Source organism: Solwaraspora sp. WMMD792 (assembly GCF_029626105.1).
Lineage (GTDB): Bacteria > Actinomycetota > Actinomycetes > Mycobacteriales > Micromonosporaceae > Micromonospora_E.
Genome location: NZ_JARUBH010000009.1, coordinates 4,948,662 through 5,006,332 on the forward strand (window position 1 = coordinate 4,948,662; position 57,671 = coordinate 5,006,332).

At 71.9% G+C, this 57,671-nt stretch carries 52 protein-coding genes and 2 pseudogenes (2 of these 54 cut by a window edge); 22 read left to right on the forward strand and 32 right to left on the reverse strand.

Translation table 11 applies throughout. The annotated features are described in order from the left end of the window. From O7629_RS23100 to mtfM, 4 genes are all read right to left on the reverse strand, one after another. Positions 1–2, reverse strand: partial view of a folate-binding protein gene (locus tag O7629_RS23100; RefSeq protein WP_347403737.1) — a 2-nt sliver only. It extends 1,087 nt beyond the left edge of the window; just 2 of its 1,089 coding nucleotides fall inside the window; the start codon is cut by the window's left edge — 2 of its three bases fall inside, at positions 1–2; its stop codon lies off the left edge, out of view. Beyond that, positions 2–424 carry a Fur family transcriptional regulator gene (locus tag O7629_RS23105; protein WP_278171720.1) on the reverse strand — a complete coding sequence of 141 codons (423 nt, stop codon included), beginning with the start codon at positions 422–424 and terminating at the stop codon, positions 2–4. Before O7629_RS23105 ends, O7629_RS23100 begins: the two co-directional genes overlap by 1 nt. A 75-nt stretch (positions 425–499) precedes the next feature. Beyond that, the gene (locus tag O7629_RS23110; protein WP_123605847.1) at positions 500–1,129 is read right to left on the reverse strand and encodes an FABP family protein; all 630 of its coding nucleotides are present in this window, start codon (positions 1,127–1,129) and stop codon (positions 500–502) included. Positions 1,130–1,144: 15 nt separating this feature from the next. Beyond that, positions 1,145–1,249 carry a small membrane protein MtfM gene (gene mtfM / locus O7629_RS23115; RefSeq protein WP_278171721.1) on the reverse strand — a complete coding sequence of 35 codons (105 nt, stop codon included), beginning with the start codon at positions 1,247–1,249 and terminating at the stop codon, positions 1,145–1,147. 25 nt (positions 1,250–1,274) lie between these two features. On the opposite strand from mtfM, the gene O7629_RS23120 reads away from it, so the two are divergent. Then, positions 1,275–1,640 (forward strand): DsrE family protein, encoded by a 366-nt coding sequence (locus O7629_RS23120; protein WP_278171723.1) that lies wholly within the window; start codon positions 1,275–1,277, stop codon positions 1,638–1,640. A 39-nt stretch (positions 1,641–1,679) separates the two neighbouring features. Here O7629_RS23120 and O7629_RS23125 read toward each other — a convergent pair whose 3' ends face one another. Then, positions 1,680–2,657 carry a hypothetical protein gene (locus tag O7629_RS23125; protein ID WP_278171725.1) on the reverse strand — a complete coding sequence of 326 codons (978 nt, stop codon included), beginning with the start codon at positions 2,655–2,657 and terminating at the stop codon, positions 1,680–1,682. Between the two features lie 368 nt (positions 2,658–3,025). Continuing rightward, a pseudogene (locus O7629_RS23130) lies at positions 3,026–3,484 on the reverse strand (winged helix-turn-helix domain-containing protein); the annotation flags it as partial. A gap of 384 nt (positions 3,485–3,868) precedes the next feature. Here O7629_RS23130 and O7629_RS23135 point away from each other — a divergent pair. Next, complete coding sequence (locus O7629_RS23135; protein ID WP_278174648.1) at positions 3,869–8,332, forward strand: S8 family serine peptidase; 4,464 nt, start codon at positions 3,869–3,871, stop codon at positions 8,330–8,332. A 123-nt stretch (positions 8,333–8,455) separates the two neighbouring features. Here the strand turns inward: O7629_RS23135 and O7629_RS23140 are convergent, their stop codons facing one another. From O7629_RS23140 to O7629_RS23160, 6 genes and pseudogenes are all read right to left on the reverse strand, one after another. Next, complete coding sequence (locus O7629_RS23140) at positions 8,456–8,923, reverse strand: lamin tail domain-containing protein (RefSeq protein ID WP_278171727.1); 468 nt, start codon at positions 8,921–8,923, stop codon at positions 8,456–8,458. A 367-nt stretch (positions 8,924–9,290) separates the two neighbouring features. Then, a complete protein-coding gene (locus O7629_RS23145; protein ID WP_278171729.1) occupies positions 9,291–9,632 on the reverse strand; it encodes a DUF1416 domain-containing protein in 342 nt (113 codons plus the stop codon). A gap of 2 nt (positions 9,633–9,634) precedes the next feature. Beyond that, positions 9,635–10,483 (reverse strand): sulfurtransferase, encoded by an 849-nt coding sequence (locus tag O7629_RS23150; RefSeq protein WP_278171731.1) that lies wholly within the window; start codon positions 10,481–10,483, stop codon positions 9,635–9,637. 223 nt (positions 10,484–10,706) lie between these two features. Then, a pseudogene (locus O7629_RS33655) lies at positions 10,707–10,787 on the reverse strand (Ms5788A family Cys-rich leader peptide); the annotation flags it as partial. Between the two features lie 113 nt (positions 10,788–10,900). After that, positions 10,901–11,713, reverse strand: coding sequence for a DUF2993 domain-containing protein (locus O7629_RS23155; RefSeq protein ID WP_278171732.1), 813 nt, complete (start codon positions 11,711–11,713; stop codon positions 10,901–10,903). Between the two features lie 113 nt (positions 11,714–11,826). Beyond that, the gene (locus O7629_RS23160; RefSeq protein ID WP_278171734.1) at positions 11,827–12,657 is read right to left on the reverse strand and encodes a hypothetical protein; all 831 of its coding nucleotides are present in this window, start codon (positions 12,655–12,657) and stop codon (positions 11,827–11,829) included. A 674-nt stretch (positions 12,658–13,331) separates the two neighbouring features. Between O7629_RS23160 and O7629_RS23165 the strand changes: the two genes are divergently transcribed. From O7629_RS23165 to mshD, 3 genes are all read left to right on the forward strand, one after another. Continuing rightward, positions 13,332–14,048, forward strand: a complete 717-nt coding sequence (locus O7629_RS23165) for a response regulator transcription factor (protein ID WP_278171736.1) — start codon at positions 13,332–13,334, stop codon at positions 14,046–14,048. A 267-nt stretch (positions 14,049–14,315) separates the two neighbouring features. Then, positions 14,316–15,287, forward strand: a complete 972-nt coding sequence (locus O7629_RS23170; RefSeq protein ID WP_278171738.1) for a polysaccharide deacetylase family protein — start codon at positions 14,316–14,318, stop codon at positions 15,285–15,287. Between the two features lie 56 nt (positions 15,288–15,343). Beyond that, positions 15,344–16,258 carry a mycothiol synthase gene (gene mshD / locus O7629_RS23175; protein ID WP_278171740.1) on the forward strand — a complete coding sequence of 305 codons (915 nt, stop codon included), beginning with the start codon at positions 15,344–15,346 and terminating at the stop codon, positions 16,256–16,258. Positions 16,259–16,312: 54 nt separating this feature from the next. Here the strand turns inward: mshD and pstB are convergent, their stop codons facing one another. The 6 genes from pstB to O7629_RS23205 all read right to left on the reverse strand — a co-directional run bounded on the left by pstB (position 16,313) and on the right by O7629_RS23205 (position 22,178). After that, positions 16,313–17,092 (reverse strand): phosphate ABC transporter ATP-binding protein PstB, encoded by a 780-nt coding sequence (pstB, locus tag O7629_RS23180; protein WP_278171742.1) that lies wholly within the window; start codon positions 17,090–17,092, stop codon positions 16,313–16,315. Positions 17,093–17,112: 20 nt separating this feature from the next. Further along, complete coding sequence (gene pstA / locus O7629_RS23185; protein ID WP_278171743.1) at positions 17,113–18,177, reverse strand: phosphate ABC transporter permease PstA; 1,065 nt, start codon at positions 18,175–18,177, stop codon at positions 17,113–17,115. Beyond that, positions 18,174–19,208: a phosphate ABC transporter permease subunit PstC gene (gene pstC, locus O7629_RS23190; protein WP_278171744.1), complete on the reverse strand. Its 1,035-nt coding sequence runs from the start codon at positions 19,206–19,208 to the stop codon at positions 18,174–18,176. The genes pstA and pstC overlap by 4 nt, the downstream gene beginning before the upstream one ends. A 117-nt stretch (positions 19,209–19,325) precedes the next feature. Then, entirely contained in the window at positions 19,326–20,429 is a 1,104-nt protein-coding gene (gene pstS / locus O7629_RS23195; RefSeq protein WP_278171746.1) for a phosphate ABC transporter substrate-binding protein PstS, read from the reverse strand. A gap of 229 nt (positions 20,430–20,658) precedes the next feature. Continuing rightward, positions 20,659–21,183, reverse strand: a complete 525-nt coding sequence (locus tag O7629_RS23200; RefSeq protein WP_278171747.1) for a hypothetical protein — start codon at positions 21,181–21,183, stop codon at positions 20,659–20,661. Between the two features lie 104 nt (positions 21,184–21,287). Next, a complete protein-coding gene (locus tag O7629_RS23205) occupies positions 21,288–22,178 on the reverse strand; it encodes an NUDIX hydrolase (RefSeq protein WP_278174649.1) in 891 nt (296 codons plus the stop codon). 133 nt (positions 22,179–22,311) lie between these two features. On the opposite strand from O7629_RS23205, the gene O7629_RS23210 reads away from it, so the two are divergent. The 5 genes from O7629_RS23210 to O7629_RS23230 all read left to right on the forward strand — a co-directional run bounded on the left by O7629_RS23210 (position 22,312) and on the right by O7629_RS23230 (position 26,051). Continuing rightward, on the forward strand, positions 22,312–23,283 hold the full coding sequence (locus tag O7629_RS23210) for a Gfo/Idh/MocA family oxidoreductase (RefSeq protein WP_278171748.1): 972 nt from the start codon (positions 22,312–22,314) through the stop codon (positions 23,281–23,283). A 94-nt stretch (positions 23,284–23,377) separates the two neighbouring features. Further along, entirely contained in the window at positions 23,378–24,157 is a 780-nt protein-coding gene (locus O7629_RS23215) for a helix-turn-helix domain-containing protein (protein WP_278171749.1), read from the forward strand. Beyond that, positions 24,150–24,812: an arsenate reductase ArsC gene (locus O7629_RS23220; protein WP_278171750.1), complete on the forward strand. Its 663-nt coding sequence runs from the start codon at positions 24,150–24,152 to the stop codon at positions 24,810–24,812. Before O7629_RS23215 ends, O7629_RS23220 begins: the two co-directional genes overlap by 8 nt. Then, entirely contained in the window at positions 24,809–25,606 is a 798-nt protein-coding gene (locus O7629_RS23225) for an aquaporin (protein ID WP_278171751.1), read from the forward strand. The genes O7629_RS23220 and O7629_RS23225 overlap by 4 nt, the downstream gene beginning before the upstream one ends. An 85-nt stretch (positions 25,607–25,691) precedes the next feature. Then, the gene (locus O7629_RS23230) at positions 25,692–26,051 is read left to right on the forward strand and encodes an arsenate reductase ArsC (protein ID WP_278174650.1); all 360 of its coding nucleotides are present in this window, start codon (positions 25,692–25,694) and stop codon (positions 26,049–26,051) included. On the opposite strand, the gene O7629_RS23235 is transcribed toward O7629_RS23230, so the two are convergent. From O7629_RS23235 to O7629_RS23250, 4 genes are all read right to left on the reverse strand, one after another. After that, complete coding sequence (locus O7629_RS23235; RefSeq protein WP_278171752.1) at positions 26,044–27,048, reverse strand: inorganic phosphate transporter; 1,005 nt, start codon at positions 27,046–27,048, stop codon at positions 26,044–26,046. The two genes, O7629_RS23230 and O7629_RS23235, sit on opposite strands and share 8 nt — an antisense overlap. A gap of 5 nt (positions 27,049–27,053) precedes the next feature. After that, positions 27,054–27,680, reverse strand: coding sequence for a DUF47 family protein (locus O7629_RS23240; protein ID WP_278171753.1), 627 nt, complete (start codon positions 27,678–27,680; stop codon positions 27,054–27,056). Between the two features lie 138 nt (positions 27,681–27,818). Beyond that, on the reverse strand, positions 27,819–28,727 hold the full coding sequence (locus O7629_RS23245; RefSeq protein WP_278171754.1) for a PPK2 family polyphosphate kinase: 909 nt from the start codon (positions 28,725–28,727) through the stop codon (positions 27,819–27,821). A gap of 96 nt (positions 28,728–28,823) precedes the next feature. Further along, on the reverse strand, positions 28,824–29,330 hold the full coding sequence (locus O7629_RS23250; protein WP_278171755.1) for a DUF402 domain-containing protein: 507 nt from the start codon (positions 29,328–29,330) through the stop codon (positions 28,824–28,826). A 151-nt stretch (positions 29,331–29,481) separates the two neighbouring features. Between O7629_RS23250 and O7629_RS23255 the strand changes: the two genes are divergently transcribed. After that, positions 29,482–31,587: an ATP-dependent DNA helicase gene (locus O7629_RS23255; RefSeq protein ID WP_347403690.1), complete on the forward strand. Its 2,106-nt coding sequence runs from the start codon at positions 29,482–29,484 to the stop codon at positions 31,585–31,587. Between the two features lie 46 nt (positions 31,588–31,633). Here the strand turns inward: O7629_RS23255 and O7629_RS23260 are convergent, their stop codons facing one another. Further along, complete coding sequence (locus tag O7629_RS23260) at positions 31,634–32,980, reverse strand: AI-2E family transporter (RefSeq protein ID WP_347403691.1); 1,347 nt, start codon at positions 32,978–32,980, stop codon at positions 31,634–31,636. A gap of 121 nt (positions 32,981–33,101) precedes the next feature. Here O7629_RS23260 and O7629_RS23265 point away from each other — a divergent pair, with 121 nt between their 5' ends. Continuing rightward, on the forward strand, positions 33,102–33,440 hold the full coding sequence (locus tag O7629_RS23265; protein WP_123605868.1) for a co-chaperone GroES: 339 nt from the start codon (positions 33,102–33,104) through the stop codon (positions 33,438–33,440). A gap of 452 nt (positions 33,441–33,892) precedes the next feature. Here the strand turns inward: O7629_RS23265 and O7629_RS23270 are convergent, their stop codons facing one another. Continuing rightward, positions 33,893–34,324 carry a hypothetical protein gene (locus tag O7629_RS23270; protein WP_278171757.1) on the reverse strand — a complete coding sequence of 144 codons (432 nt, stop codon included), beginning with the start codon at positions 34,322–34,324 and terminating at the stop codon, positions 33,893–33,895. Positions 34,325–34,551: 227 nt separating this feature from the next. On the opposite strand from O7629_RS23270, the gene O7629_RS23275 reads away from it, so the two are divergent. From O7629_RS23275 to O7629_RS23290, 4 genes are all read left to right on the forward strand, one after another. After that, the gene (locus tag O7629_RS23275) at positions 34,552–34,809 is read left to right on the forward strand and encodes a hypothetical protein (RefSeq protein ID WP_278171758.1); all 258 of its coding nucleotides are present in this window, start codon (positions 34,552–34,554) and stop codon (positions 34,807–34,809) included. A gap of 1,020 nt (positions 34,810–35,829) precedes the next feature. Next, positions 35,830–36,984, forward strand: coding sequence for a helix-turn-helix transcriptional regulator (locus O7629_RS23280; RefSeq protein WP_278171759.1), 1,155 nt, complete (start codon positions 35,830–35,832; stop codon positions 36,982–36,984). Positions 36,985–37,217: 233 nt separating this feature from the next. After that, positions 37,218–37,391 (forward strand): hypothetical protein, encoded by a 174-nt coding sequence (locus O7629_RS23285; protein ID WP_278171760.1) that lies wholly within the window; start codon positions 37,218–37,220, stop codon positions 37,389–37,391. 82 nt (positions 37,392–37,473) lie between these two features. Next, positions 37,474–38,727, forward strand: a complete 1,254-nt coding sequence (locus O7629_RS23290) for a helix-turn-helix domain-containing protein (RefSeq protein ID WP_278171761.1) — start codon at positions 37,474–37,476, stop codon at positions 38,725–38,727. A 47-nt stretch (positions 38,728–38,774) separates the two neighbouring features. Here the strand turns inward: O7629_RS23290 and O7629_RS23295 are convergent, their stop codons facing one another. Continuing rightward, positions 38,775–40,355 (reverse strand): PrsW family intramembrane metalloprotease, encoded by a 1,581-nt coding sequence (locus O7629_RS23295; protein ID WP_278171763.1) that lies wholly within the window; start codon positions 40,353–40,355, stop codon positions 38,775–38,777. 275 nt (positions 40,356–40,630) lie between these two features. After that, on the reverse strand, positions 40,631–41,797 hold the full coding sequence (locus O7629_RS23300) for an FUSC family protein (protein WP_278171764.1): 1,167 nt from the start codon (positions 41,795–41,797) through the stop codon (positions 40,631–40,633). Between the two features lie 99 nt (positions 41,798–41,896). Here O7629_RS23300 and O7629_RS23305 point away from each other — a divergent pair, with 99 nt between their 5' ends. Next, on the forward strand, positions 41,897–43,291 hold the full coding sequence (locus tag O7629_RS23305) for an FAD-linked oxidase C-terminal domain-containing protein (protein ID WP_278171766.1): 1,395 nt from the start codon (positions 41,897–41,899) through the stop codon (positions 43,289–43,291). Between the two features lie 55 nt (positions 43,292–43,346). Here O7629_RS23305 and O7629_RS23310 read toward each other — a convergent pair whose 3' ends face one another. After that, a complete protein-coding gene (locus O7629_RS23310) occupies positions 43,347–45,182 on the reverse strand; it encodes a glycerol-3-phosphate dehydrogenase/oxidase (RefSeq protein WP_278171767.1) in 1,836 nt (611 codons plus the stop codon). A 107-nt stretch (positions 45,183–45,289) separates the two neighbouring features. Between O7629_RS23310 and O7629_RS23315 the strand changes: the two genes are divergently transcribed. Next, entirely contained in the window at positions 45,290–47,797 is a 2,508-nt protein-coding gene (locus O7629_RS23315) for a S8 family serine peptidase (protein ID WP_278174652.1), read from the forward strand. A 163-nt stretch (positions 47,798–47,960) separates the two neighbouring features. Here the strand turns inward: O7629_RS23315 and O7629_RS23320 are convergent, their stop codons facing one another. Next, a complete protein-coding gene (locus tag O7629_RS23320) occupies positions 47,961–48,551 on the reverse strand; it encodes a TetR/AcrR family transcriptional regulator (RefSeq protein WP_278171768.1) in 591 nt (196 codons plus the stop codon). 137 nt (positions 48,552–48,688) lie between these two features. On the opposite strand from O7629_RS23320, the gene O7629_RS23325 reads away from it, so the two are divergent. Further along, positions 48,689–49,378: a DUF998 domain-containing protein gene (locus O7629_RS23325; protein ID WP_278174653.1), complete on the forward strand. Its 690-nt coding sequence runs from the start codon at positions 48,689–48,691 to the stop codon at positions 49,376–49,378. Between the two features lie 184 nt (positions 49,379–49,562). Then, entirely contained in the window at positions 49,563–50,519 is a 957-nt protein-coding gene (locus tag O7629_RS23330; RefSeq protein ID WP_278171769.1) for a GNAT family N-acetyltransferase, read from the forward strand. A gap of 130 nt (positions 50,520–50,649) precedes the next feature. Here O7629_RS23330 and groL read toward each other — a convergent pair whose 3' ends face one another. Then, positions 50,650–52,272, reverse strand: a complete 1,623-nt coding sequence (groL, locus tag O7629_RS23335) for a chaperonin GroEL (RefSeq protein WP_278171770.1) — start codon at positions 52,270–52,272, stop codon at positions 50,650–50,652. 565 nt (positions 52,273–52,837) lie between these two features. Further along, positions 52,838–53,041, reverse strand: coding sequence for a cold-shock protein (locus tag O7629_RS23340; RefSeq protein WP_067305333.1), 204 nt, complete (start codon positions 53,039–53,041; stop codon positions 52,838–52,840). Positions 53,042–53,277: 236 nt separating this feature from the next. Between O7629_RS23340 and O7629_RS23345 the strand changes: the two genes are divergently transcribed. After that, the gene (locus tag O7629_RS23345) at positions 53,278–54,204 is read left to right on the forward strand and encodes a serine hydrolase (protein ID WP_278171772.1); all 927 of its coding nucleotides are present in this window, start codon (positions 53,278–53,280) and stop codon (positions 54,202–54,204) included. Positions 54,205–54,317: 113 nt separating this feature from the next. Further along, complete coding sequence (locus O7629_RS23350) at positions 54,318–54,950, forward strand: GNAT family N-acetyltransferase (protein ID WP_278171773.1); 633 nt, start codon at positions 54,318–54,320, stop codon at positions 54,948–54,950. Between the two features lie 85 nt (positions 54,951–55,035). On the opposite strand, the gene paaN is transcribed toward O7629_RS23350, so the two are convergent. Together paaN and O7629_RS23360 are read right to left on the reverse strand one after the other, a co-directional pair. Then, positions 55,036–56,712, reverse strand: a complete 1,677-nt coding sequence (gene paaN, locus O7629_RS23355; RefSeq protein ID WP_278171775.1) for a phenylacetic acid degradation protein PaaN — start codon at positions 56,710–56,712, stop codon at positions 55,036–55,038. Positions 56,713–56,726: 14 nt separating this feature from the next. After that, positions 56,727–57,671, reverse strand: the 3' portion of a protein-coding gene (locus O7629_RS23360; protein WP_278171776.1) for a GNAT family N-acetyltransferase. Its footprint extends 69 nt past the window's final position; the window shows 945 of its 1,014 coding nt (coding positions 70–1,014); the start codon falls outside the window, past its right edge; the stop codon is at positions 56,727–56,729.

Genomic DNA, 57,671 nt, shown 5'->3' on the forward strand with positions numbered 1-57,671 from the left:
ATCACTGTTTTCCTCCGCACCGCTCGCAGGTGCCGAACAACGCCATGTGGCCGATGTCGACTTGGAAGCCGCGCTGTTCGGCGAGCGCGGTGATCAGCGGCTCGGCCAGCGCCGGGTCCATCTCCGAGACCGACTTGCAGGATCGGCAGACCAGATGGACATGCTGGTCCTCGCCGACCGAGTGGAACGTCGGTGAACCGTGCGACAGGTGGGTGTGGGTGACCAGGCCCAGCTCTTCGAACAGCTCCAAAGTGCGGTAGATGGTGGTGATGTTGACCCCGGCGGCGACCTCGCGCACCGCGTTGAGCACCTGCTCCGGGGTGGCGTGTCCCAGCTCGTGCACCGCTTCCAGGATCAGCTGACGCTGCGCGGTCAGCCGTAGCCCGCGCGAGCGCAGCATCTCTGCCAGGGAAGATTCAGCCACCGTCGCCATCCTATCGCCGCCGTCTCCGTGGCCGGCCCGTCTCCGTGGCCGACCCGTCTCCGTAGCCGACCCGGATCAGCCGCCGACCCGGATCAGCCGGGCGGACAGGTGCGGGGAGAGCGGCTGACCGACGGCGGCCATTTCCTGGGCGTACAGCAGCGCCCCCTCGACGATGCCGAACAGCCGGTGACCGCCGGTGACCTCCTTGGCGGTACCGGTACGCACCACGGCGTCGGTGGCCAGCTCGACCTGCACCCCGGTGACCCGGCCCAGGTAGAGCTCCATCACCCCGGTCGGGGTCATCATCGTCGCCTCCAGCTCACCGGTGGCCCGGCCGTCGGCGTCGGTGACCGCCCGCCACCAGCCGAGTTCGCGACCGGCCGGGCGCACCGGGCGGGACTGCTCGTCGAGCAGCCAGGCCCGCGACTCGTACTGCAGGAACGGCCGGCCGTCGTGGCTGATCCGGATCTCCTGCGCGTAGTCGAAGTCCTCGATCGTCGGGTAGCCGCCGCGCCCCCGCCCACGCCACACCCCGATGTAGGGCAGCAGCGCGTTCAACGCCGGGTGCAGCTTCGGGCCGACCCGCAGGTCGTGGCTCTCCTCGAACGGGTACGGGTCGACCGGCGGGGCGTCCAGCCACGGCGGCCGGACCGGGTTCTCCTCGGTGCTCGGCTGTCCCGCTCCGGACGCGCTGCTCGCGCTCATCGGTCCTCCGCTTTCTCACCAGCGTCCACGGCAGATGCGGACCGCGAGGTAGACCAGGCCACCGGCGAGCGCGCCAAAGCCTGCCACCAGCAGGCTGACGAACCCGATCTCGGTAACCATGACAAGGCCATCCTATGCTGGCCGCATGGCTCGCACTCTCGTCGTAAAGGCGACCGCCGGCTCGGACGAGCCGGAGCGGTGCGCCCAGGCGTTCACCGTAGCGGGCACCGCCGCCGCGGCCGGCGTCGAGGTCTCCCTCTGGCTGACCGGTGAATCGGCGTGGTTCGGGCTGCCCGGCCGGGCCGCCGAGTTCGACCTGCCGCATTCGGCGCCGCTGCCCGACCTGCTGGACGCGGTGCTGGCCAGCGGTGGTCGGGTGACGGTCTGTACGCAGTGCGCGGCCCGCCGCGGGTTCGGCCCGGACGATGTGCTGCCGGGGGTACGGATCGCCGGGGCGGCGGTCTTCGTCGAGGAAATCATGGCCGACGGCGTCCAGGCCCTCGTCTACTGACCGGGCTGGCAGTCGCCGACGGGTCAGCGGGGATCGGGATCAGCAGGTGAAGTCGGTGGCGGCGATCCAGACGTCGTCGCCGTCGAGCCGCACCACGGTGCCCTTGGTGTCGTATCGGTGGACGAACAGCGGTGGCTGATCGGAGACGACGGTGGCGCGCGGCATGGTGAAGCCGAGCGACGCCCACTCGTCGGACTCCGCTGTGCTGACCGCGGTCAGCGCGTAGCTGCTGAGCTGTCCGTCGCCGTCGGGACAGGGCAGTTCGACCGACGATGCGGCCTGTACGTCGGCCACCCCGAAGGCGCCCGCCAGCAACTCGGCGTGGCTGCGCGGGGTCGCGCCGGCGGTGGTGCCCGGCCGGGGGTCGGCGGGTGCGGGCCGGGACCCGTCGGACGCCGGGCGGCAGCCGGTGCTGATGCGCAGCTGCACCACGCCGGCGCGGATCAGTTCGCCGCGGACCGCGACGAAATCACCGGCGTCGGCACCGAGCCGCGACCGGCCGGTGGTGGCGTCGTGCCGGGCTATCGCGGCGTAGCTGGCCGGGAGCCGGCGGGCGATCCGGTCGAGCAACGCCGGGCCGGCGTCGGGCGCCGTGTAGGCGGTGAGCACCCGGGTCAGTTCGGCGCCGGGTCGCATCGGGGTGATCCGGCAGCCCTCGGTGATCTGCTCCTCGGCCAGCACCACCACCCCGGCGTCGCCGACCGCAGTGGTCAGGTCGATCGCCGCCCGGTCGGCGACCGGCCGGGCCTGCCCGATGTCGCGCTGCTCGCGAACGGTCGGGCTGTCGTCCCGCTGGGACTGCACGGCCAGGCCGAACAGCAGCACGATCCAGGCCACTGCGGCGGCCGCCAGCCACCACCGCCACCACCGACGCACCGGGCTCTGGCCAGCGGCGTTCGGCGGTGTGGTGGCGGCCGGCGGTACGGTGGCGGCCGGCGGTCCCGCCGACGGCGGCGGGACCGCTGCGGCCAGGTGTGCCGGCGGGACGGCCGGGGTCGCGGGCGGGTCGTCAGTCACCCGGCCATCGTGCCAGGCACCGGCCAGGGCAGCCGGCCCGCCCGACAGCCGTCAACAGCCGGCCCGCCCGACAGCGGTCAGCAGCCGACCTCGACGGGCCGGCCGATCCGCTGCTCCGGCAGCTCCCGATCTGGCCCGTCCCAGCCGGGCTCGCTCGGCACCGCATCCTCGTGGACCAACTGGTCGCGGACCAGCTCGTCGCGAACGGCCACGTCGTCGCGACCGGTCAGCTCCTCACGAACGGCCAGGTCGTCACGAACGGCCACGTCGTCACGGCCAGCGTCGTCGCTGGCCAGGTCGTCCCGCCGGTAACCGGCCGGGTCCGGTCCCGCCGCCGATGCGCCGAAGTTGTCCGGTGCGCTCGACGCGAGCCGGTAGCCGACGCCCCGTACGGTCTGGATCTCCAGGCCGCCGCCGGCGCCGCGCAACTTGCGGCGCAGCCGTTTCACGGCCGAATGCAGGATGGCCGTGTCGCCGAGGTAGGCCCCGCCCCAGACCGAGCCGAAGAGCCGTTCGTAGGTCCAGACCACCACCGGCGGGGTGGCCAGCCGGGCCAGCAACTCCCGTTCCAGCCGGGTCAGCGCCAACGGCTCACCCCGCCAGGTGACGAGATGGCCGGGCACGTCGACGACGAGGTCGCCGAGCACGACCGGCGCCGCCGGCTCCGGGTCCTCCGCCGGTACGGGCGGGAACAACATCGCCCGTAACTCGGCCAAATCAGTACAGATGACTACCGTGCCGCAGTCGTCGAGCCGTCTTACGACGCGCTCACGGACGGCTACGTCAGCGGTGACACACACGACCAGTGGCACCTCACCGTTGACCACCGCGCTCCTCCCCAGGTTGCTGCGTGTCATCAGACAACGCCGTTTAGTCGCCGGAGTCAACAGCGACAGTCACCGATACCACTTCGGCCCGACGCTCGACCACGTGTTGCCCGGGTACTGCCTGAAAACTGCCCAACAGACCCCATTGATCACCAACGTCGCCCACTAAAGCATGACTCGTAGCCGCCGTGCGAAAACTATCCGTAGAGCACTGCCCGCACGCGACTTGGGCGGATATCGGGCTTTCCGGTCCGCTGATCCCGCGGTCCGGCGAGTACGGGCCGCCTACGAGCATGGGGGGACCGCGTGGTCGACCTGCCCCGCCGCCGAATCGGACGACACCATAGTGACCGCAGCACCGCCCGCCGCCGCGTCCGCGGCGGCCTGGGCCGGCTGCTGCACCGGACGCTCACCGCTGGGCTGATCACCCTGCTCGCGGTGACCGCCCAACCCGCCGCCGCGACCGCCGCACCCGGTGCCGGCCCGGTCGACGGGTCGGCCACCGCGCCGATCAGCGCCGAACTCGCCGCCGAACTGGACCGGGACGGCACCGTCGACTTCATGGTCTACCTGCGCGACCGCGCCGACCTGTCCGGCGCGGCCGATGCCGCCAGCGCCGGAATGCCGGCCGGTGACCGTCGCGCCGACGCCCGAGCCGACGCTGTTTACCACGAGTTGACCAGCACCGCCCAGCGCAGCCAGCAGAGCCTGCGCAAACTGCTCGACGGGCGGAAGGCCGGCTACACCGCGTACTGGATCGCCAACGCGGTCCGGGTCACCGGCGATCGGGACCTGGCCGACCGGATCGCCGCCCTGCCCGAGGTGCAGCAGCTCGAACCGGTCCGCAGCTACCCGCTGCTCACCCCGGAACCAGCCGAACCGGTGCCGCCGGTCGGCGACGACGCCGGCACCACGGCCGTCGAGTGGAACATCGACGACGTCCGGGCGCCACAGGTCTGGTCCGAATTCGGCACCAGCGGCGACGGGATCGTCGTGGCCACCATCGACAGCGGCGTCGAGTTCGACCACCCGGCCCTGGCCGCCAGCTACCGGGGAGCCGGCACCGGCGGCTACGACCACGACTACAACTGGTTCGACCCGACCGGCATCTGCCCGGCCGGGACCCCCTGTGACAACAACGGTCACGGCACCCACGTCACCGGCACCATGACCGGCGACGACGGCGGCGACAACCAGACCGGAGTGGCACCCGGTGCCCGCTGGATCGCCGCCAAGGGCTGCGAGGTGGACACCTGCTCCGACGCGTCGCTGCTGGCCGCCGGCCAGTGGGTGCTCGCCCCGACCGACACCTCGGGCGCGAACCCCCGGCCGGAACTGCGCGCCGACGTGGTCAACAACTCGTGGGGCGGCGGGCAGGACGACCCGTGGTACCGGCAGACCGTCGACGCCTGGATCGCCGCCGGCATCTTCCCGGCCTTCGCCATCGGCAACGAGGGACCGGGCTGCGGCACCGCCAGCTCCCCCGGCGACTACCCGCAGGCGTACGCAGCCGGCAATTACGACGCCGACCACCGGATCGCCGCCCGGTCCAGCCGGGGCGCCTCGCTGGTCGACGGATCGGTCAAGCCGAACATCGCCGCGCCCGGCACCGCGGTCCGCTCCAGCGTCCCCGGTGGCGGGTACGCGGCGTACAGCGGCACCTCGATGGCCTCCCCGCACGTCGCCGCCACCGTCGCGCTGGCCTGGTCGGCGGCGCCGACCCTGCACGGCGACATCGCCGCCACCCGGGCCCTGCTGGACGGCACCGCGATCGACACCGACGACACCAGCTGCGGCGGGACCGCGGCCAACAACAACAACTTCGGTGAGGGACGGCTCGACGCGTACGCCGCCGTCGAGGCCGCCCCGCGCGGACCCGCCGGCCGGGTGACCGGCGTGGTCACCGGCGACGGCGACCCGCTGCCCGGCGCCACCGTCTCCACCGGCGACCGCAGCGTCACCACCGGCACCGACGGCGGCTACTCGCTGACCCTGCCGACCGGCGAGCACACCATCACCGCCAGCGCGTTCGGCTACCAGCCGGACAGCGCCACGGTCACGGTCGCCGAGGACGGCACCGTCGAGCAGGACTTCGACCTGGCCGCCACCACCCTGGTCACGCTCAGCGGTCGGGTCACCGACGCGGCCGGCCACGGCTGGCCGCTCTACGCCCGGGTCGAGGTCGACGGGCGACCCGAGACGGCCACCTACACCGATCCGGCATCCGGCCGCTACACGCTGACCGTGCCCGGCGGCACCGCCGTGACGCTGGTCGCCACGGCGACGCTCGCCGGATACCAGCCGGCCCGGGTGGAGGTGCCGGCCGGGGACACCGACCGCACCGTCCACCTGGCGGTGCCGGTCACCGCCGAGTGTGTCACCCCCGGGTACGTGGCCAGCTTCGGCGACCCGGTGCTCGCCGAGAGCTTCCCGACCGCCGACACCCCGGACGGCTGGTCGGTGGTGAACCGTACCGACGGCGGCGGTTGGGAGTTCACCGACATCGGTTCGCGGGGCAACCTGACCGGTGGTGACGGCGGCTTCGCCAACATCGACAGTGACGCGCTCGGCGTCGGTGAGGTCCAGGACACCGACCTGGTCACCCCGATGCTGGACCTGTCCGCAGCGGACGCGCCGTACCTGCGGTTCGCCAGCGACTGGCGGGCGGTGGGGCTCAGCGACAGCGCCGAGATCGGTGTCTCGGTCGACGGCGGCGCCAGCTGGACCAACGTGTGGCGGTACACCACCAGCCGGCGCGGACCGCGCACCGAGGAGATCCCGCTGACCTCGGTGGCCGGTGCCGACGAGGTGCTGATCCGGTTCCGCTTCCAGGGCAGCTACGCCTGGTGGTGGCAGGTCGACGACGTCGAGGTGGTCGACCGCAGCTGCACTCCGCTGCCCGGTGGCCTGCTGGTCGGCAACACCACCGACCACAACACCGGGGCCGCGCTGAACGGGGTCACGGTGGCCAGCGCCACCGACCCGACGGTACGGGCGGTCTCCGCCGCCACGCCGGACGACCCGGCCCTGCCCGACGGCTTCTACCAGCTCTTCTCGCCGCTGGTCGGGGAGCAGGAGTTCACCGCGACGCGGGCGCCGTACCAGGTACGCAGCCGGACGGTGACGGTGGTCGCCGACCGGGCCCGCCGGGCCGACTTCTCGGTCAAGGCCGGCCGGCTGACGATCAGCCCGACCAGCCCGGTCGTGTCCCACCAGCCGTACGGCAGCACCCGCAAGGCCAAGGTGACGGTGACCAACACCGGCAGCGCACCGGCCGAGGTCGAGATGCTGACCGGCGACGGTGGCTTCAGCCTGCTGGGCGGCGACGGTGCCCCGCTGGTCGAACACAAGGTGAAGGGGATCAGCAAGGCCTGGCAGGGTCCGGCGTACGGTGCCCCGGCCGGCGCCGCGCCGACCCGGATCACCGCCGCCTCGGAGGCGGCCGGAGCTGGGACGGCTGCGGCCGCCGATGCCTGGACGCGGGCCCCGGACCACCCGACCGCGGTCTTCGACAACGCGGCCGCCACCCTCGACGGCAAGGTCTACTCGGTCGGCGGTGGCAGCACCACCGGCACCGAGCGGGACGCCTGGGTCTACGACCCGGTCACCGACGCCTGGAGCGCCCTGCCCGACCTGCCGACGGCCCGCAGCAAGCCGGTGCTCGCCGCGGCCGGCGGCAAGCTGTACCTGTTCGGCGGGTGGGGTGCCGGTGGGACTCCGGTGGCGAGCGTCGACGTGTTCGACCCGGCGACCGGGACGTGGGCAACGCTGTCCGGGGTGACCAGCCCCGCACCACGGGCCGCGGCCGGGTCCGCCGTCATCGGCGGCACGATCTACCTGATCGGCGGCTGCATCGACGGCACCTGCACCGACTCGCGTACGGTGCTGGCGTTCGACACCGGCACCGGCACGTTCCGGTCCCGGGCCGACTATCCGGTCGCCGCGTCCTGGCTGGCCTGTGGCGGGATCGGTGAGCTGGCGTACTGCGCCGGCGGCGCCGGCACCGTCGAGTACCGGTCGACGTACGCCTACGATCCGGCCACCGACGCCTGGAGCCCGTTGCCGGACCTGCCGCTCGATCTGTGGGGCGGGCAGTACGCGGCGGCCGGTGGCCTGCTGGTGATCGCCGGCGGGGTGACCGGGGCGTCCACCACGGTGACGAACCGTACGGTCGGCTTCGACCCGGCCGCCGGTGAGTGGCGGGACCTGCCGAACACCGAGTTCGCCCGGTACCGGGGCGCCGGCGCCTGCGGGGCCTACAAGGTCGGTGGTTCGCCGAGCTCGTTCGTCGGTTCGGCGCAGGTGGAGGTGCTCGCCGGGCTGGAGCTGTGCGACGCCGCAGCCGACCTGCCGTGGCTGGTCACCGACCCGGGCAGCTTCACGCTGGCCCCCGGCGCTTCCCGGACGGTCACCGTCACGTTGACGGCGACCGCCGAGGCCGGCGTGGACCAGCCCGGCCGGTACGCCGCGACCCTCGGGGTGCGGTCCGACACCCCGTACCCGGTGGGCCAGGTGGACGTGCAGATGAACGTCTCGCCGCCGGCGTCCTGGGCAAAGGTGCAGGGCACGGTCACCGGGGTCAGCTGCGCCGGGGTCGAGGTCGGGGTGGCCGGGGCGACGATCCGGCTCAACTCGCTGACCGATCCGGGCACCGGCTACACGCTGCGCACCGACGCCGACGGCGGGTACGCGTACTGGCTGCCACGCGGGCAGTACGAGATCATCACCGCCAAGGACGGCTGGGTGCCGCAGGCCCGGCAGGAACGGTTGCCAGCCGGGATCGTCACCACGGTCGACAGCGTGCTCGAGCCGGTCGATCCCTGCCCGGCCCGCCTCGGCGGGATCTGACCGGCGCGGCGGATTTGACCGGCGCGGCCGGTCCGACCGTCGGCGCGTCTGATCGACGGTGAGAACGGGTGCCGGGCCAGCCCAGCTCTGGCCCGGCACCCGCCGGCGGTCAACCCGGAGTCGTCACGGGTTGACCGGGCATCGCACCCAGTCCCGGCCCTTCACGTAGGACCAGGAACAGGTGTGTACGGCGTGGCCTTTGCGGTTTCGCAGGAATGCCTTGTCACCTTCGACGTCCCACACGAAACCGTTGTTGTTCCAGTAGACGGTCCGCGCGGTGTCCTCTCCGGTGCCGGAACGCAGCCACAGCCGTCCACCTTTTGCGGGAATGACGACGTCGCCGAACCGGTAGGTCCGGCCGTTCTTGTTGTGCACCGTGTAGCCGCGCAGGTTGATCGCCGTCTTGCCACGGTTGACCAGTTGCAGCCATTCCCGGTTGGCCAGCGCACCGCTGCCGTCGTCGACGCCGTTCGGGTGGTACTGCACGCTGTGCACCCGCAGGCTGGGCGCGGCACTCGCAGGTGCGGCGATGGTCATCGAGGTGACCAGCCCGAGCATCGCCGCAGTCAGGACACCGACAGTCTTTCGCATGATTCCCCCATGGGATGAGCAATTTTCGCAAAGCGTCGTCGAGGAATCAGAAGAACGATTCGCCGCACGCCCGCTACCGCCACGAAAAATTGTGTACGACAGGCCGACCAATTCACTAGAGAGTGACGTCATCAAGTCAGTTCGTCCTGCCGCACCGTCATGTCGGGCGCTGGTGACTTGTCGGCGTGACCACCGGCCGGAGCGACCAGGGTGACGCCGTCGGTCGGCCGTTTCCGCTGTCCACAGGGCGACAGCGGGGACCGACGACGGGCAATTCGCCGGCAATGTCGGTCACGAAGCCGACAGGCCGCCGCCCCGGAAAAGTTCCGGGGCGGCGGCCTGTCGTCGGGTCGGTTCGGGCCGGGCGTCAGCTGCCGACGGTCACCGAGACCTCGTTGACTCCCTGGGCGGCGGTCACCGGGGTGTCACCGTTGCCGTGCCGGGACAGGGCCCGCAGGGTCCAGCTGCCCGGTGCGGCGAAGAACCGGAACTGGCCGGCCGGCGAGGTCACCACCTCGGCGGTGAACTCGCCGGTGGAGTCCAGCAGCCGAACGTACGCGCCGGCCACGGCCTCGCCGTCGGCGGACCGCACGGTCCCGGTGATCACGGTCTCCTTGGCCAGGTCGACGCTGGCCGGAAGCGGTGCCGCCTGGTCCGGGGCGGCGCAGCCCGCCGCGGTCGCGGCGTTCGGTGTGGTCGCAGCGGTCATCGTCACGCCTTCCCGGGCTCGTCGCCGAGCACCACCGGCACGCCGATCAGCGAGCCGTACTCGGTCCAGGACCCGTCGTAGTTCTTCACGTTGGAGTGCCCGAGCAGCTCCTTGAGCACGAACCAGGTGTGCGAGGAACGCTCGCCGATCCGGCAGTACGCGATGGTGTCCTTGCCGTCTTCAAGGCCGGCCTCGGCGTACAGGGCGCGCAGCTCGTCGTCGGACTTGAAGGTGCCGTCCTCGTTGGCGGCCTTGGACCACGGCACGTTGACCGCGGTCGGGATGTGCCCGGCCCGCTGCGCCTGCTCCTGCGGCAGGTGGGCGGGGGCGAGCAGCCGGCCGGCGAACTCGTCGGGCGAGCGGACGTCGACCAGGTTCTGGGTGCCGATCGCGGCCACCACCTCGTCGCGGAACGCCCGGATGGAGCTGTCCGGCTCCTGGGCGACGTACTGGGTGGCCGGGCGCGCGACCACCTCGGTGGTCAGCGGGCGGGCGTCGAGCTCCCACTTCTTGCGGCCGCCGTCGAGCAGCTTGACGTCGCGGTGGCCGTACAGCTTGAAGTACCAGTACGCGTACGCGGCGAACCAGTTGTTGTTGCCGCCGTAGAGCACCACGACGTCGTCGTTGCCGATGCCCCGCTCGGACAGCAGCGCCTCGAACTGCGACTTGTTGATGAAGTCGCGGCGTACCGGGTCCTGCAGGTCGGTCTTCCAGTCAATCTTGACCGCGCCGGCGATGTGCCCGCCGTCGTACGCGGAGGTGTCCTCGTCGACCTCGACGAAGACGACGCCCGGGGCGTCGAGGTTCTTCTCGGCCCAGTCGGCCGAAACGAGTGCGGTGTCGCGACTCATCAGATCACTCCCTGGTTGGTCTCCCCCTTGCCCGGCGGGCCGCCGGTGCGGAGGAAGCGGATCGGTGGCGAGTCCACGCCGCAGGTTGTCGCACCTGTGCGGGACCCTGGAGGACGGATCACGGACGTGCGACGGCGCCGCTGCCGGGCGATGGTGAGAATTCTTCGGCGCTGGTCACCGACCACAGAAGGGGTCGACGACAGCCCGCCAGGTCAGCCCGCCGTCAGAGGACCGGGCGACACAGGCAGGTGGCCACACGGCACAGGTCGACCGCGCGCCGCTTGGTGAGGAACTTCCCCATGGGGCCGAAGCTTACCAGCCTGTTTCCGGACGGTCACCGATCCGACCACGCAATGGGACATCCGCGGGTTGAGACCTGCGCCACCCCCGCCGGAGACGGTCAGCCGAGCAGGCTGGTCAGCCGAGTGCGCTCAGCGGCACGTCGGTGGCGGTGGCGGTGACGGCGAGGCCGGCCGGCGTCACCGCCACCTCCTGCAGGTCGAGCTGGAACGGCAGGGCGGGCAGCGGCACCGCGATGGACAACTGCTGGGCGTAGGCCTCGACGAACCCGCGGGCCGCCTCGTCGCCGGGCAGCCCTTCGGCGGCGAGTTCGTCGAAGCGCAGCAGCACCTCGCCCTGGGCGACCTCCAGGTCCGCGGTACCGGTCAGGGTGACCTGCTGGCCGAGGATGTCCACCGGGGCGGTGACGCCGAGCCGTCCGTCCTGTTCGGACAACTCCACGCCGGGCTGGTCGATCAACTGGACGATACTGTCGTAGGAGACCGTGGCGGTGCCCTGCACGGTCTCCGCGGTGACCTCACCCTGCCCGGTGCGCAGCGTCTCCAACGGCGCCTGTACGCCCCGCGCGTCGACGTCGAGGGTGGGCAGCCGCACGCTGTTGCCGTTGACCGCCGCCGACACGTCGCGCAGCACGATCGAGACCGACTGGTAGCGGCCGGTGGCGACCTGGCTGAGGAACGGGAACCCGCCGATCGACACCTCCGGCTCGGAGGATTCGATGTTCTGCCCGGCCACCTGCTGGCGAATCTGGTCAGCGACCGCCCGTTCGGCGTAGGCGACGGCGACCCGGTCGGCGACGACCAGGACCAGCGCCAGAACCAGCAGCAGCACCGCGACGACGGCCAGCAGCCGGCGCGCTCGTCGGCCCGGTTGCCGCCGAGGACGTGACCGGCGGACCGGTTCCTCCTGGTACGCCGGATAGGTCGACACGGTGCCTCCTCGGCTGCGGACGGATGCGCCGTACCGTATCTACCCAACCTGAATACGGCTCACCCGGGCACCGGCCCGACCGACCCGGCACATCACCTGACCGACCCGGCGCCTCAGTTGAAGATCAGCACACCGAGGGCGTAGGACAGCGGCGCGGCGAGGGCGAACCCGCCGAGCGGTCCCTGCATGTGCCGGGCCACCCACATGGTCGGCGGTTCCCCGGCCATCTGCCGGCTGGCCTCGGCGTAGCCGGTGGCCAGATCGACCAGGACCGCCGCGCTCGCCGCGACCAGGCCGACCAGGGCCGCGGTGACCGGGGTGAAGCCGACCACGTAGATGCCGAGCACCGCGCTGGCCAGCGTGCCGACCATCGCACCGAGCACCACGCCGGTGGCGCCCCGGGGCACCTGCGGGGCAAGCCGCGGCCGGGCCATCACCGCGTCGGTGAGCCGGGCGGTCATCAGGGCGATGCCGGTGCCCGCCAGCGCCACCACGATGGTCTGGGTACCACCGAGCTGCAGCCGGCTGAGCACGATCAGGGTGGCGAAGGCGACCACTCCGACGACGATCTGCAACGTGGCGCCGAGCGACTCGGTGACCCTGGTGCGGTCGGCCGGTCGGATCAGCTGGGCGAGCACCGCGACGACGAAGCCGCCTGCCGCGGCGTACCCGACCGGGGCCAGCGACGCGACGGTCGGCAGCAACGCTCCGATGTCGGCGGCGGCCGCGGCCAGCAGACTCACCCCGCCGATGACCGGCATTGCCGGCGGCCGGATCGCCAACGTCCAGGAAATCACGAAGAGCAGCTGTACGCCGAAGACGACGATGGTGAACGGGGTCCGGGCCAGCCCTGGCCCGGCGGTCTGCCCCCCGAAGATCAGCCCCAGGGCCAGCAGCACGGAGAACCCGGCCACGGTGAGCGAGATGGTCCGGCTGACCGGCACCGGCGTGGACCGGCTGCTGACGGTTTCCTGCTCCCCGGTGCGGTCCGGCCGGTCAGCCGGCCGGCGGTCCGCCGCGCCGGACGGACCGGCGGCCTCGCCGGCCGCAGCGGCCGCACCACCGGGAGCGGGCGCGTGGCCCGGGGCAGGCGCCGGAGCCCGACCAGGGGCCGGGCCGGGAGCAGGTGCCCGACCGGGTACCGGCGCGGCCGCCCGACCGGGACCAGGTGTCCGACCGGGAGCGGGCGCCCGACCTGGGGCCGGTGCCCGGCCCGGCACCGGTGGGCCGGGGTCCGGCGGTCCCGGGACGACGGCGCGACCGGGGCCGCCCCGCATGCCGCCGGGCCGCCCGCCGGGCGGTGGCCCGGTTGGCGACTCCCGGCTACCGTCAGGCCACTGTCCGCGTCCGGTCTCGGATGGCGTGGAGGGATGCACGCCCTGATGGTGCCAGACGGGGCGGGTGGCCCGCTGGCGACGGCGCGGGGCCGTTATGGCCGAACGCACAGATGAACAGCTCACCGCCCCGCTGTTTCCGGCACCTAATCGGTTAAGCTCATGGCTTAACCACCCGTCAGCGAAGCCGGGGTTCGACGCCACTGTCTGCGGTGACGGCCACGTGGCCGGCGTCCGCGGTCACCACGCGCGGCCGGGACAGGCCGCGAGGACGGAGGTGATGTGTGGAAATCCTGCTGCTGGTAACGGCCCGTGCGGGCGAGCCGTCGGCCGTACTGCCCGCACTCGACCTGCTCCCCCACTCGGTGCGGACCGCGCCCCGCGACGTCCGCACCCTGGTTTCCGGGCCGAGCCCGGACGCGGTCCTGGTCGACGCCCGGTCGGAGCTGTCCGAGGCCCGTGCGACCTGCCGGATGCTGCATGCCACTGGTCTGGGCGTCCCGCTGGTCGCGGTGGTCACCGAGGCCGGCCTGATCGCGCTGAACGCCGACTGGGGCGTCGACGACGTCATCCTGGCCAGCGCCGGCCCGGCCGAGGTGGAGGCGCGGCTGCGGTTGGCGGTAGGTCGGCTGACCAACGCCACGTCAGGCGCGGGCGGGCTGATCCGGGCCGGCGAGCTGACCATCGACCCGGACACCTACGCGGCAAAGCTCAAGGGCCGTCCGCTCGACCTGACCTACAAGGAGTTCGAGCTGCTCAAGTTCCTCGCCCAGCACCCGGGGCGGGTCTTCACCCGCGACCAGCTGCTGCGCGAGGTCTGGGGCTACGACTACTTCGGCGGTACGCGGACGGTCGACGTGCACGTGCGGCGGCTGCGGGCCAAGCTCGGCTCGGAGTACGAGTCGATGATCGGCACGGTGCGCCAGGTCGGCTACAAGTTCGTGGTGCCGCCGAGCCGCTCGTCGCTGCCGGACACCGAGCCGGCACCGCTGCCGGTGTAGCCGGCAGGTCCAGCCGGACCGGCTGTCGGTCTAGCGGATCCCGCCACCTACCGTGACGCAACACCGAAACATCAACTGAGGCGCCATCCGGATCTGTCCGGATGGCGCCTCAGTTTTTCGTCCGAATAGATCGTTTAGATCAGTTATCAACCGTTTCATGTAATCAGCCAGCGGCAGCCTCCTAGCGTCGGGCAGACACAACCGACCGACGGTGGGAGGGCTGCAGTGACGGTGCTGGCGGGTCTACGTGGGCTGACCATCGCCGCAGTGACTGTGACGGCCCTCCTGACCAGCGCGTACCTGCTGGGTTCCAGCAGTGCGCCGGCCGAACGGGCCGACCCGGGCCCCACGCCCGCGCCGGCACCGGACCCAACCCGCAGCGGACCCGACCCAGACCTGATGCCGCCACCGGTCCGGTCCACGGCGGCGCCGTCGTCGTCCGCCGGGACCCCGGATCCGGACCAGCGGGACGGCGCCCGGCCGGACCCGGACCGACCGGACCCCGAACAGCCGGACCCTCAGCAGCCGAACTCCGACCGTTCGGCGGCCCGGCTGCCGGCGTACGCCCCGCTGGCCCCCGACCGCAGCGGACCGCACGGCACCCGGCGGACCAGCGGCAGCGCCGCAGTCGCCCTCACCTTCGACGACGGCCCGCACCCAGTGCACACCCAGCAGACCCTCGACGTGCTCCGCCAGTTCGGGGTGAAGGCGACCTTCTGCCTGGTCGGCCGGAACGTGGTCGCCTATCCCGAGCTGGTCCGGGCGATCGCCGCCGATGGGCACACCCTGTGCAACCACTCGTGGAGCCACGACTTCGACCTCGGCAGCTACCCGACCGCCGCGATCCGCACCGATCTGATCCGCACCTCCGAGGCGATCCGGGCCGCCGCCCCCGGCCACCCCGTCTCCTACTATCGCCAACCCGGTGGCTTCTGGACTCCCGCCGTGGTCGAGGTGGCGCGGGAACTGGGCATGACCTCGATCCACTGGACCATCGACCCGGCCGACTACTTCCAGCCCGGTGCGGGCAGCATCACCGCGACGGTGACCGCGCAGGCCGTACCCGGGTCGATCGTGCTGCTGCACGACGCCGGTGGCAACCGGACCGGTACGGTGCTGGCGCTGCGCTCGATCCTGCCGAACCTGCGGCAGCGTCTCCTGGTCGACGCGTTGCCGCCGATGGCCGAACCCGCCGATCAGCGCAGCCGCCGGCTGCACCTGCGCACCGGCCAGCTCTGACCCGCGAACCCGCCGCGCCGCGACGGGCGGACCCGGCGGGAGATACGGTGGGGCACGTGGCTGAGCGGGTGACCCAGACGACCACGACCGTCGAGCGGTCCGACCGGCTCGACCCTACCCAGGTCGACCAGGTACTGAAGCTGGCTGCGGCCGCCGCCGACACCGACGGCGCCGACCCACTGCCGGAGCAGGTCGTCATCGGACTGCGGGACGTGGCCTCCGCTCGGCATCTCACGCTGACCGCCCCGACCGGCGAGATGATCGGGTACGCGCACCTCGACCCGACCGATCCGGCCGGCCCGGTCGCCGAGCTGGTGGTCCATCCGACGCACCGGCGACGCGGGTACGGTCGTCGACTGCTCGCCGGGCTGCTCGCCGCCGCCGGCCCGACGGCCGCATTGCGCGTCTGGGCGCACGGCGACCACCCGTCGGCCGCCGCCCTCGCCCTCGACCACGACCTGGTCCGCGACCGGGTGCTGTTGCAGCTGCGCCGCAAGCTGGCCGGCCCGCTGCCCGAGCCGGACCTGCCAGCCGGGGTACGGATGCGATCGTTCGTGCCGGGTCAGGACGACGCGGCCTGGGTGGCGCTCAACGCGAAGGCGTTCGCCGACCACCCCGAGCAGGGCCGCTGGGAGCTGCCGCAACTGCACGCCCGGATCGCGCAGCCGTGGTTCGATCCGGCCGGTTTCCTGCTCGCCGAGGATCCGGCCGGCCGGCTGCTCGGCTTCCACTGGACCAAGGTGCACACCGGGCCGGCGGTCGGCGAGGTCTACGTACTCGGAGTCGACCCGGACGCGCACGGCGGTGGTCTCGGCCGCGCGTTGACCTTGGCCGGGCTGCGGCACCTGGCCGCCGCCGGGCTGCACCGGGCGATGCTCTACGTCGACGAGTCGAACACCGCCGCGGTACGGCTCTACACCCGGCTCGGCTTCCTGCGCTGGTCGGCCGACGTGACCTACCGCCAGCGCTGACCGGCCGGCCTCGGCCGACCGGCACCGGCCGGTCGTTGCCGGGACCGGTCGCGGTCAGCCGAACCGGCCGGTGATGTAGTCCTCGGTCGCCTTGACCTTCGGGTTGCTGAAGATCCGCTGTGTGTCGTCCATCTCGATCAGCTTGCCGGGCTGCCCGGTGCCGGCGATGTTGAAGAAGCCGGTGCGGTCGCTGACCCGGGCCGCCTGCTGCATGTTGTGGGTGACGATGACGATGGTGAACTCGGTCTTCAGCTGGTGCATCAGGTCCTCGATGGCGAGGGTGGAGATCGGGTCCAGCGCGGAGCACGGCTCGTCCATCAGCAGCACCGCGGGCTTGACGGCGATCGCCCGGGCGATGCACAGCCGCTGCTGCTGCCCGCCGGACAGGCTGGAGCCGGGCCGGCCCAGCCGGTCCTTGACCTCCTCCCACAGGTTGGCGCCGCGCAGCGTCTGCTCGACCAGTTCGTCGAGGTCGGCCTTGCGCATCCGACCACCGTTGAGCTTCACCCCGGCCGCCACGTTGTCGTAGATCGACATCGTCGGGAACGGGTTGGGACGCTGGAACACCATGCCGACCTGCCGCCGTACCGCGACCGGGTCAACGCCGACGCCGTACAGGTCGTCGCCGTCCATCGCGACCTTGCCGGTCACCCGGCCGCCGGGCACCACTTCGTGCATCCGGTTCAGCGAGCGGAGGAAGGTCGACTTGCCGCAGCCGGACGGGCCGATCAGCGCCGTCACGGAACGCGGCTCGATGGTCATGTCGACCTGCTCCACGGCCTTGAAGTTGCCGTAGAAGATGTCGAGGTCGGAGACTTCGATGCGCTTGGCCACTTGAGGGGTCCTTTCCGCGGTCAGCGGCTGGTCGGCAGGGAGAAGAAGCGGGAGATCAGCCGGGCCACCAGGTTGAGGCCCATGACGATGACGAACAGGGTGAGCGCCGCCGCCCACGCGCGTTCCACACCGAACTCCGGCCGGGCGCCGGGGATGCTGTACGAGTAGTAGGTGAAGATCGGCAGCGAGGACATCCGGCCGTCGAACAGGTTCCAGTTGGTCGCCGTGGTGCTGCCGGTGATGATCAGCAGCGGGGCGGTTTCGCCGATCACCCGGGCGATGGCGATGGTCACGCCGGTGGCGATGCCCGGGGCGGCGGTCCGCAGCACCACCCGCAGCACGGTGCGCCACTTCGGTACGCCGAGCGCGTACGACGCCTCGCGCAGCTCGTTCGGCACCAGCTTGAGCATTTCCTCGACCGACCGGACCACCACCGGCACCATCAGCACCGACAGGGCGACGGCACCACCGAGGCCGAACCGGATGCTCGGGCCGAAGAAGATCGCGAAGAAGGCGAACGCGAACAGACCCGCCACGATGGACGGGATACCGGTCATCACGTCGACCAGCAGGGTCACCCACCGGGCCAGCCGGCCTTTGCCGTACTCGACCAGGTAGACGGCGCACATCACGCCGACCGGCACCGAGATCAGGGTGGCCGCACCGGTGATCATCAGGGTGCCGACGATGGCGTGCAGCGCCCCGCCGCCCTCACCCAGCACGCCCCGCATGTCACTGCTGAGGAAGGTTCCGTCGAACCGGTGGATGCCGTTCTGCGTGACGGTGATCATCAACGACAGCAGCGGCAACATCGCGAGGGTGAAGGCGAGGCTGACCAGCACCGTCACGAACCGGTCCTTGGCCCGGCGACCGCCTTCGACCTGCCAGGAGACCGCCGGCAGGGCCACCATGACCAGCAGTACGCCGATGACCAGTGAGAGTGGGAGGGCCAGCCCGAGGCTGAGGCCGCCGACCAGGCCGACCGACAGGCTGCCGCTGACCACCGCCCATGGTGCCCACTTCGGCAGTACGCCACTGGTCAGCGGGCTGGTGACGGGTGCCCGGGGCGGGGTGATGGTGGTCATGCGTTCGCTCCCGAGAAGTCGCGCCGACGGGCGACGACGGCCCGGGCGGCGAAGTTGACGACGAAGGTCAGTGCGAACAGCACCAGGCCGGTGGCGATCAGCGCGTTCACCGCCAGCCCGCTGGACTCGGGGAAGTCCAACGCGATGTTGGCGGCGATGGTGCTGCTGTTGACCGAGTCGATCAGGTTGATGGTGATCACGTCGGAGGCGGAGAGCACCATCGCGACCGCGAGGGTCTCGCCGAGCGCCCGGCCCAGCCCGAGCATGCTGCCGCTGATGATCCCGGAGCGGCCGAACGGCAGCACGGTCATCCGGATCATCTCCCAGCGGGTGGCGCCGAGCGCCAGGGAGGCTTCCTCCTGCAGCCGGGGGGTCTGCAGGAAGACCTCCCGGTTGACCGCGGTCATGATCGGCAGGATCATCACCGCCAGCACCAGACCGGCGGTCAGCATGGTCCGGCCGGTGGCCGAGGCGGGGCCGGCGAAGAACGGGATGAAGCCCAGGTACTCCTCCAGCCACCGGTAGACCGGGACGATGTTCGGGGCGAGGAAGAAGATGCCCCACAGTCCGTAGACGACGCTGGGCACAGCGGCCAGCAGGTCGACCAGGTAACCCAGACCGGCGGCGACCCGGCGCGGCGCGTAGTGCGAGATGAACAGCGCGATGCCGATCGCGAGTGGGGTGGCGAACACCAGCGCGATCACCGCGGCGAGGACCGTGCCGAACAGCAGCGGGGTGACGTATGCGATGAAGCCTTCGCCGCCGGGCAGTTCCTCTGGGTCGGCGACCAGGGCGGGGAGACCCTCGTAGAGCAGGAAGGCCGCGACCGCGGCGAGGGTGACCAGGATGAGCACGCCGGCACCGACGGCGGTGCCGGAGAAGATCTGGTCACCGATCCGTTTGCCGGACCGGCCCCGGCGACGGCTCTCGGCGTTCGGCGGCTCGCCCGTCGACGTGCCGCGCGGCGAGTCGCCGCCGGGCGGCGGATCACTCGATGGGGTACCGCTCTGCGCGGTGGCGGGCTTTGTCACGGATTACGCCTCCTCAGGCCGTGTCGTGACGGGCGGTGCGGGGATACGCCGCAGGTCCGGACGGCCACCGGGTGACCGTCCGGACCTGGGTCGCAGGGGCTGGACGTGGTGCTGGACTCAGCCGGCGACGGTGATCGCGTCGATGGCCTGCTGCGCCTGGCTGCGCAGCGTCGCGGAGATCGGCGCGGAGCCGGCGTTCTCGGCGGCGGCCTGCTGGCCCTCCTCGCTGATCACGTAGTTGAAGAACGCCTTGACCAGGTCGACCTTCTCCTGGCTGTCGTAGTTGACGCAGGCCAGCTGGTAGGAGACCAGCACGATCGGGTAGACGCCGGCCTCGGTGGTGTCCCGGGGCAGGTCGATGGCGAAGCTGAACTCGGGGCGACCGGCCACGGTCTCGGCGGCGTCGACCACCTTGGCGGCGGCTTCGGCCGAGTACTCCACGAACTCCTCGCCCACCTGGACCGCGGCGACGCCGAGGTCGGTGGCCTGGGAGGCGTCGATGTAGCCGATGGTGCCCTCACCGCCGCGCAGCGCGGCGGCGACGCCCTGGGTCTGCGCGGCGGCCTCGCCACCGGTGGTCGGCCAGTCGCCGGAGACCTCGTACGGCCAGTCGGCCGGGGCGGCCTTGGCCAGGTAGTCGACGAAGTTCTCGGTGGTGCCGGACTCGTCCGAGCGGTGCACGGCGGTGATCGCCAGGTCGGGCAGCGCGGCGTCCGGGTTGAGCTCGGCAATCGCCGGGTCGTTCCAGTTGGTGATCTTGTTGTCGAAGATCTTCGCGATCGCCGACGGCGACAGGTTCAGCGTCTCGACGCCCGGCAGGTTGTACGCCACGGCGATCGGGCTGATGTAGCCGGGGAACTCGATGAAGCCCTGCTCGCCGCAGGTCTCCAGGGCGGCGGCGACCTCTTCCTCGTCGAGGTAGGCGTCGGAGCCGGCGAAGTCGGATCCGCCGCTGGTGAACTGCTCGCGGCCACCGCCGGAGCCGATCGGGTCGTAGGTGACGGTCGCGTCCGGGGCGACAGAGGTGAATCCGGCGATCCACGCCTCCATCGCGGCGCCCTGGGAGGAGGCGCCAGCGCCAGCGAGGTCGCCGCTGACCGAGGTGTCGGAGCCGTTGTCAGACCCCGAGCCGGTGTCGCCGTCGTCGCCGCACGCGGCCACGCCGAGGGTAAGCATGACGGCGGCCGGCAGGGCGGCCAGCCGGAGGGACTTACGATTCACGGTGTGTTGCCTCTCTGAGGTCGGGTGGCGAGTCGCCGCCCAAGGGTCGCGGGGGCGAGTTCACCGTCTCGAACGCCGAGGACGGTACGAGCCGTGGCTAAACTGCCGACCGGAGCATGGTGAACAGAAGGTGAACGGGGGTTGTATGGTCGCCGTCCAAGCTGAGCCCACGCTCGACTGTGACCGGCGTCGCACCTCGGCCGACGCATTTCGCCGCCTACGTCGGTGATCAGCCTTCGGGCCGACCGCGCCGCACCAGCCGCCAGCGGCGGGCCTGCTCGGCCGGAAGCTGGTAGCCGACCGCACCGGAGCGGCCGGAACCGGTCCGGGCCATCCGCTGCAGCGGCAGCCCCCACTTCGGATAGTCGTGGTACGCCTTGACGATCCGGGTCAACCCACCGAGCGCGCCGATCACCTTGTCGACCGGGCTGCCGAGCCGCGCCGCGAGGTCGCCGACCGACATGGTCTCGCCGGGGTGCTCGGCGAGCAGGTCGAGGATCGCGAACACGGTCTGGTGGGTCCGGGACCGGCCCTGGGCGAACCGGCGCAACTCCTCGACCGGCCACTCCTTGGCGGCGCGGGCCGTGGACCGGGCCCGGCGGGCCGGCTTCGGGATCGGCCTGGGCCGTTGGTCGAGCTCCTCGATCAGCCGGGCGATGTGCGAGACGTACTCGGCGGGCACGGCAAGATGCACGAGGTCGTCGGCGTCCGTCGGCGCACCTCGCGCGGCTGAGGTCCCTGGTCGTGGAGCCATCTGTCCCGTCCGGTAGCGGTGGCGGGCGAGGACCGCCCGGCACCCTGTCGCGTTTGTGCGCGCCAAAGTATCACCGCTTGGTAACGCAAGATCATCTATCCAGATCAGGGCTTGACAACCGCGAAGCTGACCGTCCCGTCCGGATCCACGTGCAGCTGCGGGGTCACCGGTACGGCCGGATCCCGGCCGGCTGCGGCGGCGAAGACGGCATCCGGGTCGGCGCAGCCGGCGACCTCGTCGAGCGTCACCCGGGTGGGTGGCAGCAGCTGCCAGTCGCCGGTCTCCGCCCGGTCCAGGGCCAGTCCCGGCCGGATCCACACCGTCTGGTCCGCCTCACCGGACACGTCCCGGGTCGCCTGCCCGATCGGCAGCCGGGCCACGAAGAAGTGGGCGTCGAACCGGCGCGGCTCGAAGTCCGGGGTGATCCACCGACTCCATGCGGCGAGCAGGTCCGACCGCAGGGTCAGCCGCCGACGGCGCAGCAGCTCCGCGAAGCTCAGCGTCCGGGCGAGCAACGCCTGCCGGTCGACCTCCCACTCCGGACCGTCCACCGCGTCGACCACAGTGGTCTCGTCCGGGCCGGCCAGCAGCACCCCGGACTCTTCGAACACCTCCCGGGCGGCGGCGCAGACCACTGCCCGCGCCTGGTCCGGCGGACACCCCAGCCGCGCCGCCCAGTGCTCCGGATCCGGCCCGGCCCAGTCCAGTTCACCGGCGGCGTCGGACGGGTCCACCCCGCCACCGGGGAACGCGTACACCCCGCCGAAGGCGACGGCCGCCACCCGCCGGATCAGGTAGACCTCGAACCCGGTGCCGCCGAGCTCCCCCTTCGGCCCCGGATCCGTAGTCGGGCCCGGAGCCGTCGCCGGGCTCGGATCCGTCGTCGGGCGCAGCAGCAGCACGGTCGCGGCGACCCGTGGTCGCACCGGTTCCCGGCCGGCCGCGTAGAACCGGCTGGCCTGCTCGACCATTGCCTCGGGCACGGCGAACAGCATCGGATCGGGTGGCGCGGCGAAAGCCGTGACGTCGTCGTCGGTGGGCACGCGCCGAGCGTAGGTCGTCGTCCGGCAGACCGGCCAGCACGCCCCGCCGTCGCCGCGCACGGACCCGCTGGCTAGCGTGCCTCGCATGACTAGTTGGGGAATCCTCGCCACCGGCGGCATCGCCGCCCGCTTCGTCGAAGACCTGCAGTTGTTGCCCGACGCCGAGGTGCTCGCGGTCGGCTCCCGCTCGGTGGCCAGCGCGCAGGCGTTCGCCGACCGCTACGGCATTCCCCGGGCGTACGGATCGTGGGACGAGCTCGCCGCGGACGGTGACGTCGACGTCGTCTACGTGGCGACGCCGCACTCGGCGCACCACGCCGCGACCATGACCTGCCTGGCCGCCGGCCGGGCGGTGCTGTGCGAGAAGCCGTTCACCCTCGACCTGGCCAGCAGCACCGAGCTGGTGGAGACCGCCCGGGCCCGGGACGTTTTCCTGATGGAGGCCATGTGGATGCGGTGCAACCCGACCGTACGCCGGGTGTGCGAGCTGGTCGACGACGGCGCGATCGGTGAGGTCGTCTCGGTGCACGCCGACTTCGGCCTGGCCGGGCCGTTCGCGCCGGAGAGCCGGATGCGCGACCGCGCGCTCGGCGGCGGCGCCTTGCTCGACCTGGGCATCTACCCGGTGAGCCTGGCGCATCTGGTGCTCGGCCGGCCGGACTCGGTGCGCTCCTGGGCGAAACTCACCCCGGAGGGCGTGGACCAGAACACCGGCGTGCTGCTGGGCTACGAGTCGGGCGCGGTGGCCGCGTTGACCTGCGGCATCGTCGGGGCTACCCCGGTGACGGCGACGATCACCGGTAGCACCGGCCGGATCTCGCTGCCCGACCCGTTCATCTGCCCGAGCGAGTTCACGCTCCGCCGGGGCACCGGGGACCCGGAGGTGGTGCGGGTGGTCGAGCCGGCCGGCAACGGCTACCAGTACGAGGCGGCCGAGGTGCACCGCTGCCTGGCTGCCGGTCTGCGGGAGAGTCCGCTGGTGCCACACGTGGTGACCCTCGAGGTCATGGAGCTGCTCGACACGATCCGCGGTCAGATCGGCGTCAGCTACGACTGATCCCGGTCGGGAGTTCGGCCGACCCGGTCTGCCGGCCGGGTCCGGACGCTCGGTCGGCTTGACTCCACCAAATATCTCAGTAATCATTGAGTCAATGAACACTGAGGTAAGTCGCCGTGCCGACGACCGGCCGACACCCGCCCGCCCGCTGGAGCGGCGTGCCGGGATGCCCGCCGGGCAACTGGAGCGGCGCGCCCGGGTGCACGCCGCGCTCGGCGACCCGGCCCGGCTGGCCATGGTCGACCTGCTGCACCTCGGCGACGCCGCCCCCGGCGAGTTGGGTCGACGGCTCGGGCTGCCGAGCAACCTGGTCGCCCACCACGTCAAGGTCCTGCAGGAAGCAGGCCTGCTGCGCCGCGCCCGGTCCGAGGGTGACCGCCGCCGCAGCTACCTGCAACTGGTGCCGGACGTCCTCGCCGGGCTGGCACCACCGCCGCTGGCCGGCGTCGAGCGGGTGGTCTTCGTCTGCACCCACAACTCGGCCCGTTCCCAGCTCGCCGCAGCGCTCTGGCAACGCACCGGTCCGACCCCGGCCGCCTCAGCCGGCACCCGACCGGCGACCCGGGTGCACCCCCGGGCGGTGGCGCTGGCCCGCCGGCTCGACCTCGACCTCGACCCGGCCCGCACCGCACACGTGTCGGCCGTCGTCGGCGACGGCGACCTGGTCGTCGCCGTCTGCGACAACGCCCACGAGGAGCTAACCGGGGCCGGTGCGCCCGACCTGCACTGGTCGGTGCCGGACCCGGTCCGGGTGGACACCGACGCCGCCTTCGAAGCCGCGTACGCCGACCTCGCCGGCCGGGTCCACCGGCTGGCACCCGCCATCACCAGCCGGGCCACCGCCCCCACGTCCACCGGAGCCCACCATGTCTGACGTCACCGACGCCGTCCGCCCCGACCTGTCCATCGACCAGCAGGTGGCGCTGCGTACCGCAGCGACCCGGCTGGCCCGGGAGTTCGACGGCACCTACAACACCGAGACGATCGAACGGTTCCTGGCGTCCAGCTACGACCAGTTCGCCACCGGCAGCACCATCCCCAACTATCTGCCGCTGCTCGCCGAGCGGTTCGCCCGGCAACGGCTGCAGGCCCTGGCCCGGGTCGAGGGCCTGCACTACGACGGCCGCCCGGTGGTGCTCTTCCTGTGCACCCACAACGCCGGCCGCAGCCAGATGGCGCTCGGGTTCCTCACCCACCTGGCCGGGGACACGGTGGTCGCCTGGTCCGGCGGCAGCGAGCCGGGCCACGAGGTCAACCGGGCGGCGATCGCGGCGATGGCCGAACGCGGCATCGACATCTCCGGCGAGTACCCGAAGCCGTGGACCGACGAGGTGGTCCGCGCCGCCGACGTGGTGGTCACCATGGGCTGCGGTGACGCCTGCCCGGTCTTCCCCGGCACCCGGTACGAGAACTGGGAGCTGGACGACCCGGCCGGGCAGGACGTCGACGGCGTACGGCCGATCCGCGACGAGATCGAGCGCCGGGTCCGCCGGCTGCTGGACGACCTACAGAAAGTGGAGAACGCGTGAACCCGATCGCACTCTGGCGACGGCTGCTGGCCGAGTTCGCCGGCACCGCCCTGCTGGTCACCTCGGTGGTCGGTTCCGGGGTGATGGCCCAGACGTTGTCGCCGGACGACGTCGGGCTGCAGCTGCTGCAGAATTCGATCGCCACCGCCTTCGCGCTCGGCGCGCTGATCCTGATCTTCGGCCCGGTCTCCGGCGGGCACTTCAACCCGGTCGTCTCGACCGCCGACTGGTTCCTCGGGCGACGCAGCCGCACCGGTCTGACCCTGCCGGATCTGACCGGCTACGTCGCCGCGCAGGTGGCCGGCGGCGTCGCCGGGGCGATCCTGGCCAACCTGATGTTCGCCCTGCCGGCGGTGACCTGGTCGGCCAAGGAGCGGTCGGCGGGCAACCTGTGGCTCGGCGAGGTGGTCGCCACCGCCGGTCTGGTCCTGCTGGTCTTCGCGCTGGCCAGGTCGGGCCGGGCCGGCGCGGCACCGGCCGCGGTCGGTGCCTACATCGGTGCCGCCTACTGGTTCACCTCGTCGACGTCGTTCGCCAACCCGGCGGTGACGATCGGCCGGGGCTTCACCGACACCTTCGCCGGCATCCAGCCCGCCTCGATCCCGGCGTTCCTGGTCGCCCAGGTCGTCGGGCTCGCCGTCGGAGTCGCCCTGCTGCTGGCGCTCTACCCGGGGGTGGGACGCGCCGCCGACCAGGTCGTGGTGCCGGCCGAGCCCGCCGAGCCGGCAGATCCCGCCCAGCCGGGCGGATCGGCGACCGACGAGGCCGACGACCTGGCGACCGTCCGACGCTGACCTGCCGCCCCCACCCCTCGAAGGAGACACCGTGAGCAAGCCCAGTGTGCTGTTCGTCTGCGTACACAACGCGGGCCGGTCCCAGATGGCCGCCGGCTGGCTGCGTCACCTCGGCGGCGACGCGGTCGAGGTCCGCTCGGCCGGCTCGGCGCCGGCCGAGTCGGTCAACCCGGCGGCGGTCGAGGTGATGCGCGAGGTCGGCATCGACATCACCGACCAGACCCCGAAGCGGCTGGAGTGGTCCACCGCCGAGTCCTCGGACGTGATCGTCACGATGGGCTGCGGCGACGCCTGCCCGGTCTTTCCCGGCAAGCGGTACGAGGACTGGCAGTTGACCGACCCGGCCGGCAAGGGCGTCGAGGCGGTCCGGCCGATCCGCGACGAGATCCGCCGCCGGGTCGAGGCGCTGCTCGCCGACCTGGTCCCGGCGCGCCGGGTCAGCTGAACAGCGGGCGGACGACGAAGTACATCACCGCGCCGATGCTGCCGGCGGCGGGGAAGGTCAGGATCCAGGCACCGACGATGTTGCCGGCGACGTTCCACCGTACGGCGGACAGCCGCTTGGTCACCCCGACGCCCATGATCGCCGAGGTGATGGTGTGGGTGGTGGAGATCGGCGCGCCGAGCACCAGGGCGTTGAAGTAGAGCACCGAGCTGGCGACGGTCTCGGCGGCGAACCCCTCGGGCGGCCGCAGGTCGATGATCTTGCGACCGAGGGTACGGATGATCCGCCAACCGCCGGCGTAGGTGCCCAGCGCCAGCACGGTCGCCGAGGTCCAGAAGACCCATTCCGGGATGGTCTCGGCGTCCGACTGGAACCCGCCGACGAACAGGGCCAGCACCACGATGCCGATGGTCTTCGCGGCGTCCTGCATGCCGTGCCCGACCGACATCGCCGCCGCCGAGACCGACTGGGCGATCCGGAAGCCCCGGTTGAGCTTGCCGGGCTGGCCGTTGCGGAAGATCCACTGCACGGCGAGCATGACCAGGAAGCCGAGGGCGAAGCCGACCAGCGGGGAGAGCACCATCGGCAGCACCACGTCGCCGGCGATGCCGCCCCAGAGCACCGTGCCGGAGGCCGCGATGGTGGAGCCGACCAGGCCGCCGATCAGCGCGTGGGACGACGACGACGGCAGCCCGAAGTACCAGGTGATCAGGTTCCAGGTGATCGCGCCGACCACGCCGGCGAAGACGATGCCGAGGCTGGAGACGCCGGCCGGCAGCTCGACCAGGCCGCTGCCGACGGTCTTGGCCACCTCGGCGCCGAAGTGGGCGCCGATGAAGTTGCCGATGGCGGCCATGATCAGGGCGACCCGTGGGGTGAGTGCCCGGGTGGAGATGCTGGTGGCGATGGCGTTTGCCGCGTCGTGGAACCCGTTGGTGTAGTCGAAGAGCATGGCAACGGTGATCACCGCGAGGACGGCGATGAGTTCGGCGCTCACCCGGCTCAGGACTCCTTGACCGCGATGGTCTCGACTGTGTTGGCCACGTGCTCGAAGGCGTCGCAGGCGGCCTCCAGCTCGTCGGCGACCTCCTTCATCTTCAGCACGGTGAGCGCGTCGTACTCGCCGGAGAAGAGCCGGACCAGCAGCATCCGGTACGCCCGGTCGCCCTCGTTCTCCAGCCGGTTGCACTCGATCCAGTAGTCGTCGAGGTTCTTCATCGCCCGCAGCCGGGGCATCGCGTCGGCGGTCACCCGGGCCTGCTGGTCGAGCACCGCGATCAGCTCGTGCATCTCCCGGGGCAGCGACGGCAGCTGGGTCAGACCGTAGAGGTAGAGCAGGTTGCCGACCGCTTCCAGGTGGTCCATCACGTCGTCGAGCTGGCTGCCGAGCCGGTAGATGTCCTCCCGGTCGAACGGGGTGATGAACGCCGAGTTGATCTTCTTGTAGAGGTCGTGGGTGATCTGGTCGCTGTCGTGCTCGACCTCGGTGAGCCGCTCGCTGACCGACTGGACGTCGACGCCGGGCAGGGCGAGTTCGTTGAGCAGCTCGGTGCCCCGCACGAGGTTCTGCGCGGCCTTGGTGAACAGTTCATAGAAGGCGCCCTCGACCGGGCGGAAGGAGAACTTCACAGCGCAGACCTCGTCGGAGACGGTGGGGAACAGGGGCTGGCCACGGGAAACGCCCGCGCGCTCTGCAGGGAATGCTAGGGAACAGTGAATCGCGTCTGCTCGCGGCCCACCCCTGTACACCTACGAGTCAGTCTCTGTTCATCCGCCGTTCACTTTCGGCCCGTCCCCGGCGAGCAGCCGGGCATGCTCCTTGCGCAGGTCGAACCGGGCCGGCGGGTAGCTCAGGTCCAGGTCCGCGAAGTGCTCCCGGAGCAGGTGCGCCAGCGCCCAGTCCCGGTACCACTTGCGGTCGGCCGGCACCACGAACCAGGGCGCGGCGTCCGTGGCACACCGGCTCAACGCCTCCGTGTACGCGGCCTGGTAGTCCGGCCACTTGGTACGCGCGTCCACGTCCCCCGGGTGGTACTTCCAGTGCTTGGTCGGGTCGGTCAACCGGGACAGCAGCCGCTCCCGCTGCTCCCCGTAGGAAATGTGCAGGAACACCTTGATCAGCACGAAACCCTCGTCGACCAGCCCGGCCTCGAATTCGTTGATCTCGTCGTACCGGGCCCGCCAGGTCTCCTCCGGCACCAGCGACTCGACCCGTACCACCAGGACGTCCTCGTAGTGTGACCGATCGAACACCCCGACCTGGCCGGCGTCCGGCAACGCCCGGCGGATCCGCCACAGGAAGTGGTGCCCCAACTCCTCCTCGGTAGGCGGCCCGAACGCCCGGATCTGCAGGCCGAGCGGGTTCATCGCGCCGGCCACCCGCTTCACCGCGCCGCCCTTGCCGCCGCAGTCCATGGCCTGCAGCACCAGCAGCACCCGCCGGCCGGCCGCGCTGCCGGCGACCGCCTGGGCGTGCAGCATCTCCTGCTGCTCGGCCAGTTCGTCACCGATCCGGCGGACCTCGGCGCGGGCCCACGACTTGCGGTCCGGCCCGGTCACCGACAGCGCCGGCAGCCCTGGCGTCGACCTCGGGTCGATCGCGGAGAGGTCGACCGGCCGGCCGGCGCCGACCCGTAGCAGTTCCCGGACAGGTGGCTCGTACAGGTCAGCAGTCATCCGACGATCATCACCCAGCCGGCCCCCGGCCGACCAGCCGACGGCTACCCGACCAGCCGACCGCTACCCGACCGGCCGACCGGCGAGCCCGCCGGATCAGCAGACCAGCGCCAGCCACTTCCGGTAGGCCGAGGCGAACGGCTCGGTGCCGTCGCCGAGCGCGTCCTGCAGCCATCGGGCCGCGGCCCAGGCCGACTCCACCAGGTCGTCCGGGTAGCCGTACCGCACCCGGTGCTCGGCGAACTCGTCCTCGTCGCGCAGCTCCACCAGACCGGTCGCCCGGCGCCGCACCACATCAAGGTCAAGATCAATGAGGTGTACGGTGGACTCGTCCTCCCAGCGGGCCGGGCTGGCGATGTCGCAGTAGACCTCGCTGGTGCGCGGCGGCGGGTTGAACATGCAGGTCCACCACTGCTCACGCGGCACCAGCAAGACGAACGGGATCTGCTCCACCGACGGGCGACCGTGGTAGATCGACTCGGTGCCCCGGGGCACGCCGAGCCACACGCCGACCTCGTCCTCAGTCAACCGGCGGGCCGGATAGTCGCGGTGGGCCGAACCGTCGTACTTGCGATAGACCACCCGTACGACATCGCTCGACATGTGTCGCACCTTAACCGATGGCCGCCCACCGGAAGGCAACGTGCAGGTGACGCCCCAGTGCCGGCGACAGCCCCGGGCGACACCGGCCGACACCGGCCGATGGGCTGTGGATGACCGCTGGGACGACGGTGGTGATCGGTACTGTCACCGGGTGACCCCTGCGACGACCACCAGCACCGCGTCCGCTCCGGCGGCCCCGCCGCGCCCGGCCGGCCGCTCCGGCACCGGCCGGCCGAGCGCCGCCCAGTTGCTCGCCGCCGCGGTCGGCGCGGTCCCCGGCGGCTCGGCCCGACCCGGCCAGCAGGAGATGACGGCGGCGATCGCCGACGCCATCCGTACCCGGCACCACCTGCTCGTGCAGGCCGGCACCGGCACCGGCAAATCGCTGGCCTACCTGGCACCCGCGCTGACCGTCGACGGCCCGGTGGTGGTCTCCACCGCCACCCTGGCGCTGCAGTCGCAGCTGGTCGAGCACGACCTGCCCCGGCTCGCCGACGCGGTCGAGCCGATCCTGCGCCGCCGGCCCACCTTCGCCGTCCTCAAGGGCCGGCACCACTACCTGTGCCTGGCCCGGCTGGAGGACTCGGCCGAGGAGGAGCCGACGGACCTGTTCGACGCCGCCGGCGACAACGGCGACAGCGGCGGTAGCAACGGTGGCAGCGGCGGCGGCACCCGCTGGTTGGGTGCCGCGAACCGGCTCGGCAAGCAGGTGCAACGGTTGCGCGACTGGGCAATGGAGACCGACACCGGCGACCGCGACGAGCTGGACCCCGGCGTCGACGACCAGGTGTGGCGGCAGGTGTCGATGCCCGCCCGGGAATGCGTCGGGGCGGCCCGCTGCCCGTACGGCGAAGAATGCTTCGCCGAGGCGTCCCGGTTCCGGGCCCGCGAAGCCGACGTGGTCGTCACCAACCACAGCCTGCTCGCCGTCGACATGCTCGCCGGCCGACACATCGTGCCGCCGCACAAGCTGCTGATCGTCGACGAGGCCCACGAGCTGGCCGACCGGGTCTCGTCGGCCGCCCAGGCCGAGCTCACCCCCGACGCGATCGACCGGGCCGCCCGCCGGGCCCGGCCGCTGCTGCCGCCGGAGACCGCCGAGCAGCTCACCGAGGCCGGCGACGCCCTCGCCGTCGGGCTGGGCGAGTCGCCTGCCGGCCGGCTGACCAGCGGTCTGCCGCCGGCGCTGCACGAGGCGTGCACCCTGCTGGAGTCGGCCACCCGGGCCGCGCTGGACAAGATCGGCGACATCAAGGCCGACGATCCCGACCCGGTCCGCAAACAGCAGGCCAAGTCGGTGCTCGACGAGCTCTCCACCACCGCCCAACGGCTGCTCGACGAGGCCGAACACGACGTCGCCTGGGTGGAGAAGCCGGACGGTCCGGCCGCCAACCGCCGGGCGCTGGTGGTGGCACCGCTGTCGGTGGCCGGCACCCTGTCCAGCCACCTCTACGAGGAGCGGACCGTGGTGGCCACCTCCGCCACCCTGACCCTCGGCGGCCGGTTCGACACGGTGGCCCGGTCGCTGGGTCTGGAGACCGCCACCCCGGCCACCGAGCAGGCCGAGGCGGTCACGGCCGACGATCTCAGCTGGCGGTCACTCGACGTCGGTTCCCCGTTCGACTACCCCAAGCAGGGCATCCTGTACGTCGCCGCGCACCTGCCCCGGCCGACCGTCTCCGGGCTGCCCGCCCAGGCCGGCGAGGAGCTGCTGTCGCTGATCGGCACACTCGGTGGCCGTACCCTCGGATTGTTTTCGTCCCGGCGGGCCGCGCAGCAGGCCGCGGAGCTGGTCCGGGCCCGGACCGGGCTGACCGTGCACGTGCAGGGCGAGCAGGCGTTGCCGCTGCTGGTCCGCCGGTTCCGGGAAGATCAGGCGAGCTGCCTGTTCGGCGTGATGTCGCTGTGGCAGGGGGTGGACGTGCCCGGCGACGCCTGCCAACTGGTGGTGATCGACCGGCTGCCGTTCCCCCGGCCGGACGAGCCGCTGGCCGCCGCCCGCGCCGCCGCCGTGGACGCCGCCGGCGGCTCCGGGTTCGCGGCGGTCAGCGTGCCGATCGCGGCGGTACGCCTGGCGCAGGGCGCCGGTCGGCTGATCCGGTCCACCGGTGACCGGGGTGTCGTGGCGGTGCTGGACTCCCGGTTGGAGACCGCCCGTGGCTACGGCGCGTTCCTGCGCCGTTCGTTGCCGCCGTTCTGGTACACCACCCGGCCCGAGGTGGTGCAGGGCGCCCTGCGCCGGCTGGCCGCCAGCTGACCCGCCGCGAGCTGGGCGGGTAGGCCGCCGGGCGGCCGTGGTCGGGTCACGGAGGGCTGGTGCCGATCACCACGGACTCCGGCGGTGGCGGCGGCGGGACGTGCCGGCGGCGGGCCAGCCGGCGTACCGCCGTGTTCAGCACCGCGATCAGCGGTACGGCGACCAGCGCGCCGACGATGCCGGCCAGCACCACGCCGGAGGTCACCGCCAACACCACGGCCAGCGGGTGGATCGCCACCGCCCGCCCCATGATCAGCGGCTGCAGGACGTTGCCCTCCAGCTGCTGCACCCCGATCACCGCGCCCAGGATGATCAACGCGGTGACCCAGCCGCTGTCCACCAGGGCCACCAGGATGGCCACCGCGCCGGACAGCGTCGCACCGACGATCGGGATGAACGCCCCCAGGAACACCAGCGCGGCCAGCGCGAACGCGAACGGGATGTCGAACAGCACCAGGAAGATCCCGATGCCGACGGCGTCGATGAACGCCACCAGCACGGTCGCCCGGACATAGGCGACCAGGGTCATCCAGGCCGCGCTACCGGCGTCGTCGACCCGCCAGCGCGCCGCGAGCGGGAACATGCCGACGATGAACCGCCAGATCCGCTGCCCGTCGCGGAGGAAGAAGAACGTCGAGAACAGCACCAGCAGCGCACCGGTGAACAGCTCCACGACCGTCCCGGCGGTGGAGACCGCGCCGCTGGTCAACGTCTGGGTGTTCTCGTTGATCCAGTTCTGACCGGCCTCGACGTACTGGTCGAGCTGGCCGTCGTCGAGCTTCAGCGGCCCGGTGCGCAGCCACTTCTGGATCTCCCCGATGCCGCTGGACGCCTTCTCGCTCAGGTCGGGCAGGCCGGTGATGAACTCGTTGACCACCAGGGTCAGCGTGCCGACCACCCCGGCCAGCCCGGTGATCAGCACTACCGCCGTGGCCAGGGTGCGGGGCACGTGGGCCCGCAGCAGCCAGCCGACCGCCGGGGCGAGCAACGCGGCGAGCAGCAGCGCCACCAGCAACGGGATGATGACGATCCGGACGTTGCCGATGACCCGCAGCAACGCCCAGCCGACGATCCCGATCACGATCAACCGCCACGACCAGGCGGCGGCGATCCGGAGCGCGTGCGGCACGTCCGCGTCGTCGCGGCTCGTGGTCGACAGGTGTCCGTCGCCCGGCGGTGGGGTCTCCGCGCCCGGCTCGGCACCCGCGCCGGTCAGCTCGTCGGCGGCACCGGCCGCAGCGGCTGCCCGGCGGGACCGTTCCCGCTCCCGGGCGGTCCGCACCGACTCCCGCCCGGCCTCGTACGCCTGGCGTAGCCGCCCTCTCATCTGTTGCAGCCGGCTCAAGCGAACCCCCGGAGTCGAGTATCGGTGCGTACACGGTAGCGGGCACATGTGCGTCGTTGCTGCCGCTACCTCCCTGGACTCTCCCCGATGTGCCCCGTACGGGCATCGGGCAACCATCCGGCCGACCCACCCGCGACCGGCCCGCACACGCACGCGGTACGGTTCGGTCGTGACCGCCGACCCACCACACGACAACGGTTTGCCGATCCGCCTGCTGCACGACCGGGTGCTGGTCAAACTCGAAGGCGGCGAGGGCGAGCGCCGCTCCACCGCCGGCATCGTGATCCCGGCCACCGCGTCGGTGGGCCGGCGACTGTCCTGGGCGACCACGGTCGGGGTCGGACCGAACGTACGCTCGATCGTCACCGGTGACCGGGTGCTGTTCGACCCGGAGGACCGCTCCGAGGTCGAGCTGCACGGCCGGGGCTACGTCCTGCTCCGCGAACGCGACGTGCACGCGGTGGCCGCCCAGCGGGTCGAAGAAGACTCCACCGGCCTGTACCTCTGACTCCCGGTCCCTGACTCCAGTTGCTCCGGCAGCCGACTGGGCCGTCGGCGTCGGTGCTACCTGCCCATAATCCACTACGTCCCATCGACTCGACACGCCGACACCACGTCGGATCACCTGCATCCGATCCCTGCGCAGACCTGCTTCCCGGCGTTCAGGTCGCTTCCTGCGCTGCCGCTCGTTCCTGGCGGACCTGTTCCAACAGGGCGGTGTCGGAGGCAAGGTCCGGGTGCTCGACCTGCGGTCGAGACCGATGACGAGTTCGAGGTCGTCGATCGCCTTGTCGAGGTTTCGTTCCCGCCCGGTAATCCATCGCGATGTTGTACCGGGTGACCGCCTCAACAGCCCGATCACCCACCTCCCGCAAAACCGCAGCCGGGTAGCTCGGGCGTCTTACGCCGATCAGATGCAGGTGAGCTTGAAGTGACGTCCGGTCAGGCGCCTTCGACGGGTCAGCAGAGGTGATCGCCGCAGTACATGAGGGTGAAGGCCTCGGCATGCCTGGTCGCACTCTGTCCGTCTTTGCTGTAAGTGACCGTGGCGTTGATGAAATGATCCTGGTTGTTCGACACGGTCACCACGCACGATGACGACGTGGAGGTACAACCGCTGCTCACGTAGTGGTTGGTCCCGCTGATGTTCCACGAGTAGGTGTACCCGCCGCCCGACTGATTGAGGACCGCGAAGCGGACATTGTAGGAACTTGCCGGAACCGTGTTGGAGCAGGTCGTCCGCCAAGTGGTATCTGTCCCCGGCGTCACGCGGCAGCCAAAGGTCTCGTTGCCGAACGCCTGGGCGGGTGTCGCGGCGACCAGTGTCGACGATCCGACGGCCAGAAAGGCGAAGGCGAAGAACGCCAGGACCTGTTGCAGATAGCGCCTCATGAGTCTCCAATGACCGCACCGAAGGGGGATCCATCGAGGATCCGGCAGGCTTCGAAGTTTAACTATCCCCCCACCCCTGGGCAAGATGTGAGTGACGATACGAACACCCGCGGTAATGATCACTTCCACACCGCCGCAGCCGTAGGTGACGAGCTGCCGAGCGCGGCCACGGTCAAGCGAAACGACGTGGTTGCTGCTGCGCCAGGGCCGGCTTCATCGTCGGCGGGATGCGGTCGAGCAGGGTCGACATGACGCGGGTCGAGGCAGCGGTGGTCGCTGGCGAGCCGCGCCGCGCGCTCGACCTGGCTGCCGACGTACGCCGGGGCGGTGCCGCGATCACCTCCCGGCGGCATCGACCCGATGTCACCCGCGCGCACGCCGAGTTGCGGGACTGGCCGGAAGCGACGGCGGTGCTCAGCGAGCTGGCCGCCGACGCTCCAGTGTGGCTGCGGCTCAGCCATCCTGACGCCGCCGCTCTGCGTTGATCCACTACGCCCCATCGACTCGACACGCCGACGCCATGTCAGCTGATCCGTGTCCGATCATTCTCGATCCCCGTTGGCCAACCACTCTGCGGTCGTTGCGGCAAGCCGCTGGGCTGTCCTACCGAGGGCCGGGCCGCCAGGTCGCGTACTCGGCAAGCTATCTGTGTGAGCAATGACCCTCGGCCAGTATGGACCGCTCGCCGTACCGTCGCCCAAGCTGAGGCGGCCGCTAGAGCGGCCGGCGATGTGGACCTGATCGCTCTCGTGATCAGCTTCCGCGGGCACCTTGCAAAGCTGAGCGGCCGGCCAACGGAGGTCGCGGAGTTGTCCCGAGCGGGCGTACGACACGTTGCAGCCGGCGTGCGCGGTGGTCCATGTGATGATCGCCGGGCGGCGACCGAAATGATTCGCAAGGCTCGTACACGCCATCCACGCCAGCACCGATCGCCGGGCAGCCAATGCCGCGATCAGCGACCTGACCGCTGGCCTTGCCGCCCTTCCCGATGTGCAGCGGCACGCCGAGTGGGCTGGCGACTACCTTCTCGCGCTTGCCGACGTGCATGCAGAGGTCGGGGATCAGGACGCGAGCATTCAGACACCCGAAGAGGTCCAAACCGTTGCCGATGCCACCGGGTCCGCTCGGCTGCGGCGGGCTGTTTGCAAGCGGCCGACGAACGGTTGAACAGTAGACATCACTGCACGTTATCGCCATGCTACTCATAGAGGTTCACTAGCCGCCTCGTACGCCAGGTTCGCAACGGCATGTGCAGTACTGCGATACCTCGCGTTAGCTGGGCTCGACGCCGTACCCCCGCAATCGCCCTTTTCGCGCGTCGGGCCCGCCCGCTGGGCAGCGGCCCGGGGTCGACACGCCGAGCCGCCTCGGGTCGCCGCCCTCCACGCTCTGTGCCGAGAGGATCCTGTGTGGTGATGGGTACGCGGAGTAACGTCTGGTGTGACGGCAAGAGCCGGGAGGATTTCGGTCGGTGCCACCCGGCAGCAGACAAGGTGGTGACGTGCGTGACTCGCATCATCGACCCGCGATGGCCGTCGACCTTGCGCCGGTTGCGTCAGCAGGCCGGGCTTTCGCTGCGTGATCTCGCCGCGAAGGCGCACTACGCCAAGTCGTATCTGCACGATCTGGAAACCGGTCGCAAGACACCGACGCCTGAGATCGCCGGTAGGCTCGACGACGTACTCGAATCCGGCGGAGTGCTCTCCGCGATGCTCACCGACGACGGGGCACACGATTCCGTCGAGCTGGCCCGCCGGGTCGCGGCCACCGACATCAGCAGTAGCACCCTCGCTGGCCTGGAAGCAGCCGTTGACGAGCTTGCCGTCGCCTACCCCGTCACCGCGTCCCACGTCCTCCTTCCTCGCATCCGCCAGCACCTGACCTACGTCACCACCCTGATCAGCTCCGGCCGCCGAATGACGCTGGGCCAGCACCGACGGATCCTCGTCGCCGGGGGATGGCTGTCGCTGCTCACCGCTACCGTGCTGATCGATCTACGCCGAAACGGCGCCGCTGCCGGGCACCTGCACACGGCCAGCGAGATGGCCGCCCACACCGAGCACGCTGAGATCCGCGCATGGTGCCTGGAAACGCGCGCGTGGGAGGCCCTCACTGCCGGCGACCCCGCGACCGCGCTCGGCCTGGCCGAGGGCGCGCAGAACATCGCTCCGACCGGAAGCAGCGTCAAACTGCAAGCGACCGCGCAGACCGGGCGGGCGCTGGCGCTGCTCGGCGACCGACCGGCCACCGGGCAACGACTGGCCCAGCTGGAGCGGATGGTGTCGCCGTTGAGCCAGCCGGACCGGCCCGAGCATCACTACCGCTACGACCCGGGCAAAGCCCGAGCTTACGCGGCGACCACCTTGGCGTGGGTCGGTGATCCGGTTGCCGCCACCGAGGCCAGCGAGGTCCTGTCCAGGCTGCTCGCCGAGGGCAGCCGCCCCCGGCGGATCGCGTCGGCCCGGTTGGATCTCGGCCAGGCCGTGCTGCCAATTGACCCGCACGAGTCGATAGCGCAGGTCGCGGCGGCGGTCGCCTCGGGCCGGGTCGCGGCGTCGAACTGGTGGCGGGTCGAACGCGTCCGCCGGGGTCTGGCCGAGGTAGGGGTGCCGGCGGCCGAGTTGGATGAGCTGTGCGCGACCCATCAGCCATCGATGTGACGGCGGACAGTAGCCAGCGCTGGCGGACGGCGACACTGTAGACCGTCGGCCGAGCGCCGGTCAGGCTGGGACCAGGTCGCATCACCTGTGGATCAGCGACCTGCCAGCAGGGCCCGACGTCGCATCCCGTGATCGCCCTTTCGCGCGTCGGGCCCGTCTACGGCGGCGGCCCGGGGTCGACACGGAGAGCCACCTCGGGTCGCCGCCCTCCACACTCGTCGAGGGGGACGTCTGTGTTCGGGAAGTGGTTTCAGCGTGCGGACATACCGGTCGATGTGGTCTACCCGGTGCCGGGCCGGCGGCGGTACGCCGACCGTACGGTGCCGCCGCCGGACCGGCGGCCGGCGACCCGGACCGATCGAGCGGAGCGCCGGGGCGGTAACGCCGGCCGGCACTACCTCCGGTGAAGAAGCCCCAGGCCGGCGGTGGGCCGGTGCACGAGCCGACGCGTCCGTCGTGGTGTTGTGCGGTGTGCCCGGAGGGGACGCCGTGGCCGTGCCCACCCGGCCGTGCGCCGTGAGTGTGGCGGTCGGGCGGCGGGTTGCCCTGTGGCGGGTGCGGCGGCGGATGACCCAGCAGGTGCTCGCCGACCGGATCGGCCGGTCGAAGAGCTGGGTGGAGAAGGTCGAGCGCGGGGTCCGGCGGTTGGACCGGTTCTCGCTGATCCAGCAGGTTGCCGACGTGCTGCGGGTCGACCCGACGGAGTTGCTGGGCGACACCGGCCAGCCACAGATCGGCGGCGCGCCGGCCGGTGTCGAGGCGGTCCGGGCGGCACTCGCGCGTTACGAGGTGTTCGCCGCCGGCCCGACCTGGGCAGCACCCGATGCCGGGGAGGTGTCGCAGCGGGTGGAGCACGCCTGGTCAACGTACCGGCACGGGGACCATCCACGGCTGCTGCGGACGGTGCCGGAGCTGCTGGACGCCGCACGGCGGCTGCACACCGCGCGACCAGAACATGGGACGGGTCTGCTGGTGCAGGCGTACCGGGTCGTGGCGCTCGTGCTGGTCAAAGTCGGCGAGTCGGACCTGGCCTGGCTGGCCGCCGACCGGGCACTCGCCACGGCTGGCAGCGATCCGCTACTGGCCGGGTCGGCGGCGGTGCCGCTCGCACAGGCGCTGCGCGGGCTGGGCCAGAGCCGGCTGGCGATGACCACGGCGGTCGCCGCCGCCGACCGGGTCGCCGCATCCACCAATGGGAAGGCGAGACCGGGTTCCCGGGCGGTGTACGGGACGTTGCTGCTGCAGGCCGGGTTGGCCGCCGCCGGCTGCGGCGACACTCACAGTGTCGGTGAGCTGCTCCGGCAGGCCGAAGGCGTCGCCGCGCGGATCGGCGACGGGCAGGACTACCGGACGGCGAGCTTCAGCCCGGCGGCCGTCGAGCTGGCGCACATCGTGGCGGCGGTGGAGGCGGGCGATGCCCGGCAGGCGGTACGCCGACACGAGACAGCCACCCAGCAGCAGGCATGGCGTGGGCTGCCGGCCGAACACCGGGCGGCGTACCTGGTGGACGCCGCACGCGCGTACCTCGACGTCGGTGACTTCACGGCGGCGGGACGCTGGCTCGTCGAGGCGGACCGCGTCGCACCGGCTGAAATCCGCTGCCGGCCTGCCGCCCGTACCGTCGTGGCTGAGATCGCCCGGTGCGGACCGCAGCTCGCCGGCGTCGGCCGGCTGGCGACGGCGCTCGGGCTGACGAGATCTGGAAACGAGGGAACCTCCATGACCCTCATCCGGCCGGTTTGAGGGTCATGGAGGTTCCCTCGGCAGCTGCAGCCGCTGCGAGATCGCCGCTAACCGGGGGGCGGGCCGTAGCCGGGCGGCGGTGGGTTGTAGTAGCCGGGCCGGACCTGATACCCGGACGGCGGACCGTACCCCGGCGGGGGCGGAGCGCCATAGCCGGAGTACGGGGGCGGCGGACCGTAACCGGGGGGCGGGGCGCCGTAGCCGGGGAACGGGGGTGGGCCGTAGCCGGGCGGAGTACCCGGCCCGGCGCCTGGCCAGCCCGGGTAGCCGGCGAACATCGGCGGCGGAGGGGGCGGTGGCGCGGTGAGCACCACCGGGATCGGCACCACCGGCTCATCCGGCGCGGGCACCTGCCGCTGGCTGCCGTCCGGGAAGGTGATCTGGTAGTCCGCCCCGTTCCACAGCGCGTGCGGCGCCTGCGGGTCCCGGCCGACGAACGCCTGCCGGTAGCCGGCCAGCGCGGTCAGCAGCCGCTGCTCCTCCTTGGCGTGCCGAGCCAGCTCCTTCGGTTTGCTCTCCAGGCCGCGCAGCAGGCCGTCGCGCAGCAGCGCCAGCTTGGTGGCGGCGGCCTGGAAGTCGCGCATCGCCCGTACGCCCGGCTCGCCGGCCACCCGGCTGGCCCAGCGGCGCGCCGAGTGTCGCCGGCCCAGGCTGCCCAACGCCGCTACCTCCGGCGGGGTGAACCAGCCGGCCCGGACGTAGTCGGGCAGCACCCGCTCGGTCAGCCGTCCTTCCCAGCTGCGCAGCCACACCGCCAGGCCGACCATGCCGAAGAAGATCGGCACCATCAAGCCGATGTAGCCGTACAGCAGGATCAGGGTCTGGCCGGTCGCCTCGACCAGCGTCGGGATCAGGTTCCAGGCCCCGTGCAGCATCATCGCCAGCAGCAGCCCGGCGGTCGGCGCGAGCACCCGGATCCGCCGGTCGGCGCTGCGCGCGGCCACCCCGAGACCGACACCGGCCATCGAGGTGAACAGCGGGTGGGCGAAGCCGGTGAACAGGATCCGGACGATGAAGATGGCGAAGACGTTCTGCGCGCCGGTCGCCGGGCCGTACTGCTCGGCGCCGGCGGCGTAGCCGTATCCGCCGAGGTAGAGGATGTTCTCCACCATCGCGAAGCCGATCGCGGACATGCCGCAGTAGACGATCCCGTCGGTGATGCCGGACCATTCGCGGCGGCGGGTCAGCAGCAGCAGGATCGGGCCGAGGGTCTTGGTCAGCTCCTCGATGAACGGCGCCACCAGCACCGCCACCAGCGCTTCCGAGTAACCCAGGTTGTAGAGCAGATCCGCCGAGAAGTTGTTCACGTTCAGCGAGGCGTACGTGGAGACGAACGCCCCCCAGGCGAAGCAGAAAGCGAGGTAGCGCACCGGCTCCGGTTCGTACCGGTCCAGCCACAGGAAACAGGCGACCAGCACCGGTACGGGCAGCACCGCCGCGATGACGCCGACGGTCAACGCGACCGGGCCGAGCGCGGTGCCGAGGTAGACCAGGATGGCGACGCCGCAGCCGGCGATCAGCACCACGATGCCGGCCAACGCCAGCCAGCGCAGCCAGACGCTACGCCGCAGCCGACCGGCCGGCACGACCCCGTCCGCCGACTCCGCTGGCGCGGCCGCTGGGGCCACGGTTGGCGGGTCCGCCGCAGCTACTGGCTCCGCTGCGGTTGGCGGGTCGGCCGCAGCTACTGGCTCCGCTGCGGTTGGCGGGTCGGCCGGAGACACCGGCTCCGCCGACGTCTGCGGAGCTGGCTGCTCGGGCGGAGATACCGCGTCCACCGGTTCGGTCGGATCGGTCGAATCCGCCGCAGGGCGGGAGCCGGATGGACCACCGGGGACAGTGTCGGACATTGGGCTAGCGTAGCCAGCACCGACCAACGGCGGGCAGCGTGTCGCCCGGCCGGTCATTCCGGGCCGTCGCGCCCGAACGCCTCACTGACCATCTCCTCGACCGCGCCCGCTTCGGTGCCGCTGGCCCGGACCAGGTCGCTCGCGGTAGCCCTGACCTGGGCGACCACCACGCTGCCGTTGAACCCCACACCTGCGTCGTACGCCGCACCGGCGCACCTGGCTGCGTCCAACGCCCGACGCCGGGTGTGCACCGGATCGGTGCCGGCGTCGAGCTCGTGGCGCAGGATGCGCACCGCGTCGCCGAGGTGGCAGACCGCCTCCGGCAGGGCGCGCGGCACCGGCTCGTCCTCAGTCAGGAGGGAGACCACCCGGCGGGTCAGCACCCGGGAGTTGCGCAGCCCACGGGTGACGTACTCGGCGCTCTCGGCGTACTGGGCCAGTGGGCCGCGGGCTCGCCAGCGCGCTGGCGCCAGGACCGCCGTCTCGTGTCCCGCCTCGACCGCGTCGCGGAATTCGGACAGTTCCTTCTCCGCTTCGTGCAGCCGCTTCGAGGCGGCCTCGGCCCGGCGGCGGTCCCGCCCGGCCAGTGCCTTGCCGCTGAGGATCAGCATGTCGGACAGCACGTCCAACGCCGGGTCGGCGGCGCGGCGCACGATGACCAGTGGGTTGAGTGGCAGCAGCAGGATCAGCACCACCAGCCCGATCAGCCCGCCGACCAGGGCGTCGATGAACCGGTCCGGGTAGAGGCTCTCTGTCTGCGGGGTGAGGGTGGCGACCAGCACCCCGGACGACGCGGCCTGGGTGACCAGCGCGGCACCGCTGCCCAGGAAGACGGCGACCATCACCGCGAGCGGCACGATCAGCAGCAGCTGCCAGGTGCCGGTGCCGATGGTGATGATGATCAGATCGCCGATGGCGATCCCGACCGCGACGCCGACCACCAGTTCGGCGGCGCGTTTCAGCCGCTGCCCGATCGAGGCGCTGAGGATGATCACCGCTGAGATCGGGGCGAAGAAGGGCAGCGGGTGGCCGATCACCCGACGGGCGATGAACCAGGCCAGCGCCGCCGCCAGGCCGGCCTGCAGGGCGAGTACGAGGTTGGCGCGGACCCGTTCCGACCGCTCCCGGACCTCGATGGAGACCCGGCTACGGGTCAGCGTGAGCAGCCCGGTGAGGCGGGGTGCCGCCGCCGCGCGTGGTGGCTTCCCGGCGTCGGCCATGCGGGCAGCGTACCGAGCAATTTGCGGCTTATGGCGTTATTGCCCATCCGGTCACGCCCGAGGTGGCCGGTCCGGTGCCGCGCTGGCTAGCCTGCGAAGATGTCCGACCTCATCGAGGCCCTCCGTGCGGCGCTGCCCGACGGCGCGGTGCTCACCGACCCCGACCTGCTGCGCGGCCACCAGCGCGACGAGGCCGACCTGTGCGCCGCCGGCACCCCGGCCGTCGTGGTCCGGCCCCGGACGACCGCCGAGGTGGTCGCCACCGTCGGCGTCGCCAACCGGTACGGCGTACCGGTGGTGCCGCAGGGGGCGCGGACCGGGCTGGCCGGCGCGGCGAACGCGGTCGACGGCGCGGTGGTGCTCTCCACCGCCGCGATGGACCGGATCGTCGACGTCGACCCGGTCAACCGCACCGCCGTCGTCCAGCCCGGCGTGGTCAACGCCACCCTGGCCGCCGAGGTGGCCCGGCACGGGCTGCGCTACCCGCCGGACCCCGGCTCGTGGGAGTCGTCCACCATCGGCGGCAACGTGGCCACCAACGCCGGCGGCATGTGCTGCGTCAAGTACGGCGTGACCGGCGAGTACGTCATCGGGCTCGAAGTGGTGCTGGCCAGCGGCGAGGTGCTGCGCACCGGCCGGCGTACCGCCAAGGGGGTCGCCGGCTACGACCTGACCCGGCTCTTCGTCGGCTCCGAAGGCACCCTCGGGGTGATCACCGAAGTGACCGTCGCGTTGCGGCCGGCCGCCGACGCCTCGCTCACCCTGGTCGCCGTCTTCGACTCCACCGCCGCGGCCGGCACCGCCGTCGCCGGCATCGCCTCCGGCGGGCTCAGCCCCAGCCTGCTGGAGCTGCTGGACCGCACCCACCTGCAGGCGATCGAGGCGTACCGGCCGATGGGGTTGCGCACCGACGCCGCCGCGCTGCTGCTCGCCTCGGTCGACACCGGCACCGCCGCCGGCACCGACCTGGACCGGATCGCGCAGGTGTGCACCGCCGCCGGCGCCGCCGAGGTGTACGCCGCCAGCGACGCTGTCGAGGCCGCCGCCCTGCTGCAGGCCCGCCGGCTGGCCCACCCGGCGATGGAACGCCTCGCCGCGCAGACCTTCCCCGCCGGCAACGGCGGGCTGATCATCGACGACGTGGCGGTGCCCCGCTCGGCACTGGCCCGGATGCTCGACGGCGTCGAGGCGATCGCCGCCGAACACGCCGTACCGATCGGCGTCGTCGGGCACGCCGGCGACGGCAACCTGCACCCGAACATCGTGGTCGACCGGGCCGACCCGGACAGCCTGACGCGCGGCCGGTCGGCCTTCGACGCGATCATGCGACTCGGGCTGGACCTCGGCGGCACCTGCACCGGCGAGCACGGGGTCGGCCTGCTCAAACGCGACTGGTTGGCCGAGGAGATCGGCCCGGTCGGCATGCGGGTGCACCGCGCCATCAAGCAGGCGCTGGACCCGACCGGCCTGTTCAACCCCGGCAAACTGCTCTGACCTTCAGTCGGCCGGCAGACCGGAGTCGGTCGGCAGACCCAGCCGGCCCGACGGATCAGCCGGTCGGCAGGCCGGAGTCGGTCGGCCAGTCCACGCCCCGGTCGGCGGCGAAGCCACGGACGTCCGCCGCGCCGAGCCGAGCCGCGTCGGCGGTCGCGTCGTCCGGCATCCGCTGCGACTGCAGCTCCGCCGCCACCCGGGCCCGGTAGTGCTCCACCTCGCGGTCTCGCACCGCGTCGTCCCAGCCGAGTACCCGGCCCATCACCTCGGCGGCGTGCCCGGCCGAGTCGTTGCCCCGGTGCGGCGTCTCGATCGAGATCCGGGTCCGCCGGGTCAGCACGTCGTCCAGGTGCAGCGCACCTTCGGCGCGGGCCGCGTACGCGATCTCGACGGCCAGGTACTCGGGTGCGCCGGGCACCGGGCTGGCCAGCAGCGGATCGTCGTCGATCATCGCCAGCAGCTCCACCGCGAGGGTGCCGTACCGCTCCAGCAGATGCTCCAGCACCCCGCCTGGTACGCCATGCCGGCGGGCCACGTCGGCCCGGTCCCGCCACATCGCGGCGAACCCGTCGGCACCGAGCAGCGGCAGGTCGGCGGTCCGCGACGGCCGGGACACCCCGAGCCGGGCCGCCGCCCGGTCCACCACGTCCGCGGCCATCACCCGGTACGTCGTGTACTTGCCACCGGCCACCAACAGCAGACCCAGCATCGGCTCCACCACGGCGTGCTCCCGGGACAGCCGCGACGTCGAGTCCGCCTCACCGGACAGCAGTGGCCGCAGCCCGGCGTACACCCCTTCGATGTCGCGCGGCGTCAACGGCCGGTCCAGCACCGTGTTCACCTGATCGAGCAGGTAGCCGATGTCGCGCTCGGAGGCGGCCGGGTGGGCGCGGTCGAGCCGCCAGTCGGTGTCCGTGGTGCCGATGATCCAGTGCCCGCCCCAAGGCAGCACGAACAGCACCGAGGTGGCGGTACGCAGGATCAGCCCGGCCTCGCCGGTGATCGCCGACCGGGGCACCACCAGATGCACGCCCTTCGACGCGCGTACCCGCAGACCGGGCCGGACCCCGACGTCGCCGAGCATCCGCGACACGTCGTCGCTCCACACCCCGGTGGCCGCGATGACGGTACGGGCGCGTACCTCGAACTCGGCGTCCGGGTCACCGGGCCGGGCCTCCATGTCCCGGACCCGCACCCCGGTCACCTCGCGGGCCTGGCGCAGCAGGCCGACGGCGCGGGCGCTGGTCACCACGGCCGCGCCGAGGCTGGCCGCGGTCCGCGCCAGGGTGACCACCAGCCGGGCGTCGTCGACCTGACCGTCGTAGTAGCGCACGGCGCCGGCGACGACGTCCGACCGCAGGCTGGGAAAGACCCGCCGGGCGCCTTCGCGGGACAGGTGCCGGTGCAGCGGCATCCCCCGACCGCCGCCGAACACCCCGGCGAACGCGTCGTACGCGGCGACCCCGGTGCCGTAGTAGGCCCGCCGCCAGATCCGGCCGGGCAGCGCCCGTGGCCCGCTGGCGCCGCCCTGCGGCAGCGGAACCAGGATCGGGACCGGCCGGACCAGGTGCGGGGCGATCCGGGTGGCCAGCAGGCCACGCTCGGTCAACGCCTCGTGCACCAGCCCGAACTCGAGCTGCTCCAGATAGCGCAGCCCGCCGTGGATCAGTTTGCTGGACCGGCTTGACGTGCCGGCGGCGTAGTCGCGGGCCTCGACCAGCGCCACCTTCAGCCCACGGGACGCGGCGTCGAGGGCGGCGCCGACGCCGGTCACCCCACCCCCGATCACCAGTACGTCGAACCGCTCGCCACGAAGGCGGCGCAGATCGGCGGCGCGGCGGGTCACGGACAGTTGGCCGGCGGCGTACCGGGAGACGGCAGGGTCACGCACCTCTCCACCGTATCCGGCCGCCTAGGGTGGCGGACATGACGCAGCCGCCCGGTCATCCCGGCTATCCGTATCCCGGTCAGCCCTACCCGATGCCGCCGCCGTACCCGATGCAGCCGCCCGCTGCCGGGCCGCCGCCGGCCAGCGTGTGGCCGACGGTCGCCGCAGTGGCGATCGCGATCTGGTCGGTCGGTGTGACGGTGTTCGCGCAGACCGGCGGCTGGCTGACCGACCAGGTCCTGCTGGCCAGTGGGCTGCCCACCCCGGCGGTGGTCTGGCCGCTGATCGCATTCGGCAACGCACTGCTGGTCGGCGTACCCACCATGCTGCTGGCGCTGGTGCCCCGGTCACCGGCCGTGCGGGCGACCGGCCGGGCCTGGCTGGTCGCCGCGTTCGCCCTCGCCGGTTTCGGGCTGCTGCGGGCCGTACCGACCGTCCACCACGAGCTGTACCTGGCCGCGCTCACCGCGCTCGCCGCCGGCGGCGCCGCCGGGCTGCGGGCGCTGCGGCGCCGGGCCGAGCCGAGCGAGGCCGAGCCAGCTCAGGCCGAGCCAGCTCAGGCCGAGCCAGCTCAGGCCGAGCCGGCTCAGCCCGGCCAGGCCGAGCCAGGTCAGGTTCAGTCAGCTCAGGCCGAGCCAGGTCCGGTTCAGCAGGGCAAGGCGGACCGGACGGCCGCTGTCCTGATCGCCGTCGCGGCCGGGCTGGTCATGCTGCTGCCCTGGTTGTGGGTCGGTGCGCTGGGCGGCGCGGTGGAGACGGCACTCGCCGTCGCCGCAGCGGCCGCGATCGGCTGGTACGCCGCCGAACTGCTGCCCCGCCGGTTCTGGACGGCGATCGGCGCCGGTCCGCAGGGGCGTTCAGCGGTGCGCACCATCCTGCTCGGCGGGACGGTGGCCGGAGTCGGGCTGCTGCTGCTCGCCGCTGGCGTCGGCCAGCCCGGCGGGCAGCTGGCCGCGATCCTGGTGCTGCCCCCGATCGGGTACGCGGCCGCGGCGATCGGCTGGGCCGCCGACCGGTCCAGCGCGCCGGTCGGCGTACTGGCCGGGCTGTCCGTCGCCGGACCGCTGGCCCTGCTCGACCCGGAAGAGGTCTCGCTGCTCCTGGCCATCGGCCGTGACCTGCCGTTCTGGGCGGCGGTCGGTGCCGGCGTCGGGCTGGCCCTGGCGCTCGCGTTGGGCCTCGGACTCGGCTTCGGTCTCGGTTGGCGGCGGGCGGGTCGACCGCCACGGCTGGCGGGTCGACCACTGCGGTCGGTGGCGGCGGCCACCGTCGCGGCGCTGGCGGTGGCCGGGGGCGCCGTGCACCTCGCCGTCGGGCAGCCGGGGCTGCACGGCGAACGGCTGTTCGTGATGCTGCGGGAACAGGCCGATCTGTCCGACGTGCCGCGCGGCACCGGACCGCAGGCCCGCGACGAACGGGTCCGCACGGTCTTCCAACGGCTGGTCGACACCGCCGAGGCCAGCCAGGCCGACCTGCGCGACGATCTGGACCGGTGGGGGCTGTCCTACACGCCGTACTACCTGGTCAACGCGATCGAGGTGGACGCCGGGCCGGCGCTGCGGCCCTGGCTGACCCGGCGGGACGACGTCGACCGGGTGCTGATCAGTCAGCAACTGCGGCCGCTGCCGGCCACGGTCGAGCCCGAACGGGGCGAGCAGCCCGCTCCGCGTACCCCGCCGTGGAACATCACCATGCTCGGTGCCGAACGGGTCTGGACGGAGCTCGGCGTCGACGGCGCCGGCATCGTGGTCGGCGCCTCGGACTCCGGGGTGGACGGCGAGCATCCGGCGCTGGCGGACGGGTTCCGGGGCGGCGACGACTCCTGGTTCGACCCGTGGAACGGCACCGGTACGCCGACCGACAACAACGGACACGGCACCCACACGCTCGGCTCGGCCGTCGGCGACACCTCGATCGGGGTCGCGCCGGGCGCGTCCTGGGTCGGCTGTGTCAACCTGGACCGCAACCTCGGCAACCCGGCACGCTACCTGGACTGCCTGCAGTTCATGCTGGCCCCGTTCCCGACCGGGGGCGACCCGTTCGCCGACGGGCGACCGGAACGCGCTCCGCACGTGCTGACCAACTCCTGGGGCTGCCCCGAGCTGGAAGGCTGCGACCTGAGTTCGCTGCGACCGGCCACCGAGGCGCTGGCCGCCGCCGGGCTGATGATGGTGGCCGCCGCCGGCAACACCGGCCCGTTCTGCAGCTCGGTCGACGACCCGCCGGCCCCGTACACCGATGTGCTGACCGTCGGCGCGGTGGACGCCGACCGGGAGGTCACCGACTTCTCCAGCCGGGGCCCGGCGCCGGACGGCACCGTCAAACCGGACCTGGTGGCACCGGGCGCCGACGTGCTGTCGGCGATGCCCGGCGGCGGGTACGCGGCGCTGGACGGTACGTCGATGGCGACCCCGCAGGTGGCCGGGGTGGTGGCGCTGCTTTGGTCGGCGCGACCGGAGCTGATCGGTGATCTGGACGGCACGGCGCGGATCCTGCGGCAGACCGCCGCCGAGGCCGGCACCGGGGGCGGTGACACCTGCGGCGATCCGGCGAACCTGACCGGCGCCGGCCTGGTCGACGCCTACGCCGCGGTGCGGGCGGCGCAGGCCGCCGGTTAGCCTCGGCGCACTGATATTTTCCGCTGTCCGCGCCTGGCTGTCTGCCGCCGTCAGGCGCGATGGCCACCTGCTGCGTGCTCGCCCGCCGGCTGCACAGAGTCGCGGGGACCCCACCGGGGCCCGACAGATACGTACATGGGGCAGTCGCATCGCCGGGCGCCGGCTAGCGGAACTGACTCTGGTAGCGCAGCCAGCCCTCGTCGAGGAGCCGGAACCCTGCGTCGATGACGGACTCCGGGTTGGCTGCCCGGGTCGCGCTCAGCTGTATCTGCAGGGCGAAGCGGACGTAGAAGCGGATCTCGTCGCTGGGCTCGGCGAGCCCGAACTCCGTGGTGATCGCGGCGATCAACGCGTCTTCGTGGCGGAACCACATGCGTTCGGCGTACTCGACGAGGGCGGGTGTCTGTTCCATGAGGACGAGGAGCGACCGTGCGGGTTCGGATCCGAGCGCGGTGATCTCCGCGAGGTAGTGCGCCTTGAGCGCGGCGGAGATCGAGGTCCCCGGCGGCCGGTCAGCCACTGCCGCGACGAGCCGGTCGTGTCGCAGGTCCTCGTCACCGAACGCGAGGGCCTCCTTGTGCGGGAAGTGTGTGAAGACGGTGGTTGGCGACACATCCGCCCGGTCGGCGATTTCGCGGACGCTCACCGCGTCGAACCCTCGTTCCAGGAACAGTTCGTGGGCGGCCTGCACGATCGATGCCCGGGTCGCTGCCTTCTTCCGCTCCCGTCGCCCGGTTCGCTGCCCCTCGCTCATGCCGACAGAGTACTGGACCTGTTCGCTAGATGCATTGACTCCATAACTGATCTTGATACAGTATTGGAGTCACACCGGAGATTGACCGACGGGACCGACACATGCGGCGGGAAGCCGGGAGAGAAGGAACCTTGAACGTGACCCCCGTCCGGGTGGACGCTCGGCAGAGGCAAAACTCCGCTGCCGGCATCGTGCTCATCGCCGGAGGGCTGGCTTTCTTCATCGCCGAGCTCATCGCCGCGGCGGCATGGACGGATCCCCCCTACAGCTACACCTACCACTACATCAGCAACCTCGGAGTGCACGGCCCCACGGAGGGATTCGGGCAGCTCATGCACTCGCCGCTGGCCTGGGTCATGAACACCGGATTCTTCCTGTTCGGGATCGTCCTGTTCTGCGGCACCGCCATGCTCCCAGGCATGCACGGCCTGCGCGGCTGGACAGTGCGCGCGGTGGCCTTCCTGATGGCCGCCGGCGGCGTCCTGCTGGCCTTCTTCCCAGGAACCGGCGAGACACCCGACAGCGGTGCCATCGACTTTCACTCGGTGGGCGCCCTGCTCGGCATCGTCAGCGGTAACGTACTGATCATCATCCTCGGGCGAGCGCACCGACAGGCCGGAATCGCTGCCGCCACCGGCCGGGCCATGACCGTCCTCGGCGTCTTCGGTCTTCTGTCGCTGGTCGGCTTCCTGGCCATCGCCGGCTCATCGGCCAGCCTGATCGGCCTGGTCGAACGCTGCGCGGTCTATCCCCTGCTGGTCGGATTCATCTGCGCCGGCAAGTCCATCAAGGATGGCAACGGGCGGTCGCCGGCTGGCCACGCGTGAAACGGCGGCGACTCGAACCCGCGACAGACACCCACGGGCGGAAGATCAGACGCGCGCTCATCGGCACGACAAGGCGCCGGGTCCGACGGGGTTTCGGAACCTCCGCGCGACCAGCACCCCGCCAAGAAGGGCACCAAGCCCCGCCGCACGGGTCGAAGCGCAAGTCAAATTAGGGTGGGCGGTCGTGGAACAGGAGTTCGCCATCGAGGAACTGTCCGAGCGGCACCGGCCGGCCGTCGTGGCGCTCTGCCGCGCCGCGCTCGATCTGCCGGAAGACGCCGCCGAGGCGGAGCAGATCGTCACCAGACTGCACGGGCCGGTCGTCCCCGATCATCCGTCGGGGGTGGGGCCGCGGCAGACGATCGGTCTGGTCGCCGTCGTCGACGAAACGGTACGCGGGGTCGTGCTCGGCTCGGTCGCGCACCGGGACCCGTCGGTCGGTCACGTGGACCTGATCGCGGTGGATCCGCAGTGGCGTCGACAGGGTCTGGGGCGGGCGTTGCTCGGCCGGGCGGAAAGCGCGCTGGCGGCCCGGGGCGCCGGTGAGGTGCTGTTGGCCGGCAATCCGCCGTACTACGCCTGGCCGGGGGTGGACGTGCGCTACACGCCGGCGGTCTGCCTGGCGATGGCGCTCGGCTACCTGCAGGACCGGACCGCGTGGAACATGACGGCCGACCTGGCGTCCGCCGGGTCCCCGGCGTTGCGGGACACCGCCGACGCGCAGCGCCGCCTGGCGCAGGCCGGGATCACCGTACGGCGGGCCGACGGCGACGACGTCGCGGCGCTGGTGGCGTTCACCCAGGCGACGTTCGGCGACGCGTGGGCGGCCGAAGTGGCGCATTCGGTGGGCCGGCCCGACGCCGGCTGCCACCTGGCGGTCCGTACCGGCGATCCGGGTGAGGTGCTGGGCTTCGCGGCGTACGGGTCGTCGCGGCCGAGCTGGTTCGGGCCGATGGGTACGGCCCCGACCGCGCAGGGGCTCGGTATCGGGGCGATCCTGTTGCGGCGCTGTCTGCGGGACCTGGCGGAGGCCGGCCATCAGCGGGTCGAGATCGGCTGGGTGGGCCCGGTGCCGTTCTACGCCTCGGCGGCGGGTGCCCGCATCGAGCGGGTCTTCTTCTTGTATCGCAAGCAGCTCTGACCGGCCTCGAACAGCTCACCGGCCTCGCGTATGCCGCAGGGGCGGTCACCGGCGAACCGGTGACCGCCCCTGCGGTCCGTACTCGTGTCGCGCGTCGCGTTGACGCGCGGCGCGGACGATCGAGCTGGACTCAGAAGTCCATCTCGCCGCCGCCGGGCGCGCCGGCCGGGGCCGGGGTCTTCTCCGGCTTGTCCGCCACCACGGCCTCGGTGGTCAGGAACAGCGCCGCGATCGACGAGGCGTTCTGCAGCGCCGACCGGGTCACCTTGGCCGGGTCGATGATGCCCGCCTGCAGCAGGTCCACGTAGTCGCCGTTGGCGGCGTTGAGGCCGTGGCCGGCCTCCAGGTTGCGGACCTTCTCCACCACGACGCCGCCTTCGAGGCCGGCGTTGACGGCGATCTGCCGCAGCGGGGCGTCCAGCGCGATCTTCACGATCTGCGCGCCGGTCGCCTCGTCGCCGACCAGGTCGAGCTTGTCGAAGGCGGTCTTGCCGGCCTGCACCAGGGCAACGCCACCACCGGGGACGATGCCCTCCTCGACGGCCGCCTTGGCGTTGCGCACCGCGTCCTCGATGCGGTGCTTGCGCTCCTTGAGCTCCACCTCGGTGGCCGCTCCGACCTTGATCACCGCGACGCCGCCGGCCAGCTTGGCCAGCCGCTCCTGCAGCTTCTCGCGGTCGTAGTCGGAGTCGCTCTTCTCGATCTCGGCCCGGATCTGGTTGACCCGGCCCTGGATCTGCTCGGCGTCGCCGGCACCGTCGACGACCGTGGTCTCGTCCTTGGTCACCTGGACCTTGCGGGCCCGGCCCAGCATGTCGATGGTCACCGCGTCGAGCTTCAGGCCGAGCTCCTCGCTGACGACCTGGCCGCCGGTGAGGATCGAGATGTCGGTCAGCATCGCCTTGCGGCGGTCACCGAAGCCGGGTGCCTTGACGGCAACCGACTTGAAGGTGCCGCGCACCTTGTTGACGATCAGGGTGGCCAGCGCCTCGCCCTCGACGTCCTCGGCGATGATCAGCAGCGGCTTGCCCGACTGCATGATCTTCTCCAGGATCGGGAGCAGGTCCTTGACCGAGGAGATCTTGCTGTTGACGATCAGGATGTAGGGGTCGTCGAGGACGGCCTCCATCCGCTCCGGGTCGGTCCAGAAGTAGGGCGAGATGTAGCCCTTGTCGAAGCGCATACCCTCGGTGAGCTCCAGCTCCAGGCCGAAGGTGTTGCTCTCCTCGACGGTGATGACGCCTTCCTTGCCGACCTTGTCCATCGCCTCGGCGATGATCTCGCCGACGCTGGAGTCACCGGCGGAGATCGACGCGGTGGACGCGATCTGCTCCTTGGTCTCCACGTCCTTGGCGAGCTTGCTCAGCTCCTCCGCGACGTTGGCGACGGCGGCCTCGATGCCCCGCTTCAGGGCCATCGGGTTCGCGCCGGCCGCGACGTTGCGCAGGCCCTCGCGGACCAGAGCCTGGGCCAGGACGGTCGCCGTCGTCGTGCCGTCACCGGCCACGTCGTCGGTCTTCTTGGCGACCTCCTTGACCAGCTCGGCGCCGATCTTCTCGTACGGGTCCTCGAGCTCGATCTCCTTGGCGATGCTCACACCATCGTTGGTGATGGTGGGGGCACCCCACTTCTTTTCGAGCACGACGTTGCGGCCCTTCGGGCCCAGCGTCACCTTGACGGCGTCGGCGAGGGTGTTCATGCCCCGCTCGAGACCGCGGCGCGCCTCTTCGTCGAACGCGATCATCTTGGCCATACGGCGTTGTCCTCCTGGACGCTCGCAGCACCGGAGCCGGTCAGCTCCGCCATGCCGCCTGCTCTACGCACCTTCGGACGTCACTACCTGGCGACAGTGACGTCCGCCGGCCGGGCCGGATAGCCCGCGACGACCGGCCATCTCCGTCACCCCGCGAAGCGGGACGACGGCGGTGGCCCCACCGCCCCGACCTTTGGCACTCCCGGTTGGCGAGTGCCAATCCTTGTTTAGCACTCTCCCCTGTCGAGTGCAAGCGAACAGCAACTTGCCGCCCGACGTACCCCTTCGGGCCGCACGGCCGCCGACGGCGGTCACGGTCAAGATCAGGTGGGCAGGGCCCGCACAGCGGGCCCGGCGCGGGTAGGCAGGATCGCCGGCCGGCGAGACGACCGGTCGCCGGGTGGCGAGACGATGAAAGGCGCCGGCTCCACGAGGAGAACCGACGCCTTGCGGGTACGCAGACTTGTGTCGACTTATCGGATACGCCGCCGTCCGGTCGGGCGGCCGCACCGACCACCGGACGTGCAGTTGGCCAGCAGGGTGACCGGGCTGGCCAGCAGGGTGACTAGGCGATGACCCGGACCCTCTCCGCCTGAGGACCCTTCTGCCCCTGAGCGATCTCGAACTCGACGCGCTGCCCGTCGTCGAGCGCCTTGTAGCCGTCCATCTCGATGGCGGAGAAGTGGACGAAGACGTCCTGACCCCCGTCGACCGCGATGAAACCGTAGCCCTTCTCGCTGTTGAACCACTTCACGGTGCCCTGCGCCACGGTGCACTTCCTCACTTCTGTCGTGCCGGGCCTCTGCCGGCCCTCTGACCGGCGTGTTCGCCGGCCGGAGCCACCGATCGGGACTCCCGTGCGGGTTGCCCGAGTACAGCAGCCGGAATCGCACGCTACACGAGGTCTGACGGCACCGCACTATCCCAAAAGGGGACATTAACCCCCAGTCAAGTCTCTCTGGCACCACATTTCGTTGACCACGTGTGTCCCGTACACCGCAGAACGTGAAGCCCGGACGGCATCGCGCACCTGGCAGCCGGGCCGTCCGACGGTCGGACCGCACCGCGCCCCGACACGACCGCGTCCGCCAACGCCACCCGGCGGCCGCCGCCGTCGGGCTGCTCATCGTGCTGTCGGCGTTCACCGGCGGCCTGCCCGGGGACGCCGGCAAACCACCGCCGCGCGAGCCGGGCTGGACCGTCGCCGACCCTGACCACGACCACCAGCAGCGCAGCGTGTTGCTGCGCACCGGCCCGGTGCCGACACCGACCGACGGATTCTTCTCCTGGGCGGCGCTGAACCGGCGTACCGGGTTGATCACCGGGTCGCCGAACTTCGCCGCGCAGAGCGACACCATGTCGTTGATCAAGGTGTGGCTGGCCGCCGACGACCTGCGCCGCGCCGACGAACAGGGCCACATGCTCCGGACACCTCAGCTGGCCCAACTGTCGTCGATCATCCGGGACAGCGACAATCCCGGCGCGGACGCCACCTTCGACCGGGTCGGTGGCCGGGAGTCCATCGAGCGGATGGTACGGCTCTGCGGACTGACCGACTCGGCCCCGGAGCGCGACCGGTGGAGCAACACGGTCGTCTCCGCCCGCGATCTGACCAGGCTGGGGCGCTGCCTCGCCGACGGACGGGCAGCCGGGCCGCAGTGGACGCCGTGGCTGCTGTCCGAGATGCGCGCCGTCCGTGGTGAGGGCGACTTCGGCCCACGGGACGCGCTCACCCCCGAGTACGCGGCCACCATCGCCATCAAGAACGGCTGGCTGCTGCGCGACGAGGACGGGCTCTGGCACGTCAGCTGCCTCGCGATCGGGGAGACCTGGGTGATCGGTGCGCTGGCCCGCTACCCGGGGCGGCACGGGCTCGACCACGGCGTCGACTACTGCCGGCAACTCGGCACCGCCCTGCTGCTGGTGGCGTGACCCCGTTGCCGGCGAGGGCACGACCGTCTGCGGCTGGTGGCGTGACCGGTGCGGGCCGGGCCGAAGGCGGGATTCCGGTTGTCGGCCAAGCCGAGCCGGGCGAGCATGCCGGCATGGGAACTGGGACCGACACCGACCACGTCGTACCGCCGGTAGCCGCGGTCCGGCGGATCCGGGCCGACGACGCCGCCCGGATGCGCGCGCTGCGGCTGGAGATGCTCGCCGATTCGCCGCTGGCGTTCATCGAACGGCTCGCCGACGCGGCGGCCCGCCCGCTGCACGAGTACGCAGAGCGGGCGGCCCGGTCCGCCGTCGGTGACCTGATCGCCCAGTTCGTGGCCGAGACTGGGCCGGCGACCCCGCAAGCCGGGCGGACGGCGACCGGGCAAGCCGGGCGGACGGCGACCCCGCAAGCCGGGCGGACGGCGACCGAGCCGACGGCGGACCGGCGGTTCGTGGCGCACGCGGGAGCACACGTCTGGCGGGACGACCCGTCGGTGTCCGTCCTGTTCGCCGTCTACATCAGCCCGGCCTGGCGGGGCCGGAACCTGCTCGCCGAACTGGTCGACGCGGTCGCTGCCTGGTCACGTGCGGCTGGACGCCCGGAGCTGCTGCTGGAGGTGGTGGTCGGCAACGACCGGGCGGTGCGGGCGTACCAGCGGCTCGGCTTCGCCGACACCGGCGTACGCCTGCCGCACCCGACCCGGTCGGACCTGACCGAGTTGCAGATGCGCCGGCCGGCGTGACCGGCGGGCCGGCAGAAGCCGGCGCGGTAGCCGACCCGACACCGGGCCGGCACGGGAGCCGACCCGGCTCCCGTGCCGGGCCGGGTCAGACGTGCCGACGGGACTGGACGATCCGGAACCGGCCGGCGACGTACGCGCCGTCGGTCAACGCCGAGTTCGCCGCGGCGTTGGCACCGCTGGCGTGGAAGTCGGAGAAGGCCGCCGACTGGTTGACGAACACGCCGCCGGTGAGATTCGCCGACAGGTGCACACCGACGTCCAGCGCGGCGGCCTCCACGTCGGCGAGCACCCGCTGGTCGGTCGAGTAGACGCCGGCGGTGAGCGCACCGCGAGCTGCGACCGTACGCCGGAAGATCTCGACGCTGTGCGCGGTGGACGCGGTGGCGACGACGAAGCTGACCGGCCCGAACCACTCCCGGCCGTAGACGTCGTCGGCGTCCGCGCCGAGCTTGACGACCAGTGGGGTTCGCACCACCGCGTCCGGGTACGCCGGGTGGCTGATCTCCCGCGACTCCAGCACCGGCTCGCCGAGCTTGGCCGCTGCGGCGAGCCGGTCGAGGACGGCGTCGTCGACGATCGCGCCGATGAGCTCGACCGCCCGCGCCGGATCGCCGGTCAGTTTGCCGATCGCGGCGGCGATGCCAGCGGCCACCTCGTCCGGGCTCTTGCGCCCCTGATCGGTTTCGATGCCGCCGGCCGGCACCAGGATGTTCTGCGGCGTGGTGCACATCTGTCCGCTGTAGAGCGACAAGGAAAAGGCGATGTTGCGGCACATGCCGGCGAAGTCCGCCGTGGAGTCGACGATGATCGTGTTGACGCCGGCCTTCTCGGTGTAGACGGAGGCCTGCCGGGCGTTGGCCTCCAGCCAGTCGCCGTACTCGGTGGAGCCGGTGAAGTCGATGATCCGCACCTCGGGGCGGCCGGCGAGGACGGTCGCCAGCCGCTCGGCCGGCGCCTCGGCCGCGAGCTGCACCAGGTTCGGGTCGAAGCCGGCCTCGCTGAGCACCTCACGGGCGTAGCGGACGGTGATCGCCAGCGGTAGCACCGCGCCGGGGTGCGGTTTGACCAGTACCGGATTCCCGGTGACCAGGGAGGCGAACAGCCCCGGGTAGGAGTTCCAGGTCGGGAAGGTGTGGCAGCCGATCACCAGGGCGACGCCGCGCGGCACCACATGGAACGTCTTGGTCATCCGCAGCGGCTCGCCGCGACCGGTCGGCTTCTCCCAGCCGGCGGTCCGCGGATGGCGGGTCATCTCGGCGTACGCGTAGGCGACGGCTTCCAGCGCGCGGTCCAGCGCGTGCGCCCCGCCGGCCTGGAACGCCATCACGAACGCCTGGCCGGTGGTGAACTGCACCGCGTTGGCCAGCTCGAAGCTGTGCTCGTGCAGCCGGGCGAGGATCTCCAGACAGACGCCGGCCCGGCTGCGTGGGCCGGCGTCACGCCAGGCGGGCAGCGCGGCCCGGGCGGCGGTGATCAGCTGGTCGGCGTCGGCGCGGGGGTACCGGACGCCGAGTTCGATGCCGAACGGGCTGTCGTCGGTGGCGACCGGTTCGCCGGTGGCGGTGGGCTGGTCGAGGGGGAAGTCCTTGCCCAGGTAGGCGCGGAAAGCCGCCGCGCCCTCGGCAGCGGCGTGTTCGCCGTAGATCCGAGGGCTCGGCGACTCGGGGTAGGCCGACCAGTAGTCGCGTTCGGCGATCGCGGTCAGCGCGCGGGCCAGGGTGTCGGCGTGCGTGACGTACAGCGGGTGCGGGGTCTCCGTCATGCCGTCATCATGCCTCAGATGGTCTGCTGCCAGTTCTGCCAGATGTCGACCGCCCGGAAGCCGAGCGCCTCGTTGATCGCGATCATGTGCTGGTTGCTGTCGGCGTTCCAGGTGTCGATCACCCGCAGCGCCGGTTCGTGGCGCAGCGTGAACCGCAGGTTCTCGATCTTGACGATGGTGCCCAGCCGGTGTCCGCGATGATCCGGGTCGACGATGGTGATCTGTTGGTAGGCGTGCCAGTCCGGTTCGGCCTGCCGGGTGATGTTGCTCCAGGCGACGATCCGGCCGCTGTCCAGATGCCGGGTCACCGTGTGGTAGCTGCGGGTACCGGCCGCCTTCCGGGCCAGATCCACTTCGTGGATCCGGTCGGCGTCCACCTTTTCCGGCTCCCACTCCAGGTCACCCATTGGCGAGTCGGTCACCATCCGCCCGTCCAGGTAGGCGAGATCGGCGCGGTACTCCTCCGGGCAGGGTCCGACCCAGGTCAGCAACTCGTAGCCGGGGGCGCGGTGCCAGCAGTCGGCGAGCATCACGTCGAGCGCCGGCTGGTCGACGGTGTCGATGTCGAGCCGACGGCGCACCTCGACCAGGGCCGATTTGACCCCCACGGCGTGGGCGAAGGCGGTCGGGGCCGGGTCGCGGGCGACGCCGCCGGGCATGGTGTCCGCCGAGTGCCCCATGATCCGGGTCCGGCCGGTCTCCCGGGCCCGCCGCACGGCGTACGCGTACAGCGCTCGACCGATGCCGCGCCGCCGGTGCCCGGGAGGCACCTGGATGTCCACGCCGACGTTGTCGAGGTTGTCGAGCAGCGGGAACTCCATGGCGGTCAACCCGACCGGCACGCCGTCCACACTGGCCAGCGCGGCCTCGAACCGTACGCTGTGCCGCTGATGCCGCAGCAGGGCCTCGAACCACTGCCGGGGTGTCGGCGGCATGTCCGGGACGAAGGGGGCCGACCG

Excerpts from the sequence above, each read along its gene's own strand:
- O7629_RS23140 (WP_278171727.1), bottom strand. The coding sequence starts at position 8,923 with ATGCGAAAGACTGTCGGTGTCCTGACTGCGGCGATGCTCGGGCTGGTC.
- O7629_RS23120 (WP_278171723.1), top strand. The coding sequence starts at position 1,275 with ATGGCTCGCACTCTCGTCGTAAAGGCGACCGCCGGCTCGGACGAGCCG.
- O7629_RS23150 (WP_278171731.1), bottom strand. The coding sequence starts at position 10,483 with ATGAGTCGCGACACCGCACTCGTTTCGGCCGACTGGGCCGAGAAGAAC.
- O7629_RS23300 (WP_278171764.1), bottom strand. The coding sequence starts at position 41,797 with ATGGCCGACGCCGGGAAGCCACCACGCGCGGCGGCGGCACCCCGCCTC.
- O7629_RS23250 (WP_278171755.1), bottom strand. The coding sequence starts at position 29,330 with ATGTCGAGCGATGTCGTACGGGTGGTCTATCGCAAGTACGACGGTTCG.
- paaN (WP_278171775.1), bottom strand. The coding sequence starts at position 56,712 with ATGACGGAGACCCCGCACCCGCTGTACGTCACGCACGCCGACACCCTG.
- groL (WP_278171770.1), bottom strand. The coding sequence starts at position 52,272 with ATGGCCAAGATGATCGCGTTCGACGAAGAGGCGCGCCGCGGTCTCGAG.
- mtfM (WP_278171721.1), bottom strand. The coding sequence starts at position 1,249 with ATGGTTACCGAGATCGGGTTCGTCAGCCTGCTGGTGGCAGGCTTTGGC.
- O7629_RS23260 (WP_347403691.1), bottom strand. The coding sequence starts at position 32,980 with ATGTGCCCGCTACCGTGTACGCACCGATACTCGACTCCGGGGGTTCGC.
- pstA (WP_278171743.1), bottom strand. The coding sequence starts at position 18,177 with ATGACCACCATCACCCCGCCCCGGGCACCCGTCACCAGCCCGCTGACC.
- O7629_RS23110 (WP_123605847.1), bottom strand. The coding sequence starts at position 1,129 with ATGAGCGCGAGCAGCGCGTCCGGAGCGGGACAGCCGAGCACCGAGGAG.
- O7629_RS23275 (WP_278171758.1), top strand. The coding sequence starts at position 34,552 with ATGCGGTCGAGCAGGGTCGACATGACGCGGGTCGAGGCAGCGGTGGTC.
- O7629_RS23320 (WP_278171768.1), bottom strand. The coding sequence starts at position 48,551 with ATGAGCGAGGGGCAGCGAACCGGGCGACGGGAGCGGAAGAAGGCAGCG.
- O7629_RS23315 (WP_278174652.1), top strand. The coding sequence starts at position 45,290 with ATGCAGCCGCCCGCTGCCGGGCCGCCGCCGGCCAGCGTGTGGCCGACG.
- O7629_RS23230 (WP_278174650.1), top strand. The coding sequence starts at position 25,692 with ATGGCCGCCGGCTGGCTGCGTCACCTCGGCGGCGACGCGGTCGAGGTC.
- O7629_RS23215 (WP_278171749.1), top strand. The coding sequence starts at position 23,378 with ATGAACACTGAGGTAAGTCGCCGTGCCGACGACCGGCCGACACCCGCC.
- O7629_RS23200 (WP_278171747.1), bottom strand. The coding sequence starts at position 21,183 with ATGGCTCCACGACCAGGGACCTCAGCCGCGCGAGGTGCGCCGACGGAC.
- O7629_RS23350 (WP_278171773.1), top strand. The coding sequence starts at position 54,318 with ATGGGAACTGGGACCGACACCGACCACGTCGTACCGCCGGTAGCCGCG.
- O7629_RS23305 (WP_278171766.1), top strand. The coding sequence starts at position 41,897 with ATGTCCGACCTCATCGAGGCCCTCCGTGCGGCGCTGCCCGACGGCGCG.
- O7629_RS23210 (WP_278171748.1), top strand. The coding sequence starts at position 22,312 with ATGACTAGTTGGGGAATCCTCGCCACCGGCGGCATCGCCGCCCGCTTC.
- O7629_RS23220 (WP_278171750.1), top strand. The coding sequence starts at position 24,150 with ATGTCTGACGTCACCGACGCCGTCCGCCCCGACCTGTCCATCGACCAG.
- O7629_RS23245 (WP_278171754.1), bottom strand. The coding sequence starts at position 28,727 with ATGACTGCTGACCTGTACGAGCCACCTGTCCGGGAACTGCTACGGGTC.
- O7629_RS23205 (WP_278174649.1), bottom strand. The coding sequence starts at position 22,178 with ATGCTGTTCGCCGTGCCCGAGGCAATGGTCGAGCAGGCCAGCCGGTTC.
- O7629_RS23270 (WP_278171757.1), bottom strand. The coding sequence starts at position 34,324 with ATGAGGCGCTATCTGCAACAGGTCCTGGCGTTCTTCGCCTTCGCCTTT.
- O7629_RS23145 (WP_278171729.1), bottom strand. The coding sequence starts at position 9,632 with ATGACCGCTGCGACCACACCGAACGCCGCGACCGCGGCGGGCTGCGCC.